The sequence below is a fragment of the Verruconatronum alginivorum genome (genome assembly GCF_056590205.1).
Window position 1 is genome coordinate 2364398 of record NZ_JBWPVQ010000001.1, and the last position, 57671, is coordinate 2422068.

Here is a 57671-nt window from a genome sequence, read left to right on the forward strand (position 1 = left end):
AAAATGGGAATTTCGCCGGAGAGCGGCTGGCGGTGACCAGCGGAACGGAGCACATCACCCAGGTCCGAGCCGAGTTCGATTCATTCCAGAGCCTTCACATATCTTACGTCGCCGATGGCCAATTTCTTTACCACCAGGTAAGGCCATACAGCTTCACTCTCAGCGACTATGTCATCGTGCTGGGGCCGGAGGTCATTCCGGCGGAACAGAAAGCAGCGGAGGAGTTGCAGAAATATCTGGGTCTCATCACGGGCGCGACTCCGCCCATCCGAAGTATCCAGAATTTGAGTGGCGGGGAACGGGGTATTTACGTCGGACCATCCGCCGCGCGGGAGCTGACTGCCGATTATGATGACATCCCGTTGGGGCCTGATGGAATTCTTATTCGGACGGTTGGCGATAATCTGGTTTTGAGTGGCTCCCGGCCGCGGGGAACGCTGTATTCGGTGTATGAATTTCTGGAAGAGAAAGTGGGTGTCCGGTGGTTTGCCAAAGATGCGGATCCGGTGATTCCGCAGACCACCAGTTTGCCGTTGGGGCAAATCGATTACGTGTATACGCCCCCCTTCCAGTATCGCCATCTTTACACCCATTCCCTCCAGCCTCAGGCGGGGAGTATGGATTTCCCCGTTCAGTTGAGGCAGACCGATCCGGCGTTGTCGGCCGAATGGGGCGGAGGTTTTGGAATGGGCGGGAATCACACCTTGTTGAGTTGGATTTTGCCTCCGTCGATGTTCTTTGCGGATCATCCGGAGTGGTACGCGTTTGACGGCACGCAACGGGTCCCGACCAACATCTGCATGACGAACGCGGGAGCCCGAGCGAAAGCGGCGGAGCGGGTGTTGGCGAGGATTCAGCAGGAGTATTCGAATTGGACTTATCCCGAGCAGAGAATTATTTCGGTCAGCAATCCCGACACCGGAGTTTTTTGCCGCTGCGCGGTCTGCGCGGCCTCCCGTAATGTCGACGGGTCGGATTCGGGGGCCTTGATCGAATTGGTCAACCATGTGGCGGCCCATGTGGAGCCGCATTATCCCGATGTGACGATCTCGACCTTGGCTTACTGGAATACCGCGCAACCTCCGCAGGTCGCCCGGCCGCGGGAGAATGTGTTAGTGATTTTCGGCATAGTGAATGAGAACTGGGTACCCGCCCACCTCCGGACCCGTTTAGTCGTTCGGAATTTCCGGGTTCCTTTTCAGCAAAATACAACCTTCCGGGAGTTCCTGGAGGAGTGGGTGGCGATTTCACCCAAGGTATACGTCTGGGATTACACCACGAATTTCAGCAATATGATCCAGCCTCATCCGACCTATTTCGCGTATCCGGAAAGTCTCCGGTTTTACCGGGACATCGGGGTGACCGGCACGTTCACCCAGGCCGGATGGAGCAACGCGGGGGACTTTGTCCGGATGCAGGCCTGGGTGTATTCGAAGATCCTGTGGAATCCCGATCTCGATACGGCTGATTTGATTTGGGAATTCCTTGACGGGTATTACGGTGCGGCTGCCCCTTACCTGATGGATTATTTGGAACTGATGAGCGGCATCGACCGTCGGCTTCGGTCCTATGAGAATCACACCCGGGTGTGGTTGACCTTGGAAGATCTGACCGCCGCAACGGAATTGTTCGCGCAGGCTCTTCAGGCGGTGGAAGGGGACGAGGTGCTCACCTATCGGGTGCGAAGGGAACGCTTGAGCCTCGATATCGTCTGGCTGGAGCGTCATGTGGAACTGCGGGATGCGGCCGCCGCGCAGGGTGTTCCTTATCTCGGACCGGAGAATCCGCATGCGGAATTCGACCGATTGGCCCTGAATGAATTCAACGCCGGGATTTATAAAGAATGGGGAGTTTTTTCCGAATACCTCGCGGGCCTTGCGCCTACTTGGGGAACGTTTGCCTCATGGATTGACTATCACGGATTGGACAATGAAGGGATGAGCGAGGAAGAGATTGGAGCCATTGATTTTGATGGCGACAGCTTTACCGCGAAACAAGAGTATGTTGCGGGAACGAACCCGCGGGATCCTGGGTCACGCCCTTCGTTGGGTGCGGTCCAGGTGGGAGATGGGCCGATCTCCCTGGAGTGGAAGGGGATTGGAGGACGCCATTATTCGGTGTTTGGGAGCGAAACCTTGGGAGGGGGAACATGGATTTTGGTTGATCAAATGACCGCCTACGAAGACCAGACTTTCCGTTTCCAACCGCCGGTGGCTGGCGACTCCGTTAGGTATTTTTACTGGGTAAAGATCGAGCGGTAGGTTCCTCTGGGAGCGGAGGTAGCATTCCGGCTTTCGCCGGATGAGCGTCGGAGGCCGCCTTTGGGAGGCGGTCATCGGGCGAAAGCCCGATGCTACGGAGCGGCGGTAGCATTCCGGCTTTCGCCGGATGAGGATTGGAGGCCGCCTTTGGGAGGTGGTCATCGGGCGAAAGCCCGATGCTACGGAGCGGCGGTAGCATTCCGGCTTTCGCCGGATGAGGATTGGAGGCCGCCTTTGGGAGGTGGTCATCGGGCGAAAGCCCGATGCTACGGAGGGCGGTAGCATTCCGGCTTTCGCCGGATGAGGATTGGAGGCCGCCTTTGGGAGGTGGTCATCGGGCGAAAGCCCGATGCTACGGAGGGCGGTAGCATTCCGGCTTTCGCCGGATGAGGCTTGGGAAGTGGACATTTGCCCGCCTTATTTTCCTATGAAGAAACTGTCCATCAGTCACTTTTGTGCAGATGTCGTCATAAGGGTTCTGTTGACCGGTTGCCTTTGGTTGAGATGATTTTGCCACATAAACCTAACTTGGAGGCATCACCCAATGGACATCGCACAGGCACTTCTAGACCCTCTCATCCGGGGGATTCGCCATGGGAATTCCGCCTCGGCAGGCTCGTGAGCTCCTTGCCCGCCCACGCATTCACCCACCCGGGGCTTTATGCGGTCGCGGGTGGAACAAAAGTATTTGAAAGGCTTTGGATGAATCGCTGGCGTGCGTGGTCCGCTTGCCAGCGATTCCTTTTTAGCGGCTACATCTTCCCAACCGTTCAGGAGATTTTGCAGATTCCCAATCGATTGTAAAAAGATCACGACGAGTGCATCCCAAACGAGGGTTTGGTCGGCGGAATAGTTCCGGGGGATGGTTGGGATTTACCTGCAATTTGAATTTCTAATTCCAGTTGGCTCAATCTTCTTTGGATGACCTTTTATTGAAATGAATGAATTATTCGACTGGAGCAAACTACGTTGGCAAGCCCCCGGGTCTCAACTTGAGGGGAGCTGGCGCATGAATATCGCTGGAGACTGGGCAGCTATCCGGAACTATGCGGACGTTATTGATTCGGATCCGGCGGGCATCTATGGCGATCTCTTGGATCTGTTGCGAGGCGGTGCGTGGAATCTGGTTAACGTGGAGGCGGTGCTGGGAGAGGTTGGTCGGCCTATTTTCAAGCAGGGACCTAACTTATGCTGCAAGGCATCGGCGGCAATTGCCTGTTTGCAGGCAGGTGGTTTCCACACCGCCTGCCTTGCTAATAACCATGCCATGGACTTCGGATCCGAAGGGCTGCGTTCCACGATTGATTCTCTCACTACGGGTGGTTTGGACTATATCGGCGCCGGATTTGACGGGGAAGAAATTACACGTCCATTGATCCGGACAATCAACGGTTGCCGCGTCGCCATGATTAATTGGGCGGAAGGAGAAGAGTGTATGTCGCATCGTGGTGAGCCTGGGGTTAACGGGTTCGATGTCGCGGGTATTCTTCTCCAGATTCGCCACTTAAAGGTTGTGGAGCAGGTCGATGTGGTCGTCGTCCAATTTCACGGTGGGCGCGAGTTTGCTCCGGTGCCTCCACCTTATGTGGTTAAGGCCTTGCGTCAGCTCGCGGAAGGTGGCGCGGATGCGATCATTGCGCATCACCCGCATGTTCCTCAGGGGATTGAGATTCACCAAGGGGTTCCCATTGCCTACAGTCTCGGGAACTTTGTTTTCTGGCAACCAAGCCCAGTCAGGTCACGCCACGAGGGGTATCTTGCTCATCTGGACTTTAAAGACAAAAAGTTATGTGCGCTGGAAGTGACTCCTTATGTGACGGAAACAACCGGCTTGAGGAAGATGCGGGAAGATGAGCTGGGCCCGTTTGCGGAGAGGATGACCAAGGTTACGCGCGTCCTGGAATCGGCCCAGAGTATCCATGAGGCTTGGGGGGGCTTTGCCGATTCCACGGATCATCACTGCCTCTTTCAGCTTATAGGTGATCTGAGCCTAGGGGCTACTAAGGAGAACACCAAGGCTCTGGACTCTATGAGACTATGCAATTTCTTCAGGGCTCCGGCCCATCATCATCTGATTGCGGAGATTCTTGAACGACAGACATTCGGCCGACTGGGAGATTCCCCTGACTGGGCATTAAAGCTAGTTGCTGAATGGGTTGAAGGTAAATCAAGTTGATCATGTGTTTCCGCGTTGAGCAGAAATAGTGAAACGAGAGGGTCAATGGCGACGGACGCAGATTGTCCGTCGGCGCACCCGCCCGTGACACGGATCTATCTGTCTGTAGATTGGGATGGAGGAACAGGCAGGAATGCCTGTTTCACTGTTTTGCGTGACACGGACATTACTGTCTGTGGCCTGGGTAGGCGCTTACTCCACGCCGGGAGCAACATACAGCCAGTACTGACCTTCGCTGAGCCCGGCTTTGATGGGGTTCTCCCGGATATACTGGATGTAGTGGGCATATTCCTCTTTGTTGCGGACGATCCGGTCATAGGATTCGTCCATCCAAAAGGTTCCTTTGGTACCAAGCAATTGGTTCGCCGCGCGGGCGCTCGCTCCCTTGATCCCTTTTAGGATCTTGGACAAGGGTGAAACAGACATTCCTGTCTGTGGTCTGGGCGGGAACGGACAGGCAGGAATGCCTGTTTCACGGGGGGTAGTTCTTTAGGTTTAATGAGTTGGGGACGATCACATACGATGCGTCATTTACCGGGCCAAGGATTGAATCGTGAGCCAGCTTAAGGCAATGGCGAGGCCGAAGCTCCAGAAGGTTCCAATCAGGATGTATTCGGCGACATTTTGTTTCTTGGCTTCTTCAAAGCGGAGGATCGATTTGGCGGCGATCAGAAATCCGATGCCCGCCGGGTGTCCGATGAAAAGGAACATGAAAATCAGCGCCCGCTCCAATCTCCCGATTTGAGCGCCTCCGTCTTGCAACCCTTTTCCCAGGGCGTTGCGCAAATCCTGATTTCGGCTGAGGATTCGCGAAGCTATTTCCGCGATGAAATAACCGGGCGCCCATATCGCGGCGCAGAGCCCCGCTCCGGCGATGATCCAATCGCGTCCCGGGACGACAACATCGTCGGCGGGAATCCAACCGAAGAGGACTGCCCCGAAGGCGATCGCCAGAATGGAAAGCAGGTGGGCGAGTTGATCGAGGGCGAATCCTTCCGGCGAGGGTTGAAAGGATGCTTTCACCCGGTCGATCAGGATATGCACGAGAGTCAAGGCGACGGGAATTTGCCAGAGCGCCCATTGTTGCAGAATGAGGTAGGCGAGGATTCCGTGGATCGCGCCATGTAATAGGAGAGGCGCCCAACGGTTTTTGTTCGTGGCCACGCCCTTGGTTTGCAGCAGAAAGTCACCGTAAAAATGGGCGGCTATTAACAGGATCGCGATTTCGGTCATGGGTATTGTGCCTAAATGGATAGAAAGCAACCTGAGGGGGTTGCTTTCGACCAATGAAACCTCTAGAGGTTGCTTTTCGGGGAAGGAGGGTCGATTAAATGTGACATCGCGTTCAAGACCGGTTCGAGGTGGCTGTTCCAAGCCGCCCGTTTCAGTGCCTTGGTGATGGATTGCCGGGTAGGGGCGGCCCCGTCAGGTTTTTGCGCCACAGCGGATCCGGCGGTCTCCTCCTGCGTCCAGCCCATCAAGGCACCGTAAACCGCGACGGATTCGGCGTGGGTCCAGCGGCTGATGGTCAAGTCGAGCAATGGGATGGCCACTCCCTTGAGAGCCACGGCCGATTCGGGGCCGTCCGGCCATTCCAGGGCAAGTCTCGCATCTTTTCGAAGGGCGTCCAAGGCTTTGCCGGAGCGGACAAAAGCGGGGCCGTTCGACTCGCTGATCCTGGTTTTTGAGACATGTTCGACGCCTCCGATACCGATTCCCACGCGGGTGTCGATGTTCTTTCGTGACGGATGGGCTTTGGTTCCCGCCCGCATGAAAATGGCGGCGTGCAGCGCCAGCGAGGGTGTCTGGAGACAGAATTGCCAGCTGTCACCTCGGAAAACGTCGAGTTTGCCGACGACGGCCCCGGGATGACGTTTGGAGAAATCGCGGCCGAGTTGTTTTAGCCAGGCAACCAATTGTTTGCGCAAGGCAGCGGACATGGCGCTCGATTCGACTAAGTCGCCGGTCAATACGGCATATGGTTTCATAGGTGAAATGGGGGCTCGCTGTCCTGATTCATTCTGAACCATGCAATTATGAGATGGGGAGGAGGATGGCAATGTTTTGTTGGACAGGTCGATGAAGACGTGGCGTAGCGAATCTTCCCCGAAGATTCGACGGGGATCGATGAAGGCCGGGCATCATCGCTACGGGGATCGGCGGAGGGCGGCGGTGAGTTGGCGGGGGGAGGAGAAGCCGCAACGGAGGGCGACGTCGGTGAGGGGGACCTGGGTGGACTCGATCATCTCGCGGGCGAGTTTCAGGCGGCGCTCCCGAAGGTAGGCAGCCGGGGAGATTCCGTGTTCCGCGTGAAACCGGCGGGTGAAATGTTCCCGGCTCATCCCCGCCTGGTCGGCCAGTTCGGAGACGGTGACCGGCAACCGAAATTGTTCGCGGCAGTAATGGAGGATGGGGGGACGGCTTCCGGCGGCGGGCCGGGAGTAGAGTTGGCGACACAACAACATCCAGAAACGGTATCCTTGCTCGCCGGCGTCGAACGGATCGGCGAAGGACCGGCGGCAGACATGTCGGATCAATTCGGTCAGGGCCGACCCGGCGAGCGAGCGTTCGTCGAGCGGAATGACAGGGCCGTGCTCCCTCCGAAGGGTCGTCCAGAATTGGATCGAGAGGTCACCATAGAAATTGATCCAGTCGAACTCCCAAGGTTCGTCACCGTTCGGTGGATACCGGTAGGTCGCCTTCTCGGGCACCACCGCGATGAAGGCATGTCCGGGGGGAACCTCATGCTCTTTTCCGAGATAAGTGAAAATCCCCGACCGGATCGGGTTCGCTGGAGGATCACAAAACCGACTTTTCCACGAGCGGCACATGACCATCGATAATGGGCCGTTCTCCGGCTTTCATGCTCGGATGCGTAGGGGATATGGACAATGTAATCGGACGGCACTGGAAAAGGTGATTGGAGTGAATATCACAAAAATGACCTAAAATGTCACACATCCGCGATTGTGAAGGCGAGGAAAAATGGGCTTACTATTCCATCATGGCTTTAAAAATCACGATTATCGGGGCGGGGTCGGTTATGTTCGCGAAGAAACTGGCCGGAGACGTTTTGCAGTTTCGAGCGCTGGCGGGCTGCACGCTTTGTTTGATGGATATCGACCCCGATCGACTGCGGGTGGCGGAGGTGATGGTTAAGAAGATGGTGTCCAAGCTCGGCGTCCCGGCCCGGGTCGAGGCGACGTTAAACCGGAGCGACGCGGTCCGCGATTCGAATTATGTGATTTGCACCATCCAGGTCGGCGGCTACAAGCCCGGAACCGTCATTGATTTTGAAATACCGCGTCGGTACGGGTTGCTCCAGACGATCGGCGATACGCTCGGGGTCGGGGGCGTTTTTCGGGCGTTGCGGACCATTCCGGAGATTAATGCGATCGCGCGGGATATCGCGGAGGTTGGCGCCCCGGGGTGTTTACTTTTGAACTACACCAATCCGATGGCGATGAATTGTTGGGCGGTCGACCGGGCGGTCGGGATTCCCCACGTCGGGCTGTGTCACTCGGTGCAGGGAACCTCGCAGCAACTCGCCCGCTACGCCGGTTTGCCGTATCAGGATGTCAATTACCTGGTGGCCGGGATCAACCACATGGCGTTTTTCCTGAGATTCGAATACAAAAAACAGGATGCCTATCCGCTGTTGTTCCGGTTGCTGGAGGATCCGGATTTCGGATCGGACAAGGTGCGTTTTGAAATGATGCGCCGTCTCGGTTATTTCGTGACGGAGTCGAGCGAACATCAGAGCGAATACGTGCCGTATTTTATCCAGCACGGGGAGAAAACGATCGGTGATTTCGATATTCCGATCGACGAATACCTGCGGCGTTGCGAAAAGATCATCGCCCGCTGGGAGCGGACGGAACAGGAATTGCTCGGCTCCGGGGACGAGATTTTCATCGAGCCGCAGTCGCACGAATACGGTTCGTATATTATCGAATCGAGCGAGAGCGGGACGGCGCGGGTGATCTATGGCAATGTGCCGAACCGGGGATTGATCAGCAACCTGCCCGAAGGTTGTTGCGTCGAAGTGCCGTGCCTGGTCGATCAAAACGGAATCCAACCGACTCGGATTGGGGACTTGCCGCCGCAATTGGCCGCCATCTGCCGGACCAATATCCATGTCCAGGAGTTGACGGTCGAAGCGGCGCTGACCGGGCGCCGTGAACACATTTATCACGCGGTGATGCTCGATCCGCACACCTCCTCGGTACTTCCGCTCGATAAGATTTGGGCGATGTGCGACGACCTGATCGAGGCCCATCAGAAAGAAGGCTTTTTGCCGGAATACCGACCGGTGATCCGGGGGACTGGCCGGGGGTTCGCCGGAGTGGGGGAGACGATCGTTGCCCGGATCGAGCCGGGAGAACCCGGCGAAGGGGAGGGGGAGTCGATGAAGCTGGTGGTGGACAATCCGCGGGCGGAACCGGTTTCTCTGAAGTTTACCCTTGGAATCGGGGAAGAGGCGGCCTTGGAAGGGGTGGAGTCGGAGGTTGCCGTCGAGGCGGGGGCCGGGGAGAAAGTGGAGCGGAGTTTCCGGGTTGTCTGGCGGTCGGACACGGTGGAGGAAGTGGTGGTCGGCCTGCGTTGCGACGATCCCCGGGTTCTGGCCATCGACTACACGTTGTCGCCCCGCCGGGTGCTGGAGTTGGATGCGGATGGGGTGGCGCGGTTCGAACTGCAATTGGCCGGGGAGCGGGCGGGGTCGGGGGCAGTGCGGTCGCAGGGGGAAAATATCGTCGTAGCGGTGACCGTGGAGGATTCGAATATTAAACCGGATCGGTCGATGCCGGAACGAGGCTCCCATGTCGGACTCTTTTTCGGCCATCCGGGAAAACAGATCATTGGCCAATTGGTTTTGGTTCCGTCGTCGGATGCCAAAAGCGTTTACACCACCGATCTGCGCGGACGGCCTGTGGAGGGATTCCCTGTGCGGGTGGAACCGGCCGGCGGAGGGTATCGTCTGGAGGCGACCGTCCCTCGCCGACGGGTTGGATTGTCGGAAAGCGGGGCCTTTCTTTTCAACGTCACGGCGGGTTTGAACGCGTTGGGCGAAGCGCACAGCGGAGGGAATACTTCCCTGAGCGGCACGGCGAATCCAGCGCGCCGCCTGGCCGAGTTTCTGGTGGTCCGCATCTGAGGACCGGAAAGCCGGAAAGGCGGCGAGTTGGGGCGAATGGTCAGTCGAGGGACTTCACTTTCCCGTCTGTTTTCGGGTTTCCCGAAACGTCCAAATCCAGCCGTAATGGACTCCCTCTTTGCGGACGGCGGTGCCGAAATGTTCGAAGATCCGTCCGTCCTTCATGCGCAACGTCTCTCGCATGGGCGGTTGGCATTGGTCGGCGTAGACCGTAGCGACGCGGGCGAGAAAATCTTCCGGGCTGGCGGTCTGTTCGGCGGCCCAGGCGAGGGCGGCTTCGTCGCTCCTGGAATCGAGCACCGATTGAGGCAGCTTCCAGATGCTGACGAACTGCTGATTGAAGTAGAGCATCTTTCCCCGCGGAGAAACGATCAGAATGCCATCTTGCACGCATTGGACCAAGGTTTCGAGGAGGGCGTTCTCCCAGCGCAGCATGTCGACGGCTAATGCGCTATCGCCATTGTTGTCCGGCTGGCGCAGGCGTTCGCAATGATCGTGGGATGTGCTCGGGGCACTGGAAGTGTCGTGGTACATGAATGCAAGGATGGGACGGGTGAAGCTGAAACGGGAAAGGCACGGAAACCGAATCTGCTGCGCCTGCGAGTGTAATTTATCGTTTGCCTATTGGCGATAGGGGAAACCATTAAAATGGCGGCCGTTTTTCCATTTTTTGCCATTTGGGGAGCGGGCTGCCGCAAGTTTTGGAGATTTCGACTTGTCTGAATCAGATTCGCTTACCATTGCATAAGGATGGGTCCGAATATTTCGGAGAAGGATGCCCGGGCGATGGTGCGACTGGTGGCGGACGTGGTTGGTTTGAACGCCGATCACGCCACGGCGAAGCGCGAATTGATGGGTGGACTTTCCCGGTTGGTCGGAGCCGATTGCTGGTGTTGGGCTTTGGGTTTTCTCCACCCGGCAAAGCAACCGGTGTATGTTTCGTTTCAACACGGGGGCTTCACTCCGGAACAGTTCGCCCGGTTTCTCCAAGCCACGGAGCATCCGGACATGTTGGCGCTCACCGCGCCGTTCGCCGGCGAGGTCATGGGGCGGCGCACCCATGTCACGCGCCTGCGTCAGCAGATCGATTCCGAGGGGCGGTTTCCCTCGACCGACGCCTACCGTCTGTGGTTGGCGGCCGGGGTGGCTCCCTTGATCTTATCGGCTCAACCGCTCAACGAAAGTTGTGTCAGCCTGGTCGGGCTTTATCGACGGGCGGATCGCCCGCTGTTTAACGAACGAGAGTGCCGGATCGCCCACATTGTTCTAACGGAAGTGCCTTGGTTGCATGCGACCGGTTGGCCCGACGATTTTGGGGCGAGTGTTCCATCGCTCTCTTCGAGTCGGAGGTTGGTGTTGAACTTGCTGTTGGAGGGAGACAGTCGAAAGCGAGTGGCCGCCAAACTCCATCTGTCGATTCACACGGTCAATGATTACGTCAAAGAGATTTACCGGACGTTTGGCGTGCAATCCCATGCCGAACTGATGCGCCGTTTCACCCGCGGCGATGATAACGACGTCTGAGGCCTTGAAAGGTGGGGGGCAGGCGGGCAGTCACGGAGCCCGGCGGTTTTGGTCCTGGTTTCCGGCCGAATTGATTCGTTGGCTCAGACCGGGGGTGCCGATTTCGCGACGGGCTTTCCGCACTTCGCTAACGAAGCGGCGGACATCGAACCGGACGTTGGCCCTGACATTCACCGAGTGGCGGAGATCGTGGCCTTGTTCGTCGGTGAGGCGATAGGCGACGTCGAAGCGCCAATCGCCGGGAAGGAAGCGGGGAACGCGGTGGCGTGGGAGGTCCCAGCTGATACCGGCGGTGTAAACATGGGCTGTGCGATTGGCATCCGGCTCGTCGATCAGACGTAAGGTGTATTCAAAAATGTAAGCCACCTTATGAGGCCGGAAGATCAAACCGGGACTGATTTCGGTCCAGTTCACCCGGGGAAAGTCTTCGGTGGCGTTGCGGCCGGGGAGGCCGAAAGCGTGGTCGTGCATCAGGGCCAGGATGAAGTGTGTTTCCGGGATCCGATCGAGTTGGCGGGAGGAAGTCACGAATGGGCGGAAGCGTCCGAAATAGTCGGCGATTCCGGGAGGCGGGCGCCCGATTGGGAAATCGACGTCGAGGCCCACGAAGGTTTCGTCGAAAAGAGGGAGCGGGGTGATCAAGTGGTGGCGAACTCCGGAGCGGACCAGTCCGATGCCGCCGGAAGTGGTGTCCCCGGCCCGGAACGGATTCGGGGTGAAGAGGGTGGTGCCGAGAAGAAAATCAGTTTGATCGCTGTAGCCATACCAAAGGGTGAGTGGAAAACGGATGAAATCGCGCCGGTGCAAATCACCAAACCGGGGCCGATAATCGAGGGACAAATCGTGTGGATCGAGGGCTTCGGGCAACTGGGTTCCGAAAAACTCGCGGAGCGCTTGCACCGATCCTTGGAGTGGTTTGGGGATGATTTCGATCCAATCTTCCTCCTCTTCGTCCTCCTCCATCTCCTCTTCCTCGTCATCCGTTTCGGCGGGCCGATCCGTGGTTCCCCGGCCGGGGATTCCTTCGGCGGCACGAACAGGTTCGCCAAGGCCGAGCGCGACGACCAGCGCCACCGCGAGAGTGATTGACCAATTGTTTGTTCGAGACCCCGGCATGATAAATTCGCCGGTTCTCCCGGGGGACGACCAACGGTTGCCGGGAGAGGCCGGACCTCTTGATTTTAACCGCTCAAGCAACTTTCATGCATCCGGGATTACCCGGAATCAGGCTAGTGAGCAATCCAGTTTAATCCGTCAGTATTCAGTCGGACCGTGAAGTCTTTGGTGCCGGGGCGTGAAAATACCGGAAAGGGACGGCGGAGCCAACCCCACTACTTGGTGCGTTGTAGAGGAGTGTTTCGGATCGGCGAGCGGACTCGGAGGTGGGCGGAAGTTATCGAAGCTCTTGGAGCAACCCGGCGAGGTCCAAGGGACGGGTGAACATGTTCAGTTTCCCTTCCGGCGTGCGGGGCCAGCTCTCGGGCGGGCGGTCCCAATACAGTTCCACGCCGTTTTCGTCGGGATCACGCAGATAGAGCGCTTCGCTCACCCCATGATCGCTCGCACCGTCGAGGCGAACGTCGGCCGCGGTCAGGCGACGCAGGGCGTCCGCCAACGCGGCCCGCGACGGGTAAAGGATGGCCAAATGGTAAAGTCCCGTGCGACCCGGGGGCGGAGGGAGGCCGTCGGCAGTTTCCCAAGTGTTCAACCCAATATGATGATGGTAATCGCCGGCGGAGATGAAAGCGGCCTGGGAGCCGTAGCGCTGCGTCACCTCGAATCCCAGGACGTTACAATAGAAGGCGAGCGCCCGCTCCAGATCGGCCACCTTGAGATGGACGTGGCCGATGCGGGCGCCCGGGTCGATCGGACGGAAGTTTTTGTCCTGAGAGGGCGCCGTCATTGGGCGATTAGGCCGAAGCGAGCTGCGCTTCCGCCGGTTTGCGGGAAGCGGCGGGCGTGGTCAGCGCGCGGTCGACCGAGACCCCTCCGCCCCCGGCGATCAACAAGGTGACCGAGGCTGCCAACAGGAGGAGCGGAAACTCCATTCCGCCGGAACTGGCGAAGAAGGCGGTCCGGTGAACCAGCAAAATCGCGACCGCCATGGTGACCGCGTTTAACGCCGCCCCGACGCGGGTGAGTGCTCCCGTCATGATCATCAGCCCCCCGATGAACTCGGCGGCCCCGGCGTTGAACGCCCAGAAGATCCCCGGCGCCAGACCGAGTGCTTCCTGGAAGAACGCACCGGTCCCGGACAAACCGTGGCCGCCGAACCAGCCGAAAAGCTTCTGCGCCCCATGGGCGACGAGAATGGCACCGGCGGCCACCCGCAAGGGAAGGAGGGCGACTGAGTCGCCGGTTTGAATGAGTCGATGAAAGAATTGTTTTGTAACCATGCCTTTCAGGATACCTCACCGGCCGCGTTCGCGGAAATATCATGTTCCTTGCCTGAGCCAACCTTTTAGGTATTGTAGCGGCCATGGAACTGCGTCACCTGCGTTATTTCGTCGCGGTCGCCGAGGAGGAAAACATTACCCGGGCGGCCGAGCGCCTGCATTTGTCCCAACCCCCTTTGAGCCGCCAGATCCGGGATCTGGAAGAGGAAGTTGGCGTCCCGCTGCTGGAGCGAAACGCGAGGTCGGTGCGGTTGACCGCGGCCGGACGGATTTTCCTGGGAGAAGCCCGGGCGGTTCTTTGGCGGGCGGACCAAGCCGTAACCGCTGCGCGCGCCGCCGGTCAGGCGCTCGAGCTGCATTTGGGTTACGCGCCTTCGCCTACCGGGGAATTTCTTTCGCCGGTGTTGCGGGCCTACGCGAAAGCGATGCCGCAGGTGCGGGTGGTGCTCCATGATCTCAGTTCGGCGGAGTTGGTCGCCGGCCTCCGCACGGGGCGGTTGGGCGCGGCTCTGATGGTCGAGCCGCCGGGGCGTTTGCCCCGCGGGCTTTGTTTCGAAAGCCTGCGGGCCTCCCCGATGGGGGTGATGGTAGCGAAGAGCCATTCTTTGGCGAAACGGCGGCGGGTCTCCCGGGAGGAAGTCGCGAAGGAACCGTTGGCGGTGTTTCGGAAAGAAGATTATCCGGATTACCATCAGGTTCTTCGGACGACCCTCGGGGTGCCATCGTCGAAACTCCGCATCGTCGAGGAGTGCGACGGCGCGCTGAGCCTGATCGCGGCGGTGGAACGTTCGGGAACGGTCGCGGTCGCGGCCGAATCGATTCTGTCGATCGCCGGCCCGCGGGTGGTGTTCGTCCCTTTGAGTCCGCCGCCACCGCCCCTGAAAGTCGGTATTTGTTTTAAGGATACGCCACCTCGATCGGCCGCCCTGACCCGATTCATCGAAACCGCCCGGACGGTTGCCCCGATGGCCTGATGAAAGTCGCTTGATTAGGTGCTGAAGAATGTGACGGAAACACATTCGATCATTTCAAACACCCTTCAAAGATTCAGCCTCGCAGCTTCGTCTTTTACAATCACGTAACCCATGCTTCGATACGCGGGCAGTCGCTTGCGATACATGCTACACGCGAGCGGGAGTTGTTCGTCCAGATAGTCATAAATCAGGACGTTGTCCTTCCCGGGGGAACTGCGATGGAGGCGGCCTGCGTATTGGACCAGGCGACCCTTGAATGCAATTGGCATGGTGAGAAAGAGGGTGTCGAGAACCGGTAGGTCAAAACCTTCTCCCAACAGCGAACTGGTGGCGAACAGGCAGGCCGGACGTTTTTCCTGAACTGCGCCGAAAAAGACAGCAAGAGCGGCCTCGCGTTTTCGGGGCGATAGGGATCCCTCGATCCTCACCAAGTCTGCCTTCGCGTCCGAAAGCCTCTCCGCCACCATTTGCGATAAGATCTCTAAGTGCTCTATTCGATCCGATAAAACAATCGGGGCTTGTCGATCCTGAACCGCAGTGGCAACGTCCGACGCGATTAGCTCATTTCGTGCGCCGTCGGCAACCATTCGTTGCCACACCAGATGGAGGGGGAGCGGCTTGCCATCGTCTTGTGAAGCATTGAAGTCGCTCGTTCTGAGGAGAACTTGCTTCACCAAGTCATCCTGTTCGCCGGGACTGATTACATGCCTTATGGGTCCGCATTGTTGATACAAGAGGCGTTCCAGGCGATCCTTTCGCTCAGGGGTCGCCGTAAGACCGGTAATAAGCCGGCTGCCGCATTCCTTCAACAGCGCCTCCAGAGTGACCGCCGGGATATGATGACATTCGTCGATAATCACATGTCCGTAATCTCGAAAGAAGGCACTTGGATTATCCACATTCGCCAAGGTCTGAATCATCGCCACATCGATGCGGCCGGTCCTTTTCTTGCGGGCTCCCCGCCACTGGCCGATTTCCTTTTTCGACAAACCAAGAAACTTCTGGAGCCGGTCGAGCCATTGTTCCAGCAGCGTCTGCCGGTTCACAAGTATCAGAGTCGCCACTTTCCTTTTTCCGATCATCGCGCAAGCCATGACCGTTTTTCCTGATCCCGGCGGCGCCACCAGGACTCCGTGTTCGTGGCGAAGCATTTCCATGGTGGCGGCTTTCTGATAGCTCATCAGTTCGCCCTTGAATCCAAGGCGCACTTTTTTTGGCGCGAGTCGGCGGTCCTCGATTTTTAACCGCGAACCGCATGCGGCGAAGAGTTCGATCGTCGCCTCCAAGCACCCCCGGGGGAGAATGATTCGGTCGTGGTGGACCTCGCCGGAGAAAATGTATTTTGCGATATTGTAGGTGGGATAGCGCTGCTGCTGCTTTTCGTAGAAAACAGGGTTGGGGATAGTCGCCAGAGCTTTCAGTCGCCCCACCATTTTATCCGAAAGGTTTTCCGTTGGAATGATCAGATTTTCGGCCAGCCACGCTTTCCAATCGGGAAGGACGGGCAAATCCAGCGTCTCCTCCTGAGAGGCACGAAGAATGTCTTCCTCTAATTCGAAGGGCGGAACCTCACCGGATGTATCGATGGTGAGATGTTCGTGCAGAATTGTCCGTAAATCTTCGAGGTTCAGTCGCCTCACCGCAGTCAATGCGTGCCATTGATCCGGTAGAGGGGCAAAAGACTCGTCAACGAACTCTGTGAACCCGTAAACACGTCGTTTCTTTTGCAGCGGCAACGCGATCAAATTGCCGAATCCGCCTTTGGGCAAGAAATCCTGGTTCGGAAAGAAACGGTCGTATGTGTCGAGACGCAGATGGCGGTGGCGTGCCGCGGCTCGAGCCAGTAACAGACTTCCGAGCCTGCGGGCGATTGCAGCCTGGACAGGTTCCGCGAAAAAAACCCAAGCATGGGCGCCGTTTCCCGAGCGGGAAATCTCCAACAAACATTCGATGCCAAGGCGTGCGGCTTCGTCGCGATACGCTCCAGCGTCTCCCTGCCAGCCATCCCCGTCGAAGTCGGCTGCGAGAAAAATGCACGTGTCGTTTGGTCGGATAGCGTAGGTTCCCGCAACGATTTCGCCTCGCAGGTGCGACTCGACCACCGAGGATGAAAGCGGCTCGAATTTTTGCGATCCGAAACGCGCAAAAATCTCCGTCGGTTTGAGACGGCGACCGGACCCCCAAATCGATTCACAAACCGGAGAATAACCCGTTCGGCCGGACTGGGCGTTTACCCACATTCGGGGATAGAGGTCTTTGCGCGCGACAAAGAGACGTTCAAAAAGCGCAATTTTTTTCTCGGTCGCTTCAGGATAAGTTCGCTCATCCAAAGATAACGCTGGATCCGAAATGGAGCGCTCCTTCGCCCGTAGATCCCGGAGTTCCCTAAGTAAACTAACCCGTTCGGCTTCAATTGCCTCTAGCCTGTTTTTGATTTCGCCAGTTCGATTGATTTCCTCCATATGGCCGTAACGGCAATTTGGGCGAATCAATTCAGCCAGTCGACTCGAAATCTTGCCAACGTTCCAGCTGGAATCCGGAACCATGAGAATGAAGCGTGGAAAGTGATTTCGTCAGTATGGCCGCGATAGTAGCGCCTGAGGGGTTCCGAAGGATATAAACACAGACACGCTGCGAGGCTGGGGTAAAATGGCTGCCCGGGTAGGATTCGAACCTACGACCAAGTGATTAACAGTTTTAATCTTGCAAGACTCCCGCCTGTTCCCTTCTGTTCCTCAAAATAGCCACAGAAGCGGGATAGAAAGTCATTCGAAGAGCCATAAGGAGGGAGCATGAAAGACCAGAAAAGCACGCATGAGAACCAGAAAAACCGGACACTTTCCGGACACTCCGACCGGACACCGGGGAAAGATTCCGTCACATATTGGAAAGCCCGCCTAAAGCAACGTAAGGGGGGAGGGGGCAAAACTGTCCCCTCATGGCAGGTCCGGCTGACGTATCTTGGGAAAGAAGCCTGGTTCAATCTCCACACCGAGAACCGAGATGCCGCCGCGAGTAAGGCGAGGGAGCGCTACCGGTTCCTGATAGCGAACGGATGGGAATCAACGTTGGCGGAGTTCAAGCCGAAGGCCAGGAAGCCGGAGCGGGTGGCAACCGTAGGAGAACTAATCGAGGCCGCCGCCAAGGTGTCTCCGGCGAACCCGAAATCAGTCCGGCAATACGGTGTTAAACTCCGGCTGATCGCCGCAGAGATCGCCAAGGTAAAGGCTGGCAAGGAACGATACGGCTACCAGAAAGAGGCATTTACAAAATGGCGCTCAAAGGTGGACGCTCTTCCTCTTTCACTTCTCACGGGCGACAACGTGGCCAAGTGGCGAGCGGAGCGCATAGCCGTCGAAAATGACCCGATTAAGCGTCAGGCAGCAAAGGTGAGCGCCGATTCCACCATCAGGCAGGCAAAGGCGCTGTTAGGAAAAAAACTCCTACCTTTCATTGCTAATGAACTTCAGTTACCGACCCCTCTCCCTTTTACCGGTATTTCCCTTGGAAAAACGACTCGGCGGTTTCGGTCGGAGGTGTCACCGCTTTGGTTGTTCTCTGTCGCCAAGGCCGAACTCGCAGGAGCTCAGAACGAGAAACTGCCGGAACGCCGGGATCGACGCGGTCGACTCCTTCCGAAACCTGATATTAACCCGGGCCAGGCGAAGCGTGAACAGTGGAAGGCGTTCGCTTTGCTTATGCTGGCTGGATTACGAAGAGCCGAAGCCGACACACTGACATGGAAACAAATCGACTTGGAGAACGCGCAACTTCGAGTTGAGCGAACGGCCTACTTTTCTCCAAAAACCCCCGAGGCCGAACGGCTCATCGATCTTTCTTCCGATGCGGTCGACATCTTTCGCCGATTCAAATCCCAAGGAAAACAGAACGCGCTGTTTGTTCTCCACGGTGGAGAGGCGAGGCCCGCTTCGAAGCGCGAATATTACCGGGCCGATTCCGCTCCTTGGCGAACCTGGGAGGGACTGACGGCATGGTTACGCGAAAAAGGTGTGAATGCACCGAAACCGCTTCACGCGTTGCGGGCAATGGCGGGGGGGCTTATCAATGAGGGCTTCGGACTGGAGGCCGCCCGCGACTTCTTGGGCCATGCTGATATCAAGACGACGAGCGCCAGTTACATGCCAAGGCGGCCAAAGGTTGCGGTGTCGTTCAACCTGCCCGAAACGGACTTCGCCGCCGAAACACGGGAGACCGGACAATGAGGCGAGCGAAAATGAATTACACGAAGGCCATGGAAAATGGACTTCTGGGAGACAACTCAACCCCACTGGTTAGGCGTCTGGATTTGCTTCAAAAGTACGCCTCCAGTGGCGATCTAATCGGACTTGGCAAGACAGGAAGTTGGGCTGGCCGGATCGTCATGATATCTGTCCTTTTCTTTAAACCCGACGATAAGAAATGGCATCGGACGGTCGGGGGATTCATGCTCGCAAAAATGGCCCTCCCTGATGCTGATTTCTTTCGTGAGATCGCGGATGTGATCGAAAATTATTTTCCAGAAGGAGGACGATTCCCGACGGAAAAATTCGATGTTTCTTTGGCTTCCGCAGCCGCGTACGTAAAACGGAAAATAAGGATCAAAGCCAAAGACCACGGGAAGGCGGTCTCGGACGTCGTCTCTGTCTCCATCACGCGTGACGAAGTGTATGAACATGCAATTAGGGGAAATCCCGACCAAAACCATCTTCAAACCGATGCCATATGCAATTACTTGCAATCCGTCGGTGTCACGATTTTGGCGCCGGCCCGGCAATTGCGGAAACAGGCCAAAAGCCTGTGCGAGAAACTTGATAAGAGCAAAAGCTATACCCCGTCGGAGCTCGAAAAGATCGCGGGGCAAAATGATTTTAAAGGCAGCCGAAAGACACTGTTACGAGGGGCGAAAGACGCTCGGATTAAAATCGAGAAGATGCGAGCGGGTCGGCACCTAGGGACCTCCGAACAATGAGAAAAACTAGGGTAAACTACAAGAAAGCTCTGCAGGATGGCCTCTTGGGCGACGAATCAACGCCATTAATCGAGCGTTTGGAAAGGCTCTTTAAATGCGCTGTGACTGGTGACTTGATCGGCGTTGACGAGACACGAAATTGGATCGGCAGGATCGTCATGACTTCAACGGTTTATCACCTGCTAGATGACCCGGAAGAATGGGCGGAACTGGTTGGGGCCTTCATACTCGAAAAAATTACCGCTCGCGAGGGAGCTTTCTTTTGTGAAGTCGCGAAGGTCCTCGATGAATATTTTTGTCAAGGATCCCGAAACCCACAGGATCAATTCGATATTTCCGTGGCCCGCGCAGCCGCGTACGTTAAACAAAAAATAAGGAATAAAGCCGAAAAGGAAGGAAAATCGGACTCTGATATCACCTCTATATCAGTTGCACGCGATGAAGTGCGTCGGCATGTAACCAACATGCATACAGACCACCAGACCTATCATAATATTGAGAAAATCTGCAAGCATCTCGAATCTGTCGGCGTCACGCTTACCAGACCTGTTCGGGGAAATCGAAAAGCGGTCAAATCTCTGCTTGATGGTCTTGACAAAAGCAAAAGCTATACTCCCTCAGAGATCGAAGAATTTTGCAGGAAAAATGAATTCGAAGGCAGTCGAAAGACCTTCATTCGCGCTGCGAAAGAGGCATCAATTGAGATTGAAAATATGCCAACTGGTCGACCCCCAAAATCCGCCAAGAAGAATTAGGACAACTTATTTTTCTTCAGATAAATAGCAGCTTTCTGTCCAAATTACATGGGTGTAGAGTGTCGCTCATGCACCTAGAAAAGGACACCACAGCACTAATCACTCGGAACGAGGCGGCCGCCCGTTTCCGGGTGCATCCAAAAACAATCGCTCGATGGCAACGCGAGGGCCGGCTGCGAGCGTACCATGTCGGACCCAGGAGCATCCGCTACTCCGTTACTGACATTGAGCAGTACTTGGCACGTGCCGCAACGAGATCTGACGAGCGGCCAAGGGACGAACAGGAATAAGAAATTAATTAAGGTCGGCCTGTCGGCCGAAATCAAAAAACGCAAAATGAAAGACACGATTAAACGATCACTCTGCGACGCAACAGACAGCAGCAACCGGGATACCAAAATCACACCCGCTGATATCGCGGAAATAGACTCCCTCCACAACAGCATTTGGAGCCTTGGCCAGACGGCACTTGAGAAGGCCATTGCGATAGGCTCAAAACTAACTGACATCAAGCGAAAACTAAACCATGGCCAATGGCAAAACTGGGCGGAAGAGAACCTTCCCTTTGACCTTCGTACGGCGCAGAACTATCTCCGCGTTTATACCGAGCGCGCTCTTCTAGAAAACGAAAACGTTTCGTTTTTGAGTGACGCCTACAGGCTGATCAACCAGAGAAAACGCGAACCCAAACAGGTAGAGGCCGAAGAGGAACAGCAGGAGACCGGGGGCGAGAAGCTTCGAGAAACGGATGTCAAACCGTCGCCGGCACCTCCGTCGAATGAAGCACCAGGAGGAGATAAACAACCGAGCCAGGTCAGTTACGTGTCCTCTCTTGACGCACCACAAGAATACAAGGCCGAAGCGCCGAATACTGAAGAAAATCCCGGAGAGGGTGTGCCGCCATTGGAGGTGGCGAGGCCGGACGAAATGTTGGAAAATCGGATTTTAACAACCCTTCATGGATTTCGTGAAGTCCAGGAGGATCTTATTTCCGTCGTGCAAAAGTTAAAAGGTCAAAAAGACAGCGCTAAGATCACAAAGCCAACAATCCAACAGGTGCGGCGAGCATGTAGGAACGCATCGACGAGCCTTGCTCCTTGGAGCGACCATCCGGCTCTGAAACACTCTATAACGAAAATGAGGACGGAAATATGAAGACGTCAAAGACAAACCACAGAAGTGAAAGTCCGGCTCAGGTCGAGTTGTGGCCGGAGGAAACTCTCCGCAGTTATCCGCCCTCAACCGAGGAAGCCGTGGCCGAATTTCGGCACTGGAGATTGCCGCCGCCAAACGGAACATCGGTAGAACCGTCCGTCGAAACCGGGTCCCGATCCGCGGGATTCCCGGGATCGGGCGATGCGATCAACGAAACCGATGAAGAAAACGACCTCCGATAAGATCCGGAAAACTTCGCCCGACGCCCCGGCGAATACGCCGGCCGGATCGGCGTCGACGACCGGTGCCGCCGAACTCTGCCGCCTCGCCGTCCTGGGGGGACTGATTTCGCCGAGCGAAGGGTTCCTCAATTCAGCCGGAGTCCCCGTCTCCACGACGGTCAACGTCGCGTTGGTCCACGACGGGAGTCACACGGTTTCCCGGCTGATCCGAAATCTGTTCGGGACGGCCGAGGCTTGCGCCCGGCAGGCCACGGAGGCCTCCATGCAAGTGGATCGCTACTGGCTGGGGACGAAACTGATCAGGGGAGGAGCCGATCTCGTCAATCGCGAAGTTTATGACCGGGGAGATCAAAGGTATCGCCTGGGTCAAATGATGCCGTTCCTCGCGTTGAAGAGCCCATGTTTCTATCTGCGCGGAGCACCCACGGAAAAAGCCGTCCTGCAAGCTTTCAGCGAAAGTTTCGACCGGAAGGTGCTTTTCAATTTCGCGGGATCGGATTTCCTGTCCTCTTTGGTCGACGGACGCAAGGAGGGCCCGGCGCTCCGGTTCGTGTCACTCGTCGACCGGGTCCTTCGCGGGGAAGCTATCACGCTCCCGGGATGCCGGGACAAGGATGTCCCCCGGCTCGTCCATGGCAAGGGGGCTGGATTTTTCGAACTTTCCCGTGCGACGTTCGATCAGTTGATGGCCCGGGGACGTCCCCAGGTTCTGCGCCTTCTCAAGCAGAGCATTCTGGTGGATCTCTCCTCCGAAGCCGATGTCTCCGATTCCTGCGTCCTCCCATCCGGGAACGACCGCGAGGCCGCCGCCGCGCATTCGGTGATCCAAAGACGGATGCGGGGAGACCAGCGGCCGTTGTTCCGATTGGATTTTCGCAGCTGGGAGGAACTGGTGCAAACGAAGGCCATAAAGAGCCCGGACTTCGCGGATTGGCTGGATCCTTACTTCGACCTTCCCGGGAAACTGGCCGCCGCCCACCTCCTCGCCCCGGCGTATCCCACGACAACCCAACAACTTTTCAGCCGGGTTTGCGAGCTGAGTTTTCGAACGATGAACAGCCAACTCGCCCTGCTCAAGGCCGTGACGGCCAAGCGGCGGCAGGGGGAGGACGAAGTAAAGGAGGCTGCGATCGTCCAACGCCTCGCCGCCCCGAAGAAATTCCGCGAGTTGGCCCGGACTTTCGCCGATCAGCGCAAGCAGGCGATCTGGCCATCGCTGGCTCGGCTGATGGCGGCGGGGCGGGTGGTCCAGGTTGAAGGCGACCGTTACCTTGCGGTCACCACGGAAGAACCGGAGGAGGAGGCTCGGCGACCATTCGGGCATATCGCTCCCGCCAATCCGGGGGAGCGTCGAGATGGGTGCGCGTCGGAGTGACCCAGACGTCGTCGTCGGTATCCGGCAGATTGGAAAGGGGGTCTCCTTCGAGTTTTTTCCGGCAATCGATCCGGTGGGCTCGGATCAACACCCGCAAGGGACAACTCACATAACTCCACCATTCGTCTTCGAATCTCGAAAGGCTCGTATCCAGCCGGGAAGGGTCAAAGATTTCGGCGAAAACGGTGTCAACCAGGAATCGATACGGCTCGGACTCCCCGAAGGTGAGCGACAGGTCAACCGCCAGGCGCACGTCGCCCGAAACATCTTCCTTCTCTCCGTCTCCGTTCCGCTCCGCCAAGCGGAGGCTTTTCGCGTGATAATAGACCCGCCGCCGGACGAAACCATGCACCGCGAAGTGCCAATGGACGGCGAACGAAGTCAGCGCCCCGGGGAGAGCTTCGGGATCGAACACGCCGGGAATGACCTCATCCAACTCCACCTCCACCTCGAAATTCCGGCCATCACTCGCCCGGATGGTGCCCGCGACCCTCACGTCTCCGGACCGGCATTCCATGTTCCTCCCGCTGAGACGGCGGCGCGGATTCACGTCCCCCGACGATGATTTTTCCCGCCCCATCAATCCAAACTACCCGGCGAAACGCCGGAAACAAGCAAAACTCCATGAACGAAGAATCAAACAACCCTTTGCAGACCTATAGCCGCTTCCCGGCAGAAAGCCTGCAGGATGCGGTGATGAAACTGATCTCCACCGTCTCGGCCTCCGAGCGGATCGGCCCCACATCCGTCTTCCTCGAAATCGCCTCGATGATCGGCTATGGCCTGGGGCACGATCTCCAGATCATCGGACTCGCGGACGAATTGCTCTGCCCGAACCTCCAGGGCGTTGTCTTGGCGAACCGGCACTCGCCGAGGCGGCTGACCTTCAGAGCCTTGGCCGAGCCCTTGCTCTCGCTCGAGAAGAAAGCCGCCTACTGCCGGGATAACCATGCGGCGAAGACCCGCGAAGACCGGCTCGACCTCAAAACGGCCGAACTCAAGGCGGCGCTTCGACTTGGAAACGTCAGTTCGGCGGCGCTCCAAAAAATCGTCACCGAATTCGTCGAAGCGGCGGCTTCCCTCCAGCCGCCCCTGCTTTTCGAGGGCTGGGAGCGACAAGCCTTGCGAAGCCATCTCGACCGGCAATCGGGGAGCGTATGGTGGCCGTGCTTGTCGGGCTTTCCCGGTCGCGACTGGAGTAACCTTCCTTCTCCCCTCCGGGTAAAACTGGAGAGGGCGCTCCAGGGGGTCTCGAACCGGAACGGCAGATCTCCGGGCGGCCCCGCCGTCTCGTTTTTCGCCGTGGCGGATCCTGACGACGCCGCCCCCCTGGTCGAATCCGCCCCGCGGAACAATTTGATTCTTTGCCCCATCGACGAACGCTTTGACGACGCCAAGCGAACCGGGGCGGGAATTCCTATGGATTCACTGGAAATGTTCGTCTACGGAGCGCTCGCCACCCGACTGCGCTACCCCCCCACGACTTGGGAGCTGGACGAACCCAGCCGCCGGGAGTTGGCCCGCCTTTATGACGACATGAAACAAGCCGAGCGGACGCCAGGTCCCGGAAGAAAAACGCCCCTGACCTTCTTCGTGGCCGTCGCCCTGAAACTGATGATTATTTTGAAATTCGTGGATACACCGGAGGAAAAGCCCGCCCGCAAGGCCGCCGCTCTCGCCCGGCACCTGGCTTGGAGCCACCTCCAGGCGATATCGCTCGCGAGCCGGGAATCGGCGGAATCCGGCCCCGACCGACCGTCTCCGGAAGACCTCATGCTGGAACGTATTCGAAAAATCACTGCGTCCAAAGGTCCGCCCACCTTCCGCGAACTCCGACGGACCTTCAAGATTCAAACGAAAGAACGGCACCTTCCGACCCTCGAGAATTTGATCGAATCGGGACTGGTTCGACGCGACGGGAAAGGGCGTTTGCACGCCTCGCCCCACTGGTGAGGGGGCAGACCGGGGAAGAAAAGCGGCAGCCGCGGGAGGAACGGCAACCGTCAACGGCTGCCGCTCCCGCGCTCCCCCGGCGGATTTCGCGTTGACGAAACTGACAGGGCGGACCGCGTCCCGCGTCCCGCTTCCCGATTCAGCGAGGTGTTCCGGCGGATCCTCGATGTCGCCGTCCCCTCCCGGACGGAAGAGCCCCCTGCGGATCAACAGAGCCTGCGGCTTGCCCCCGAACCACAAACGGTTCCCCGTGTGTGAGCCTGTAGAAAGGACCCGCTGGTTCTTCGTTCCGACAGCTAAACAGTTAAAAGAAAGGCCTCCCACCTTCCCCCTACGCGAGGGGCCGGCCTTTCTTTCTCCATTCCCATTAATCAATGGGCACCCGCAGGCGCCAGTCGCCGCTCCCCGGACAAAAGGCCATCGACTGAATGGTGAAGTCGTGGGTGACCGGCGGACGCGCCAGTTTTGCCAATGCCTCGTCCAGGGTCACCGGGGTTCCCTTCTTCAATCGCCTGACTAAGGCCCGGTAGCGGGGCCGGGTGTCGTTCAACCAATCCTGTCCGAACTCATCGGTGGTGATTTCCCGGCCGTTCAAGCCGCGGTTCTCGCCCCCCGCGAAATGGTTGGTCTGGACCAGCATGCCGTTCTCCCCGGTGCGCCGGGAGGTCTCCCGTCCGAAGCCCTGAAGGACCACCTGCTCCGAGGGCCGCCGTCCGATCACGTGGGCGAAGAACGGGGTGAAGGTCTGGTATTCCTCCAGCCGCCTCAGCAACTGTGGGAAGGTCCCGAAACCGTCACAGACCGCCCGCAGACGCTGCGCGACCGGCGCCTGGCCCAATTGGAACGGCAGCGCGTGCGATGGGGCCTGGTTCAACGTCAGCGCCCAGTGGCCCGGCCGCATCGCGGAGAGGATTCCGGTCATGCCGGCGACGCCCAGGGAGAGGTAGCTTTTACGACCGTGATGAAAGCGGACCACGACGCCATACTTCCCGATTCCCGGCGGGATCCCCCAGTCGAGGTTGCGGGCCAGCGCCGGGAAACCATCGGGCAGGACGAAGGAAAAACTGGAGCAGGCATTGGCGAAGAGACGCTCGTGGAGCTGGGCGAGATCGTAAATGATGTTGGCCAAAAGGACCAATGGGTAGGACAAGCCGCAACACCGAGCGATCCCCTTGGTCTCCCGGGCATACTCCATGCCGGCCGCCGTCGCCCCGAATCCGACCAGGCGCCCCACTACCTCGACGGAGGATCGCCTCAGGATGTTCGATCGCCAGATGTATTGGATAAAAGGAGGGAGGAACTCGAGGTTCTCCTCGATCCATTGCTCCACCTCGGTCATCAAGCGGCAGACATCGCCGCTGACCTCCTCCATCGCCGGCAGCCACCGCGTCTCCGGCGGCTCCCGCAAGTCGACATCCACGCAGAGCCCGCGGACGGTATCGTAATCGTTCAGTTTCATCGTTCGGTAAAATCGGCCCCGGGACCGGAACCCTCCGCAAACGAAGGACCGGCCCCGGGGAATTGTTTGCTTTTTGGTTCTTCGGGCGAGGGTTTTCGTTTCCAGCCTCGCCAGCCACGCCCTCCGGTCGGGCGGGGTGCTTCTTTCTTATCGAAGACGACGTTCCCACCTGCCGCTCCGGCGTTCCTTCTCTGCATGAAGCCGGGCTTTCCAGAACGGCTGCCTGGCGGACTCGGCCAGGACGCCCGGACCCCATTCCTCCCGGATCCGGCGTCCCAGCGAGGCCTTGGCGGACGACATCGCGGAGGGACTCACCCCGTGTTCCCGGGCCGTCGCCCTCAACCCCCGGCCTTCCGCCAGCGCCACCGCCACCGCGTTTTCTCGCGGGTCGAGCGTCCGTTCCAACTCCTCCCACGCCAAATGCCGCAGGGCTTCCGTGGCGGGATCCTCCCGCTCGTCGGCCAGGACATCGGCTAGCGTCATCTGCTCTCCCGGTTCGCCGGCGAGAGGCTGTTCAGTCGAAACGAGTTCGGCCCGTCCCCGTCGCCGGGTCATCGGCGCCATCACGTCGGTCGCCGTGCAGCCGGTGCTGCGGCGGCCCGCCCGCAACAGGCGGACCGTGTAGAAGGCAACGTTTCCGGGCGTCACCCGTTTGCCGGTCTCGACGCACCGGGCCAGCAGCTTCGCCGCCATGGCGATCCCGTCCTGACGCAGTTCCTCCAGATCCTCGACGCCCACCGGCACGATCGAGTGAGCGATGAGGGAGTCCAGGCGCGGGGCGATTTCGTTTACCAACAGGTCTCCGGTTGCAGTATCCATGTTTTGTTCCTCGAATTGATAACCGCGTACGCAAAAAAACCGCCGGAGGGAGCGGCCGTCCCCACCGGCGGTTGACAGAAGATAAGAGTTATCCTGTCACGTATTTATAGCACGGATACCGATGGTGTTCCGGATTCGGCGGCCCTCCCTATGGGCGGTCCCTGCGTCTGCGATTCTGCAACTGCTTGCTGAGTTGCGGGCCGGGAATCTCCGGCAAAACCGAAACCCGATTCGTTTTTCCTACCTTAGGTTCGGATTGGATGATGCCACTTGGGCTGAAAAGCCACCTCCCCGGGCGTTGCGAGAACGACTCGGCTGCACGGGTCCTCCTCCGCCAGACACGCTAGGACTCACGGAGACCGGCCCCGGGGAAATTCCGGCCCTCTCATTCGACGGGTCATTTTGACCTTTCGAGGTTTTATGTTCCCACCGCCCTCGTCCCGCAACGTCCCCCCTAGAAATCTGCCGGACCCAAATCCGTCGAGACGGCCGTGCTGACTTCAGCCCCGATTTGAAGGGTCCAGCCCTACCGATAAAGGCAGGCAAGGCGGAACGATATCGTCGGGGGTAACCGTCGTCTCCAGTAAACCTTCCGCTCTGAGGATGATCATTTTCGTGCTTTCTCTTCGGTCCGGAGAACGATTACGGATGCTTTCACTCCCAGGGCGGTTCCAAGCTTAAAAAGGGTTGGAAGCGTCGGCTGCCTTAATCCCCGTTCCAACAGGGAAACGTACGTGCGGTCGAGGCCGGATTCAAAGCCCAGTTTTTCCTGGGACATACCCGTCTCGATCCGGATTTCCCGCAAGACTTCCCCGAACTTGGACTCTGGTCCTTCCTCCTTTTTCAAAGCGGAAAAAGGATATCCAATACTCAGACAATAGATCTACGGACTATAGTCATCGTTTTTGCTTGTCATTCTGTCATCCCCCATCGATTCTTCGCGAAGGGGTTTCCCAGTAGGATCCCCCATACTTTCTTTTGTTTATGACCACTAAAATTCCATCAAAGACATCGAGGTGCTCGGACTCATATCATGGATCTTCAAGGGGTGCGGAGATGCCGTGCGTTCTCCACCAAGCACGGAAAACCCTAACCACCGAGAATCTTCAGTCCATACCCGTTGAGTGGGGCTCGGATTCGTGCGGGTATAGACGTCCCAAAAAGAATAACCATGTGGAATTATAGACTCAACGAAAGCGTTGGGGGCCCAGTCTCCGACGAGGACCTGCGGCGATTAGCTGCGGAAGGACAATTGTCGACTGAGACCATGGTATGTCGAGCTGACGTCTCGCCAGAAGTTTGGGTGACTTACCGTGAGGCTATTGCTCAACCGCTGTCGTTGCTCAGGGAGCGCGTGCCGTTTGCTTCGCCGAATGGTTCGGAACGAATTTCCGACTCTGAGCATCTCTCGGTGTATCTGGAATGTTTCAAAGGACCGGACAATGGCAAACGAGCTTGTTTGCGCCCGGGGCAACCGCTCGTTGTTGCCCGCACACTCGAGGCTTCGATCCTCAGTGACGATGGGTTTCTGCCTGAGAACGGATTCGAGATCGGCCACGAGAACGGACATGTGTTTTTCCGATCCTTGGGAAGTGGCACCGCCTTTGTCGACGGAGTCGCGGAATCATCGGGCACCTTATCCTCAAAGGCCCAGCTTCGATTAGGATCATCCTATTGGAGGAGAAGCGATCAACCATCCTCGTTCGGCTCGTCAAATTTCGCAGGCGAGGACGGTCTCATCGACCGCTTCTCCTCGAACGTCAGTCGACTCGTGGGCGTTGAGCGGATTCGGGGATTCAGCCTGAGACGTCTATTTTCTCAGGTTTTTACCAAACACACCCAAGAGGAAGTCGAAGAAAAATTCATCTGTGGAACTCGTGCCACTTCACCGGATTTAATGAGTATCAACACCGCGTGGCCCGAGCCATGGCTATTTGTTCGGATGTTGGCGGCGTCCCTGGTCTTATGCGCCGCGTTCCTTTACGGTATATTTCGATTCGACAATCTCCTCCTTTTCCCAGGGCTCCTCTTTGCGGCGGCTTTTGCCGTACCCATTTCGGCAATGGTTCTTTTTTGGGAAATGCACCCGGTCCGCAACGTATCTCTCTATCAGACTGTGAAGCTTGCAGTAATCGGGGGCGTCCTCGCGATATTCATCTCTCTTTTCTTTTTCGAGCAAACCGGCCTTTACCATTGGCTCGCAGCCTCGAGCGCGGGCATCATCGAGGAAACAGGGAAACTGGCTGCCGTGATTTTCTTGATGCATCGCTACGCGAAATATCCGTGGATACTAAACGGAATGCTATTCGGGGCAGCGGTCGGCACAGGATTCGCGGCCCTCGAAACCGCAGGCTATCTACTGATCTTCCTCGATGACTTTCTGGTAGTGGCTATGATCCGGGGAATACTTTCTCCTTTCTCACACATCGTGTGGACAGCTGCCGCTGCCGCTGCCCTGTGGAAGGTAAAGGGAAGTTTACCCTTCTCCTGGGGGATGCTAAAGGATCCCCGGTTCGTGAAAGTTTTTCTCGCTGTCGTATGCCTTCACGCGCTTTGGAATGCGCCTTTCGGTATTCCCTTTGTCGGAGAAATGGCCGGCTTTATTGCAAAATGGATCATTCTCGGAGTCGTCGGCTGGATTATCCTGCTGGCTCTCCTCCAAGAGGGACTCAAACAAATTCGCGCCGCCCAGGAAGAAAACGTGAACAAGGGGTAAAATCCGGACGAAACCGACAATGGCAAAGTATTATTATCAAATCGAAGGTAAGACCTGCGGTCCCGTCGCGGAAAACGATCTGTTCGACCTTTGTGAAAAGGGGCAAATCAGCCCTGACTGTTTCGTTTTGAAAAAGGGTACAGATCAGTGGATCCATTTGAACGAACTCTCTGTCCCGGCTACGGAACCTTTGCGGCCATCGTCCAAGATACCCGGGCGTCCCTTGAAGCCGCCACCTCGGACCGTGCGGCTCTCCAAAGGAGTCATTTTCGGGCTCATGGTTTTGATCGTGGCAGGGGGGTGGTTCTTCTACCGCACGTTTCCACTCCTGCCGCACGAGAGCCACTATGATCGCAACACGGCAGGGACGCTAAGCCGGTACCCGCTTATTGGGGAAAGCTATGCCCTTCTGGTGAAGCGATTCGACTCTGGTATCGAGGAGGATCGCGAAACGTCCCTCGGAAGACGGGTCTGGATCAAGAGTGACCAGTGCGATCACCTCGTCTTCGTAATCGAGGATCGGGTCGAAGCCGTGCTCATGGTGTCCATGTCAAAGAACTTGGCGGCAGACGGCTTCGTGAATGACTTGCTCGGAAATGTGAGAGCTTTTCGTTCCTTCGAGCCCCGCGGCGAGAACCTTTGGTGGTGCAGCCCGACCCGGACGGCCATGGCCATAAAAAGCGAACGAAGTCTGCTCATTTCCTCGGAGCTGGGAATCGAAGCAGTCCGAAACTCCAGCGTGACTACACAATGAATGCGGATAATGCTCAATCATTTTGGCGACCGGCCCTGCCTCCGGCGGTCCTGATCGGTTTGATCGCGGTATTGATCGTGCTTTACCCAAACATCGGCCTGGGACGGACTGAAACATCCTCCTACTCCTCGCCATCCTCCGGGGTTCCAGTTCCCTCGCCTGAATCGTTAACACCGGCCGAGCGCCAGGAACAACTCGGGGCGAACCGTCAAATCGAGCAAGGGGAACGGATGATCGAGGAGGGACGGCGAATGGTCGAAACTCCCGACACCCGATCCGCCCTTGATGGCAGGGTCATTGATAACGCAGCTATCCGCCGTTCCGGAGAACAACGGATGGCTCAGGGAAGAGAATTGGTTCGCCAGGGAGAAGAGCGCCTAGCCCACCTCTATCAGCGTGTTGCTCAGCAAAGGGAAGACCTTGGAAGACGAATGGCCGAAGCACGATTTCGCCAATGGGAGGATCGCGAAGGAAGACGTATACGCGGATCATTTGTCGGCTTGAGCGGAGAGTCGGTCGATGTTCTTCGAGACGATGGCCGGGAATTCAGGATTCCGCTCGCCTCGCTATCGGAGCGAGACGCCGCATATGTGATGTTGCTGGATGCCGGCCACGAATTCAGCGAAGACGGTTTCCTGGCGGTCGTTGGCTCACGAGACCTCCGAATGACCGGTCTTTTCCTGGCATCCGATTTGTTCGTAAGCGAGGCTACCCAAAGCCATGCCCTTCATACGGCGATTAAAAGCGGCAGTCGTTCTTTGTTGGAGTTGCTCTTGGATTACGGGATGGATCCATCAGCGGTCACCCACGACGGGCTGCGCCTGCTTTCCGAGGCCGTCCGCCGGGAACGCCTGGAACTGTGCGAAGTCCTTCTTACGGCAGGGGCCTCCCCGACGGAGCGTGATCATACCGGCGATCGACTTTCCCCCCTCTGGTGGGCGCTCATTGAAGGTGATCGAGAGCTTGTCAGTCTCCTGGCAAGGAGTTCGACCAGCCTCGACTGGCGGACTCAGAAAGCTGTTGATCTCGTCCTGGAGGGTACCTTTGATTCCATTCCCCGTAGCGTCCTGTCCGCATTCACAATCTTGGAACGCGGGGAAAATCTCGCCCCACCTAAAGCTGCCCGTATAAATCTCTTCTTGTCCGGACACCTTCCAACCGTGGATGGCCTGCTGGACGCACTAAAGAGAGAGGCGGACCAGACGGTGATCGCCGGGTACTGCCAAGCGGGAATCATCGCCGAAGCGATTCAAGTGGAATGGTCAAATATCTCCCGCCTGCTGCTACAGGGACCCGGGATGGCGCTGGGCGCGTTTCTGGCCTGTGAGGATGAGGTTCCGAGCGAAAAGATCACGCAACTTCACTTGTTTGCCGCCGGTTACGAGGTGAACGTGGACGGATTGATCCTTGCGATTTCAAAAGGCGACCTTCAATCGGTCGAACGCTTCCTATACGCTGGAGTCCTGCCGACCATGAATGCCAGCGATGGAACGACTCCTTTTCTCCACGCCATGCGCCACGATGATTCTCTAATCCTCGGTGCACTTCTTGAGAAATCGCCGTTGGACAGTCATGAGGTGGCGCGGTTACGGCTGGAAGCGAGCGGCCAGTCCCTCGAGGATCCGCAGCGGGCACTCCTGGAACTTCAAGTCGCCAAGATCGGTTTTGACGAAGAGGGTTGGCTGGAAGCAATCAAAAATGCCGATGAGGAAAGGGTGGCGCTGTTTATCCGGGCCGGTGCTCTCAACGAATTCGATCTTTCCATTGATTCGGAAATCTGGCGGTTGGCGATGGAAGCCCCGGAACAACTTCAGCGATTCCTGCTCACCGAAACCTCGCAGGGACCCGATGAGATAATCTTGCTCAGGACCCGTTGGATCGACGTCAGCGGTCTTGAGTCGGAACTTTTCGCAGGCAAGGGGCAGGCGCCTCGAACTTCGATTGCCGCCCCCAGGGCACCTATCTCGCGGCAAGGACCTTACACCGCTGTGCCCCCGCCTCGCCCGGAACCAGGTGACTTATATGGTAACGCCAAAATCACCGTTGGTCTGGAGGCCCCGCCTGAGACAGCAACAACGCCTGCGAATTACCCTCGCTTTGTTTTTCGGGGCCTGCGGCTGGGAATGAGAATCGAAGCGGCGCAGATCCGTTTCATGGAACTGTTGTCGGAAGTGCCATCTCCATCTGGAGCACAAGTTTTCCGAATCGAGGCGATCCGCCCAATCCAGCAAGGAAATGGAGTAGAGTTCAGGGTAATTGACTGGAGCGGGTCCAGCTACATCCAGGCCGACCAGCACTGGAGGGTGACCAGTTTCGGCTTAAGCCCCGAAGTTGTGAGCAGTCTGTTTGGAAGCGGCGAAATGGATGCTCAGGCGTTCGCCCAGCGCTTTATCGACAGTTACGGGATTCCTGAACTAAAACCATCCATGGACGGACGTCGTTGGTTCTATGAATCCAACGACGGGCTCCATGTCACGATAGGAACTGACAAGTCCTTGATTATTTATCAGGTTACACGAACCTTCCACTAGGTATGAAGGCTTGAACCGTGGCCACTGCTATTCTTGCCCCCGGCCTCCAATTGCTGACCAGCCGAGAACTTCTGAATATGAGCAAGACAATCGACTCTTTCGGGGTTAAATGCCCTTACTGCGATACCATTGCGGATCTCCCGTTTGATTCGGCCAACACCCAGATCGAATGCTCCAACTGCCAAGGTTTTTTCCTCGTCGCAAACGATGGCTTAGGTGAAGGAGCAGCACCCGACCCCCCGTGTCCGACAATTCCAACCGAAGAAAATATCCTCTCCACAATCGATTGCCTCTCAAGGAAAATGATCATCGGAATTCCCCGATTTGTTTTCCGCGAGGTCCCTCGCACCATCTGGCAGGCGTTGTGCCATACTTTTCCTACCCTCATACGGTTAATCCGGATTACCATCCTCTTTTTCGCTTGGGCTTCTCTCACCTTCTGGCCCGTTTTCCTGGCACCGGCTTTTCGATCTCTCATTCCCCTACCGACCTCTCTCGGGCAATCACTGGCCCGGTTCGAAGTATGGTGGGCCGACTACGTCCTCTGGATTTGGGTTCCCCTTGCCCTCGCCGGTTCTGTCTGGGGAATCTTCAACATTGTCCTCAAAAAGCACAGACGCCGGAAGGAAAACCGTAAACCCGAAGGAGAGCCGAAATACGACGAATCAGGATCATAACGGTCGACTTGGAATAGAACAAAGAGGTGGAAGGAGATGGCGTTCGCCTCCGGTGATCTCCCAAGGGCGGAGCATCCGGTCGAAGAGCCTGGTCTTGGTGGCCATCGCCTACCCCTCGTCCTCCCGGCCGATGTGACCGGTTGGCAGTTCACGGAAGGCGTCCTTCAGGAGCGAGGTTGCGTGGAGGTGGATCCCCTGTTCGTCTTCCTCGCGGGAGTCGGTCACGTTGAGGACCGCGATCCCGTTTCGTTCGACGAAGCGCAGCAGGCGTCTGGCCGGGGACTCGTAGTTGTAGATCACACGCCTTTCCCGAGGATGGTGCAGCCAGGGGCCATCAAGGGACCGCCGGCGAGTTCAATCCCGAGGGTCACGATGACGGTGCCGTCGCGGAAGTTCCCTTCCTGGCCTTCCAACCCGCTGAGAGATTCTCGCTCACTTGGAGGTCGTGTTATCCGTCAAACGAAAATCGAGGGTTAAGTGGGGGATGAAAAGGGCGTTGATGAAGTCGTTCTGAAAATTTGGTTGCTCGTTGAGCTCCACGAAATGGAGCTGCTGAATGAGGCGGTCCATCCGGGGGCGGGCGTCGGCATCCACGGCGGCGTTGATCGCTCCTTTGAGGGAAGTGTTCCCGCAGACTTCGATCGCCTCTTCCGGTAGAGGAGGAAGAATGCCGATGTCTATCAAGTCGCGGAGGTCGACCCTCCGACCGAAGTTTCCGGCGAGGTAAACTTTTTTCAAATTGTTGATTTCGATCTCCGCCACGCGGCAGAGGGTGATGATTCCGGAGAACACCGCCGCTTTGGCTTGGAGGAATGTGCTGATGTCGGTTTCGCTGACGTAGATGTCATCGGTCAGCGAATACACCTTCTCCTCCTCGCCGAGCAGGATCTTGCGTTCTACTTTTGGATGGCGTCTGGCAAAGCGTCCTTTCTTGCGCAGGATGCCGGCGCGGAAGGCCGCCGCCACGAAGGAGATCACACCGGATCCGCAGAGACCGGCGGCGGGTTCGTTATGGATTGTGCTCCAATGGATTTCCTCGCCGTCGTTCCAGACTTTTTCGATGGCGCCGGGAATGGCGCTGATACCGCAGGCAAGGCCGCCTCCTTCGAACGAGGGACCGGCGGGAACGGCCGAACAATAAAGTTTGCCGTTGGCTTTCAGCGCGATTTCCGCGTTCGTGCCCAGGTCGACGAAGAGCGTCCGGTCGGGGGCGTATTCGAAATCGAGATATTGGAGGCCGCTGATGATGTCGCCGCCCACGTAGGCCGAGGCCGAAGGAACAAATTCCAGCGTCCGGCCCGGCAGGCGGCAGGTGACGGCGGCGATCGGATCCGGGGCATAATCGATGCCGTTGAAGGGCCAGCCTCCCATCCCGGTCGGGTCGAGCCCGAGCAGGAGATGGATCATCGTGGCGTTGCCGGAAATGACGCTCGTCAGGAGATCGTCGTTTCGGACGCCGTTTTGCTTGAGCAGTCCGCGCAGGAGAGGGGCCAAAGTATGCCGCAAAATCAGGTCGCGCATTTCCTCCAGCAACTCCGGGGTGCGGCAGAAGGAGATCCGCGCCACCAGGTCCTCGGCATAGGAATATTGGCGGTTCAAGCGCCCCAGGGCATCGACGGTCTCGCCGGTTTCCAGATCGAGCAGGGCGGCGGCCACTGTCGTGGTGCCGATGTCGATGGCAAAGGCAAAAAATTTCCGTTCCTCGTCAGCCAGGGAGAGGGGCTCGTCGTCGAATTCGTAGATGTCCAATGATCCTTGAAGGCGATCGTGGGACAGGTCGCGGAAAAAAAGGGGGGATAAGGCTCGCTTGCCGAGCGCCTTCTCCAGACGCCAGCGGTTAGAGCGATGGGGGAACTCATCCGGCGGGGGAAGAGTGACCTTCCATCGTTGCAGCCTTTTCGTCACAGGAGGGCAATCGCCGGCCAGGCTGTCGAGATCGATCTGGATATTTATGCTGCTTCCCCCGGATGGCGGGACGGTCAGATCGTAACACCCCCTCTCGAGCCGGGTTTGGCAGGCCAGCACTGGTTCTCCGTCCACTAGGACACGGCAGGTCCGGCACGATCCGTTGCCCCCGCACGACATTTTGAGCGGGATGCGCTGGGCGCGCAGGTGGTCGGCGAGATTTTGGGGAGAATCTAGTTGGATGGAATGCATGTTTCCTCTCGGTTGACCGATGCTCCATCGACGAAGACGGCCGAAGATTGGCGCAGAATACCGATATCCCGCCAGGGGGCTTTTTCGCAAACGATGAAGGAGGCAGGCCCACCGACGGCGATGCGACCGGTGTAGTGGTGGGTATCGCAGGCATCGGCATTGGCCGCGGTGGCGATGCGAAGCACCTCCTCGGGGCGGAGGTTTCGCGTCATGTTCTCCAGTTCGATTAGCAGGCCGTCACCGATTTCCACCCCCGGACTGCCGGCGTCGGATCCGGCGAGAATCCTGACGCCGGCCGCATGGCCCTGCGCCAGACGCCGGCCGTGCTCCTCGAGGATTTCGTCGATCGCCTTCCGTGTGTTGAAATCCCAACCACAGCTCTCGTTCGCCCCTTGCTGGTAAACCGGCGCGAAGGTCGGCGTCCAGAATTGGCCGGTTTCGGCCAACCGCTCGATCTGCCGCTCGTCGGCGAAATAGGCATGTTCGATAAACGGGACGCCGCCAGCGATGTTGATATCGACCCCGTTATTTCCCGAACAATGGGAGGCGACCTTCCGTCCGAGTTTCCCGGCGTGGGCGACCACGGTCCGTAATTCCTCCGCGGTGTATTGCGGTGCCTGCTTCACCTGTTTCGTGGCGAAATCGACGATGCCGGTCGTGACCACTTTGATGAAATCAACCCCGTCTCGTTCAACCAGTTCGTCGATGAACCGCAGCACATCGTTCAGGCTTTCGCGGCAGACCCCGAGAAAGCGTCCGTATTTTTTCGGACGATGGATGGCGGGTCCAGCCACCTGGAGTTCGGGGGCGGATTCGGTCCCGGCCAGCAGACGCCGTTTCACCTCCAGGTTGATTCCGTGGGGGTCCCCCAAATCCCGCAGAAAGCCGAAACCGCGACGGTGGGCCGCCTTGACCCGTGCGATGCCGTTTCGAACTTCCGTTTCAAAATCACCGGAACCCGGCTTGGCTCGCAGCGCCGGTTCGAGCGGCCAAGGGTCCATATAGAAGTGAACATGGGTGTCGCTCAGGAGCGGGCAGAGGTAAACCTCGCGATCCGCGAACAGAACGGTTTCCCCGGATGGCGGGGGGCGGTCCGTGATGGCGGTGACGGCTGCTTTTTCGATGGCCAGCCAATGCCGGGTGATGCGGGCGGTCTCGGAAAAGTAGCCCGAGCACTGTATCCAGGTTTTCATGATACTGTTTGTTCAGGAGAGTTGCGGGACTGGCTGGGCGGCCGCTTCTTCCCGTTCTTTCTTCTCTTTGCGCGACTCTTTGATGAACTTCATGCCGAGCTTATCGGTGCCGGTGGTGGTGTCGGCGGCCAGGATCGCCCATTTCAAAGCGGGGTGGGTGATGTCGGTCAGGGGGGCGTTCATTCCATGGCTGATGGCGATCGCCAGGTAGTAGGCGTCCAACGTCTTGCGTTTGGGCATGCCAAAGCTGACGTTGGAGGCGCCGAGGGTGATGTTGGCTCCGAGTTCCCGGCGGATCAGGCGCATGGTTTCCATGGTGCAACGACCGGCCCCGACATCGGTCGCCACCCCGATGGCAATACAATCGAAGATGAAGTCGTCGATCGTGAAGCCGTATTTTTCCCCGGCTTCGAGGATTTTTAACGCGCATTTAAGGCGCCCCTCCGGAGTGTAGGGAATGCCTTCGTCGTCGGAGGTCATCGCGATCATGGCGGCGTTGTGCTTTTTGGCGATTTCCAGAATCTGGTGAAGCTTTTCCTCTTCTCCGGACACGGAGTTAATCAGGCATCGCCCCTCCACTTTGCCCAAGGCGGCATTGAGCGCCTCCGGGTCGCCGAAGTCGAGCGAAAGCGGACAATCCACCTTCGATCGAATCGCGCTCACGGCGATCGGCAGAAGGACCTTCTCCGGAATATCGAGGCCGACCATATTGACATTGATGATACCGGCCCCGGTTTCGAACTGCTCCACGGCGCGGTTGGTGACTTCGTCCCATTCGCCGCGGGCGACGGTCTCGCGCACCCGTCTGTAGCCGAGGGCGTTGCAACGCTCGCCGATGACGACAGTCTTGCGGTCGGGCGCGATGCGGGCCCGATGGGATTTGGAGGAAATGATCGTGGTGGCGGTTTTCATGTGAAGCGACGTTAGTTGGAGGTGGTGGCGGCTCTCGTATCGATCGCCCGTTCGCGGACGGCGACCAGGTATTCTTCGATCCATTCGGGAGGCATGCCGAAATTCATCACATGGACGCCGGCGGCCCCGGCGGCGACCACGCCTTCGGCGGTTTTCAGGGCCCATTCGTAACCGGCGCGGGGCAAATCCTCCGCTTGTTCGACAGCGGCGTGAAGCTCGGGGCTGACATAGACTCCCGGCAGGCGGCAAAGAATGTCGAAGGCACGGCGATTGCCGATCAGCGGGATCGAGGGAATCGTGAGTTTGGCTTCGTGTTCGCGGCCCTGTCTGACCGCTTGATACCAGGTGCGGAAGACCCCGACATCGGTGACCGCCTGGGTCTGGCAAAAGCGGGCTCCGGCCAGGCGTTTGAGCGCGAGACGCTCCACGCTCACGTTCAAAGGGGTGGAGAACGGGTTCGCGGCGACCCCGATGTAGGGGACGATTTCCGACCGCTCGCGAAAACTTTCGAGCCGCTCATTGATGGCGAAAACCATCTGCGAGCTGTCCATCGGAAACCAGGTTTGCTGGTCGGTCTTTCGTTCCACGTCCGGAAGCCAGTCGCCGGTCAGGAGGAGGAAGTTTTTGTAACCCATTTCGATGGCCTGCTCCATCTCCCGGAGGAAGTCGTCCGGCGTGTGATCGCGTCCGCAAAACTGGATGACCGACTCCACCCCGTGCTCCATCACCACCTTGCCGGTTTCGGTCGAATGGAGGGAGGGCTTGCCGCCGGCGTTGGTGGTTGTATTCACGGCATCGACACGACCGGCCACGCGTTCCATGATCGCCGCAACTTTCTTCAGTCCCTCGGTCTTGCGAGGGGAGGCGATTTCGAGCGTCACCACGAACTCCTGCCGATGCATTTTCCGCGACAAATCGGAGTCGGCGGGAATGTGAAGGGTGTTGCGCGGCTCTTTGGGAAGCCGGGTTGGCCGGTCTTTACCGGTGAAGAAATTGACATAGCTGGCGGTGTCGACGAGTGACCGGTTCAATGGCTGGTGGACGGTGAACTTCTTGCCCTGGTCCTTCTTCACTTCGATCCGCGTCCAGACGCAGTCCATCTCGGGAACCACCTCGCACTTGCCGTCGAGCGTTCCTCCGCAAGGACCGTTGCGCAGTCCCTTCGGGCAGTTCATCGGGCAGATGAGCCGGGTGTGGGAGAGGATGCACTGGCCGCACATCTGGCAGCCAAACGCCTTCTCCTTCATCCACTTTTCCAGCGAGTAGATCATGCCGGAACCAGTCCGATTTCCTGGAGGTCGGCCAGGGCCCGTTTGGCGACGATGACGCCATCCGCGGCGGACTCCGCGTAGTAATCCGCGCCGATCTTTTCGCAAAACTTCTCGTTGATCGGCGCGCCTCCGATCAGGACCTTGGTGGTATCGCGCATGCCCGCTTCCTTCAGACCTTCGATGACTTTGCCCATGTAGTTCATGGTGGTGGTCAGCAGGGCGGACATCCCGATGATGTGAATATCGTGCTCCTTCAAGGCGGCGATGAATTTCTCCACCGGGACGTTCACTCCGAGATCGACGATTTCGAAACCGGCTCCCTCCAGCATCATGCCGACGAGGTTTTTTCCGATGTCGTGGATGTCGCCTTTGACGGTTCCGAGCAGCACGCGGCCAACCGGCTTTTGTCCGGTCTCGGCGATCAACGGTCGAAGGATTTTCAGTCCGGCGCTCATGGCCCGGGCGGCGATCAACATTTCCGGGACGAAGAGATCCTTTTTGCCGAACCGGTAGCCGATGATTTCCATGGCGGGAATCATGGCGCGGTTGACGATCTCGACCGGATCGATCCCTTCCTCCAATGCTTCTTCGACCAATTCGGGAACGTCTTCTTCCTCTCCCTCTTCGATGGCTTCGGCCATTTCGCGCAGGACCGGTTCGAGATCGTCGGCGTATTGGGGAGCATCGTCGCTGACGATTGCCTCGACCTCCTCTTTTTTCTGTTTGTAGAGAGGGGCTTTGGGCTCCCAGTTTTTGTAATCATTGTCGAGGCATTCCTTGACCGCCATGAGATGTTCGGGCGGGCAATCGTAGGCGGCGACGCCGGTGCCGAGGATGAAGCCCGGGTGATCCCAGCATTTGTTCAGGATATTCATGGTGAAGTCCTGAATTTTTTCAATCGGTCCCAGGTGGAGCAGTCGAGGGTCGACATTGACCCGCATCGGGAGTTTGTTCGCGAGAGCTTTTCGTTTGAACAGCTCGATGTCGCCCTCGAAGTCGCAGAGGATCTGGGTGGCGCCGGTATCGATGATGGCGTCGAGAATCGGGGTGGTGTCTCCCCCGATGATGAGCGGGATGTTTTTGGCGCCGGCGTTCTTCAGTTCCGGGATCAGGATCCGCTTATAGACTTTGGAGACGACATCCTGGAAAATCTGGGGCGAGCAGAGTGGCGGCATCGCCCGTGAATCGAAGATGATCGGATCGAGGCCGAGGGCGATGAACGCTTTGCCGAACTCCGCCGCCACCCGGGCGGTGAATTCCATCAGGCGCCGGGTATATTGCGGATCCTGCATCGTCATGACGATGAAGTTTTCCGCTCCGAGCAACTCCGACGCGAGGGAGAAGGGACCGGTGATGGCGCCTCGGATTTTTACCCTGTCGCCGAGCAATTGATGGAGTTCTTTGGCGGCCTCCAGGTAAAGAGGCATTCGGCCGTCACGGGTCGGATCGGGAATGCCGAGCTTGTCGAGGTCGCTCGGTTCCCGGACCGGATTGCTTTCGACTCCGGGCACGTCGGGGGAGTCGTCGAAATAAACTATTTTGCAGCCGAGCGCCTCCGCCTCGACGTTGTAAACATCGATTCCGACGGTGAGAAAATCCGGCTGGTAACGTTCGTATTCGGCCAGAAGCCCCTGGACGAGAAGGTCCTTGTCGCGGCAAATCTCCGAAGGGGTTTTTCCGATAAGGAACCCCTTGTGCTCGTAGATGGCGGGGCAAAACGGAATGCGGTCGCCCTTTTCCATGCGGAGAACCCGCTCGATCAGTTCAATTGAATTCATAGTCATAGTCAGGATTTTGCCTCAGTCAGTGAATTTCGGGGGGCCTGAGCGAACGGTTCCTCTCGGAGGCCGCAACTACCGGATGGACAAGTCCGGCAGGGTGAACCGGTCCGGCGGGTGTAGGCCCCGACGCCGACGATTCCGCTGACACTTGCCAGCGGCTGCATCGCCAGGGTTTCCGAATCAAAGGTGATTCCGGCGATTTTCGGCGGGAGGAGTTCGAAAAGGGTTCGTTGAAAACGGAGCGGCAGGCCGCCGTTTCCGGGCGAAAGGACCGCGCCGGCGGTCAGTCCGGGGTGCCGGTTTTCGAGCAGGATTTGACTGTCCTTCAGCAAGCGGCGGGCCAGGGCGGTCGCTCCCGCGCTCAAGGCATGCCGGAACCAGGGGTCCGGATGGTTCACGCAGAATTTCTGGAATTCCGCGCCCACCGTCCCTGCGACAGTTGCCGCGACCGAGGCCGGATCCATTTGACGGGTGAGAAAGGATGAGCGAGGGAAAAGGGAAAGCAGGCGCGCCGGGCCAAACTCCCGTACGGCGATCCGGGGTTTGGCATGGAGACGAACCGCCTCCGCGACTTCATCGGCCAACCGGACGATCCGTTTCTTGATCGGCCGTCCGTCCAACGTCACACCGAGAGCCCGCATCACTTCCTCGGGAAAAACGTCGGGGGGCAGGGCGAATACGGGAGTGGTGGCGGCGTCCATAAGCAGAATTATCCTTCGAGATAACAATAGCGCCACCCGACGATTGAGTCTTGGCCAAACCGGCCGTTCACGATTGTATTTTTCGGAAATCGGTGGTTTCGTAACCCGGTAGATCGTTATGTCAGCCTTGGAAGTGAGTCGTCGCAACCGTCCCGAGGACGTCGTTTTTCCGCCATGGGGAATCGCGGTGTTCGAGAGCCATCACGCCAGTTCCTTCAACATGGAGATGGGGGTTTGGCCTTTCCATAAACTCTGTTGGGTCGCGGTGGGAAGCGGGGTGCTCGAACGTCCGCGGCTACGGGCTCCGATCCAGCGGCACGACCTTATTTTTCTGCCGGCCGGCGAGAATCATCGCTTTGTCGATGTCGCGGAGGATCCGCTTACCTTGGTGATCGCCTGTTGGAATGAGGATGCGACGAGGAAGAACGATTTGCTGAGGGATTTGGAGAAGGACTTTCGGGCGGTTTTTCCGGCGATGAAGCCACTGGGGATTGGCAACAGTTACCAGCGAAATCTGATCCGGGGTATTTTGAAAACGCTGCTGCGCGAACGGTTTGCTCCCACCGATGAGAGCGCCGCGTCGTCCCATGCCGCCTTGTTGGACCTCCTGGTGAACTTGCGGCGCTTCCTGTTAAAAGCTGGTTTTGGCAAGGAACGGACCCGGCATGAACACGACCTCGAAGGGGTTCTGGAATACCTCGACAACCGGTTCGACGAAGCGATTCAAGTAAGGGATTTGGCGGAGCTCTGTGGATTGTCCACCCGGCGTTTTAGCACTCTTTTCAAGGCCCGCACCGGGAAAACGCCGATCGAATATCTCACGGAAAAACGGCTCAGCTATGCCACGGAACGATTGCGGCAAACCGGGCACATCCTCTATGCCGCCCTGGAAGCGGGCTTCAACGACCTTCCGTATTTTTACCGGGTCTTCAAACGCCACACCGGGAAAACTCCGGGGACTTTTCTCGCTTCGATAGACTCAAAGCCACCGGGCGTCGGAGAGTGATCTCTATCGGAGGGACTGCCGGATCGCGGTCATTGGTGGCGGCTGAAGGTTGCGTCCGGATTGGATGCGACATTTTCCTGCCTTGAGGGGCTCGACGGGGGCGCGATTGAAAGTGGTGGGAAGAACAGACAACGGTCTGTCATTGCGAGGAAGGAGAAGCGACTGACGCGGCAATTCACGTTCCTGTAAAGGGGGCGCGGGCCGCTGTTTCGTGGATTGCTTCGTCGGCGGAGCCTCCTCGCAATGACACGATGGTGATCCCACCACATCAGGTTACATTTTCGACGGGGCCGGCACGAGAATGAGTCTTGCTTTTGATTGAAGTAACCCTTTTTATTGGCATCCGCGCCAGGCGGTATTGTTGGCTTCGTTTTTCTCCCTAACCCAAGTATAAAGATAAACTGCTTTTCAAGAGTCGGATACACAATCCAACGCCTTCGGTGTTCTCACTTTATTGATGATATGAGATATGTTTCGGTTTTTCTATCAATTGGAATTATGACGTTTGCTGCTCCTTTTAATGCCGCGGAAAACGTCTTTGGTTTTTTTATGCTCGCTGATCGTGGGGGGGGAACCGAGGGTCGGGAGATTGTCTTCTACGCGAAAGCGCCGGAAATTCCTCTCATCGGAGGCAAGCCCGCGGAGGACTTTAATCCGCCAAGCAATGGGTCCGGAACGACTGAGGAGGACCCAATTGAAATAATGGGAGCGGGGGCGACCAAAGTGCTCGGGGAGTCCGGCCTGAAGAGGGTGAAGGGACCCCGGGATTCTGTTCCCGGATTCAAAGGCTTGAATGGGCCAGCGGTCGTAAAAGGTGACTTGGAGACGCCGCTTGCAGGAAAGGGATCCGTCATGTTCTGGTTTCGGACGGATGCGTATTACCAAAGTGGGTCGGAAGCGGAGCCGGTCCGGGAAACCCTCGTTACACTGCCTGGTGCGCTCGAGGTCTACTTCCAAGCTCGAAGCGAAATGGTTACCGTCTTTGTGGAATGGGAAGGGGAAAGGGAGGTGGTCTTTGAACGACATATCCGACTTCACCTGCCCGAGTTTCCCGGACCGGAATGGCATCATTTTGCGCTTTATTGGGATGGAGAGCGGGGCGATATCAACGCTTTCCTGAACGGCACGCCGTACCTTGTGGGCAGGAGTCAGCCGTTGCCTGTTGGGAACGCGGAGGAAGTCATCGTGCATGTGGAGCGATTCGCGGTCGCGGATATTCGAGTCTCGGCGGATCTGTTTGAGACCGCGAACCTGCGGGAGGTTGTGGGAAAAGATTTCTGGAGATTTTTCGACCCATTGTTGGGCGTCGATGATCTCCCCGAGTTCTCTCATAAGGAGAATCGAGGCCAACTTCTTTATGAAAACGATCTTGCCCGGGGCGTTGACGTGGAGGGTTGGGTTTTGGAAGGGCAGGGAGAAATCGATTTTTCCGATGGATGGATGGCGATGAAATCCAAGCGACCCCAGGGACCTGACGGGCATTTCGTGTTCTGGTGCCCCGAAGATTTTCCTGAAGATTTTCAGGCCGAATGGGAAATCGAGATGCTTGGCCGAAGCGGGCTATGTATCATCTTCTTTTCGGCGGAGGGAAGGAACGGTGAAGACCTTTTCGACCCGGTATTAGATACGCGCAATGGTGATTTTAGGCAATATGTCAAAGGCGATATTGACAATTATCACATTTCCTATCACGCCAGTGCCCGACCTGTGTCCCATCTCCGGAAAAATTACGGATTCTATCTTCTCGCCAATGGCCCTATCGGTATTCCGACATATGGGGAAGAAGGCACGGTTCATGAGGTGGTCTTAAGGAAAAAAGGAGGACGGATTCAAATGTCTGTCGATGGCCGAACCATCATCGATTTTGTTGATGATGGGCAGCGTGCGGGGCCGATCCATGGCGGTGGCAAGATAGGTTTTCGTCAGATGGAACCGACGGAGGCTCGTTATCGCAATTTCAGAGTGTACGCGATCGATCCGTAAGGGCGCCGCTCCTTCAACATGAAGACGGGAGTGTGGCCCTTTCGCAAACTCTGTTGGGTCGCGAAGGGCAGCGGGCTTTTCGCCCAATCCCGCCACGGTTTCGATTTCGAATTTGCGACAAACCGTTTTGGTTTTTCGGCAAAGGTCGTTTTCTACAAGCAATAGCGATATCCGGTGCTGGATTCGTTCGGGATAGATTTCGGATTTGCGACACTTGATTCTTGCTTTGGAGGGGATAAGCCGCTTGGGTTTTGGTCGTACCCGATCAACTTTTACATGACCGCTTTAACGATCCATTCGCCGGACACCAGCTATCACGACGGGCGTCCGACGGGCCCCCTCCGACTTCCCGCCCGGAACCACGGGCTGGGATTTTCGCATGGCCAGGGTCCGGGCGATTGTGACCTATGCAACGTCCGGGAAGCGGTGGTTGACCAGGAAGACGGGGTGTATCATATTTATTATGACGATTCGGGCCCCAAGGCTGGCTGGCTTTGTCCTTGGTACAGCCTCCGATCGCCAAGCTTCAACTATAAACTGAGCCGACGCTGAGTCGCAGATCATCGAGGCCGGGCAGCTTTTTTGATGGAAACCGTCCACGCCAATTCACTTAGTTATCTCGTAATCGGAGTTTACTTTCTCTTTTTGTTGAGCCTCGGGTTTATTTTCAAACGGCTCAACAAAGACGATACCGACTACTTCCGCGCCGGTTCCCGCAGTTCGTGGTGGCTGGTCGGGATGAGTATCGTGATGAGCGGGATCAGTACCCAGACATTCATTGCGAACGCGGGGGTCGCTTACCGTTCCGGTTTCAGTATCCATTGGATCTATGTGGTCAACACCGTCTGTTATCTGCTGTTGTTTCTGGGAATAGCCGCCTGGTATCGTCAGGCGCGGGTGACGACGTTTGCGGAGATGGTCCGGGACCGCTTCGGTGTCAGTTTTCAGCAGTTCTTTACTTATTACAGCATCGTGATGGTGGTGATGATGGGGGCGTTGGGGCTCTACCAACTCTCCCTCTTTGCCTCGACCATCTTTCATTTTCCAATCGAACGGGTGATTTTCGTCACCGGACTGGTGGTGGTGTTCTACACCCTGCTCGGAGGAAATTGGGCGATCCTGGCGGCCGACTTTCTCCAGGGGTTGGTGCTCTTTTCGATGGCACTGTTGATGGCCATCCTTTCGCTGCAACTCATCGGGGGATTCGAAGGGTTTTTCGGGGCGGTCAAATCTCAAGGCTTGCAGAACGACTTCGCCATGGTGACGCGAGGCGGGGAAGGGGGGAATTACGGATTCAGTTGGTTGATTGGCGTCGGGGTCATCCAGATATACGCGATTCTCGGCATCATGGGGAGTCAGCGCTATTTTTCCTGCAAGGACGGCCGGCACGCGCGGAAAGCGGCACTGCTGGCGATGGTGGTTAGCGTCATCGGCATGGCGGTTTTCTTTATTCCTCCGATGGTCGCCCGCCTGCTCTTCGCCGCGGAGATCGAAGGATTGGGGGTGCCGAACCCGACCGACGTTTCTTACGCGTTCATGAGCATGCAACTGCTTCCCAATGGTTTCGTGCCGTTGATGGTGGTCGCCATGTTTTCCGCGCAAATGAGCACTCTCGACACCGCATTGAACGCGAACTCCGCCGTATTCGTTCGAAACGGTTATCCCGCGTTGATGCGGTTGCTGGGAAACATTCCGAGCGAGGATCCGAAATACTTGCTCCGCCTGGGACGCTGTTTTACCTCCGGCCTCGGGATCTGTCTCATCGCGCTTGCCCTTCTTATTTCGCGGGTGAATCAAACCATCGGGGTGTTCGAGATTTTTCTGAAAATGGTCGGACTGGTCCTCGTTCCTATGCTCCTTCCGCTTTTCATGGGGATTTTTGTGCGGGGGACGCCGATGTGGTCCGGTTGGTTCACGTTTGGGGTGGGCGCATCGGTTTCAATGACCTCGTTTTTCCTGGGGCAAACCGGTCTGATGGATATTCCAGTCCATTTGACGGTCGTCGTGATCAGCGTGGTTGGGGTGGTCGCATACCTTGCGACCATCCCTTTTTATTGGAAGCGACCGGCCGCGGAGCAAGCTCAGGTCGACGAGTTTTTTGTCCGCACCCGAACCCCGGTTGACTTTGAAACGGAGATCGGGACCGCCAATGATGCCCAACAATTGAAACTCATTGGAACGTTAGCCGTCGTTCTCGGGGTGTTCATCCTCTCTTTTCTGATCTTTCCCAATCCGTTGGGAGGCCGTTTGCAGATTTTGGCGGTTTCGCTCGGGGTGATCAGTGTCGGCATTTTCCTGCTGTGGGCCCGTCGGCGGGTGGGATCCGACTGTTCCAACCCGGTTTCTCCGGGGCCGAACCGCAATGCACCGGTCGGGATCGATTCCGCTGACGACTGATAGGTGAAGGCAATCCGACTATCTGCTGCCTCCCATCCGGATGCGGGGATCGATCCACATCAGCAGAAGGTCGCTTACCAAGGTTCCGAACACCGTCAGCAAACTCAAAACCATTAGCATCGAACCTGCCAAATACATGTCTTGCGTCATTAAGGCGCTCAACAGCAGAGGTCCGACCATCGGCAGACTCAACACGATCGCCACGATCGCCCCGCCCGAAATAAGTTGCGGGAAAATGCTTCCAATGCCGGAGACGAACGGATTGAGGGCCATCCGAACCGGGTATTTGAACAACAGCTTCATCGGTCGCACCCCTTTGGCGCGGGCCGTCACTACATACGGTTTGCGTAACTCGTCGAGGAGATTGCCCCGCATCACCCGGATCATCCAGGCCGTCCCCGCGGTCCCAAGCACGATCACCGGAATCCAAATGTGTTTCATCAGGTCGTTGAATTTCGCCCAGTTCCATTCCGGCTGGGCCGCGAATTCCGGCGAGAATAGCCCGCTCACCTGCGCGTCGAAAACGGTGGCGCTGACGTACATCAGGATCAACGCGAGGAGGAAGTTCGGAATACACATTCCGATAAATCCGATCAGGGTGAAGATGTAGTCCCCGAACGAATACTGTCGCACGGCGGAATAGATTCCGATTGGGATCGCCATCGCCCAGGTGAACAAAACGGTGATAACCGAGATAACCACCGTGAGCAAAATCCGGTCGCCGACCACGTCGTTCACTTGCCGCGTGTCCTCCATCGATCGTCCGAGACTTCCTTGCAACAGTCCCTTATCGGCGGAATCGAAACTGAGAAACCACGGAAGGCCGAGCCAGCGGAGATAGCGGACCGCCACTGGGTCGTCCAGATGAAACAGATCCCGCAGTTCCTTGATCTCCTGGATCGCTGCACTATCTCCTTCCATCTCCAGTTCGAGGATGCGGGCCTGGATGAAATCACCCGGCGGCAACTGGATGATCGTGTAGGTGGCGATGGAGATCACCAGCAAGGTCGGAATGAGAATGATGAAACGTCGGCCGATGAACGGATGTTTTACCGCCAGCAAGAGTCCTCCGAGAAGGACCGATCCCCAGATCAGCGTTTTGAGCGCGAAGCTGACGAAGTCCCGGGCGGGGGACGCCACGGTCCGTTCCCCTTCCTCCGAGAATTCCACCCGGAGCGACATCCGCGGATTGGGCCGGACTTCGACCATCGACCGTTTCATCGCCGCGATCGCGCCGGGCGAATCGAAAGGATGGTCGAAGAAGTAGGTTTCGATCCCGGCGTTGGCGGGGGTGTTGAACGTGTATCCGGAAATCGCATTGGCCGGGACGTTGCGGAAACCGTTTTGGACGATTACCAACTGCGGTGGAGCCGTGCTGATGTTGATGCTCCAAACGTTCTCGGCGGCGATTTCCAGGACTTCGTTGAATATTGCCCTTTGTTCTTCGAGCGTTGCCGCTCCCACCGCCTCGTCCAGAACCTCCATCGCCCGGCGGAGCGGATGATCCAGCGGCGGTTCGATGGCGCCCGGTCGGGTAGCCGCCTCCGGATTGCCGTAAAGGCCGCCGAGCATGTACCAAAAAGCGTATGCGGGTGCGAGAAAGGAGTGTCGCACGACCGGGACGAAATTCCGCGGCTCGACCAACGGGTAAAATTCGCTTTCGCCGGTCCAGACGGTCAAGTCATGTTCGAAGGCCAACTGTTGGCGCCGAAATAGATTGCGGGCGCGGTCCTGCAAGATCACTCGCACCCCGAGTTCGGACCAGTGGGTTGTAAGAAAAGGCGAGGGGCCCACGCCGGAAAAGTCGGTTACATGGAGATAGAACGTCATCCGGGTGCCGTCGGGAAAGGTGCGGTAGCCTTCGCGGTCGCGCCGCGTCAGGCCGATCTCGTCCAACAAGGCGTTGGCCCGTTCGGGATCGAATTCGGTGAAGCTTTTGAACAGGCCCGGGTGATGGAAAAACGACTGGGGGCCCGGATCCAGCTGGGCCGGTTCGGTTTCCCCGTGGAATTCGGCGGTGATGATTTCCTCACGGTTTATTCCGAGCGAAAGCGCCTGCCGGAACCGTCTGTCATTGAGCAACTGGTGCTTCCATTTGGTTTCGGGGCGCGCCGGGTCGATTCGGCGGTTGAGGTTTGGAAAGACCACGAAGGTAGAAACCGATCCTTGGAACCAGTGGTAAACATCATAGTTGTTCCGCTCCCGTTCGTTCATGTAGAGCGTGTAATCGTCGTAGCGGATGTTGCGCAACTGCATGGTGATGTCTCCCGAAGCCGCCGTCACTGAAATCATCCCCTCGGAACGGATGTCGAAGAGCACCCGGTCGACGTAGGGAAGTTGGTTCCCTTCGATATCGACCACCCAGTAATAGGGATTGCGGACGAAATCATAGGGCGGGGTCCCCTGGTAGGTCCGCGGCACCCACGGCCAGAGGCGGGGGTGCTCCGGGTTGCGGAAACTCTTCAACCGGAAATAAGCGGCCCGCGGGCTGATGACTCCCTGCACCCGCATCATCGCCCGGATCATTTCGGGATCGCCCAAATCCGGATGGAACGGACGGAGGAAATGCTCCGGCGCCCAGAATTCGTACTTCGCCAACCGTTCCGGGAAGACTCCGTTCGGGTGGGGGAAGGTGAACCGGACCGTGTAATCGTCGAGGGCTTCGATTTCACCCAGTTCTCCCCGGACCAACATTGGGAGTGGCCGTTGATCGAAATGCTCGACTTCGTGGCGCCACCAATACTCGATGTCCCGGGCCGTGAAAGGATGCCCGTCCGACCACCGGATGCCGCGGCGCAGGTGCACGATATACTTGCGCCGGTCCTCGGAGGCTTCCCACCCGCGTGCCAAATGCGGCTTCAACGGATATCCCATTGGCGACCACCGCAGGAGCATCGCCCCGGCGAGCCGCCACGAGATCACCCCGACGTCAGCTTCCGAGACAGCAACGCGGTACCAAGTGCCGCCGTAGTTGCCGGTGCCGTCCCGCCCGGTCATCACCGTCGGTTCCGGCCCGACTCGCTCGGCCACGGGCGGCAGACGTCCTTCCTCCACCAACTCCGCGAGGAAAGGGGATTCTCCTCTGGGAAACCAGGCTCCGGCTTCTCCTTCAGAATAGTCGACGTCCACATGGAGGACCGGCGGGTTCTCGGAATCGAACGACATATCCCGGCTTTTCTCCACTTGGGCCAGGGATTCGGGCTCGGGCGTTGCCGGACCCGTGTGGATGTCCGGCCGAAAAAACCACCCAAAAAGGTAAAGCACCCCAATCAAAAACGCGCTCGCGGCGGTCAACCAACCGATCATCGCGAACAGAGTCTTCAGTTTTAACATTGAAGGAGTCTTAAGCGGAGGCGTTCCTTTCTTCATTGAAGGCGTGCGGCAGAAGTGTTGCTACCGTTTGCCAGTCGAGGCGGAAAGCCGTAGCCATCAAACGAAACAATAGGGGGGCACGCGTTTCGCCTCGGCGGGGCATAACGGGCGATGGATCTTATTCAATTAATTTCGGGGTTTGCTGCGCAGACGCCGGTAGCCGAAAACACCAAACAAGGCGGCGAGTCCCAGGACCATCCCGACGGTCGCGGGTTCCGGGATCACTTCCATGTAGAAGTTATCCGCCCGGACCGTGCTGTTAGCCGCATAAAGTCCGGCAAGACCGCCTCCTTCCGGAATTCCGGCGGTGATGTTATGGCTGCCAAACCAGAGTTGACTTCCGGTATTTCCGTCGAAAAGGCGGAGCTCGACGTTGCCGCTGGCCGGAGCAATCACTTGGAGTTGATAATCCCCGGTGGTCGTCAATGCCGGGGAGATCGTCGTATTGATCGCGTTCTGGGCGACCACCCCATTGGTGAACCTTAACAGTTGAACAGCGCTGGTTCCGGATTGAATCCTGAAAAGCCAATGGCTGGAGGGATTCAGCGGATCCGCATGGAAGATGAGCCCATACCAGCGTGCTTCGCCCGACCAGAAGTCTGCCTGCACCAGAAAAGGTTTGTCCGAGAGCGTCAATCCGGTGTGGACCATTCCGGTAATTCCTCCTCCGCTCACTGCCTCGATCCCGTTCAGCGCGATTCGCCATTCCTCCGTAGTGAAATTCAACCAGTCGTCACCGACCGGTCCGGGGGAGCGGTTAAAATTGTCCTGAAACGTCACTTGAGCCGAAACCGGCACAACCAGGCTCAGTAGGCCGACCAGGATCAGGAGGCGCTTGCCGCGACAAAAAGAGAATGCAACTTTCATGACTGTTGTTTTTTTTGTGGTTAAGGGTGGAGTCGTTTACGGGAGTTCGGGTTCGATCCATTTCAGGATCTGCAACTCAAAGATTTCGGGATCCCCGCGGACGATAGGAAACTCGATCCGGCCGGTTTCCGCCCAGAGACGCCGGTCGTATCGGAAACCTTCGCCACTGCCGCCGCGGGCGAGATTCCGTCCGCTCCAGCCGGTCCATCCGTCATCCGCTTTCGCGGTGTAGTATTTGAGGACGTCTCCCTCGAAAAAGAAATAGTGGAGATTGTCCAAGGGATCGACCGCGAGCGCGCCGCGGGGACGGCTGCCGCGAATTACGTCGACGTCATCGATCCATTGGGCCGACCAGGACCCATCTGGGTTTCGCCAGTAATGGCGGTGGTGCAGGTTGACCGAGCCGATGTTCGAAAAGAACGTCGACTGGACCAGAACGACGTGGGGCTGGCCGAAACTGTCCACGACCATGGCACCGGTATTGATGATCCCCATACCGCACGAGAGTTCGGCCACGACGATACCGGGATCGTCGATCCTGATCGGATCATTGGCGGCCAGGTCCGCGATCAGGAGGCCGTCGTTGTTGCGCCAGGTGTTGCCGTCGTCATCGCTGTAGGCGTAGTGCAGATCGTGGTTGGTGTAGGTTCCCGATCCTTCCCGGAAGACCCAGGTGATATGGATGCGTCCGTTGGAATCGACGATGATGTCGTTTTCATAGGCGTTACGGCTGTTGGAGCTACCGCATTCGCTGGAGGTGAAGTTGCCTGTATTGGAAAAGAGCATACCGACTCGCGCCCAACTGCCGGTCGTGGAGTCGTATCGGTTGAGATAACTGGCTCCGTTTCCGGATCCTCCGCTCCGGTAAAGGAAAAAGAGAGTGCCGTCCTGTCCGTTGAAAAAGCGGGGGTAGGTGACGGTGTTTTCCTGCGTGCCGACCATCGACTCGCGCACGCCGAAATGCGACCGTTCGATCGTCGACGGCGGATTGGTCAGGAAGTCCGGGACCGACCGGATATAGTTGAGTGAGCTGACCCATTGGCCGTAGGAGAGATGAAGGCGACCATCGGATTCGCTCACGCCGAGAGCGGTGCTATAGTGGGGATTGTCGATCCAGAGGGATTCCCCGGGAAAGGTGACCGTCTGAACCGAGTCGTCGCTCAAATCCCGCCGGGCAATCGTGAGGACGCTGTTCGAGTTCCAATAGATCGCATATTGAAAGCCATTCACCGAGAGGATCTTTTCCTGATCCCACGGGGCAGTGTTCCAGGCCCAGGAAGATTCGTCCAGAACGATCCGCTCCTCGAAAACGAGTTCTTCGTAATAAACCGGCTCGGCCGGCACTTCGACGCCGTCGACCGTGACCACCAATCGCATGAAACGGCGAGTCGAGGTAGCGCCCTCGGCGAGGTCGTCTACTTCGACTTCGATGCGTCCGTCCTCCTCCGATTCGCGGACGGTTGCGTCTCCGTCCCATTCGTCGGCCCGCGGAGCCAGCGAGGCGATTTCCGTCCATTCCTGCAGGTCGTTGGAGGCTTGGACCGAATAGCGAGCGTCTCCCCCGATGCGGCGGGTGAACTCGAGGGTCAATCCTTCGGTACCGCTGATCGCGTTGGGCAAGCCTCGTCTGTTCGGCGTCTTGGGATCGAGATCGAGTGCGTATTCCAGGGCGTTGGGGATTCCGTCGCCGTCCGAATCGGCGGTCAGGGCCGCTTCATCGGCGAGCACATCCTCGAAATGCTCGTCGAGCCACGCCAGGTAATCCGCCCCGGCTTCCGGTCCGGTTCTCAAGGAAAACCAGTTGCTTTGGACCGGTCCATTGGTGAAAATGCCGGCTGTGCCTCCCTGACTGTCCGCAAAGTTCGCGAAGGCTATGGTCCTCACCATGACTTGGTCGCCGACGGTGCCCTCTTCATCGACCTCGTGGATGGTGAAACGATAAGGTTCGCCTTCGCCGGCGCTCTCAACGGCGAGGCGGTAGTAAACGTCGGCCTCAAAGCCAAACGTTCCGGTACTCAGAACCACCGGACCGGGTTCGCGCAGAATCTGCCAGCGGCCGCCGTTGGCGACCGAAAGCCGGAAGACGAAACTATTCTCTCCATCGCGATGGAACACAATCCCGCGCCAGCCGAAGTCCGGTCCGCGCACTTGGGTTTCAACTTGGAAGGGATGGCTGAGTTCCGCGCCGGTGTAATGAAGCATGCCGAGGTTGCTGGGCGCCCGTTGCGCGGTGGCATCTCGCAAAACCCACTCGGAGGTCGGCTCCCAGTGCGGACCGAAATTCATACTATCGGCCCGGTCGAAATCATCCTGAAAGGAATGGGTGAGGCCGGGGCCGGTTTCAGTTTCTCCGACGACGAGGGAGAAGTTCACCGCCCGGACGCCGCTGCCGCCCGCATAAACGCCCGCGTAGCCGCCGCCTTCGGGGATTCCGGCGGTGAGGGTGCGGGTGGCATTCCACAATTCGGCCCCGCTGTTTCCGTCGAAGAGGCGAACCTCTACGTTGCCGTTGGCCGTCCCGCGCACCTGCAGCCGGTAATTGCCGGTCGGCGTCAACGCCGGAGAGACCGTCGTATTAACGGATAGTGGCGTTTGGACGGCTCCGTCGACGAATCTCAACAGTTGCACAGCGCTCGTGCCAGGCTGAATCCGAAAGATCCAGTGGCTGGCGATATTCTGCGGGTCGGCATGAAAAATGACCCCGTACCAGCGCGCCGTAGTCGTCCAGAAGTCCGCCTGCGCCATAAAAGGTTCTTCGAAGAGCGCGAGGCCGGTGTGGACCATACCGCTTTGTCCCGCCGCGGCGCTCACGGCCTCGGTTTGCGTCCCGGCGATCTGCCAGTCGCCCCAAACCTGCCCCTCAACACTGATGTGCGACCATTGCCCGCCCACCGGTCCGGCGCCGCGAGTGAAATTGTCGTGAAACGTCGATTGAGCCGAGACGGATGAGGCGAAACCGAGAACGCCGGCCAACATCAGCCAGTCCGTAATTTGGCGAAGAGAAAAACTTACTTTCATGTGGTTTGGTTTGTTTTGGTGGTTGATGCGTGTAAATCGTCGGTCATACCGGAAAGTTTTCGCGCCGTCGCTCCGGAACATGGTCGGGGTGAGAAAGGCGCACGGAGGCGAAGTGCAAAATCAGCCTTCATTGTTGTTTCTTCTATGGAGGGGATCCGAAAGTAACAGGATGGGTCTATCTTTCGGACTTACCTCCGAAATCACAATGACATCGTGCCCGGGCGACAAGCTTTCGTTAGCTTTCCCCGTAAAACGGGTTTGGAAGAAGAAGCGGGCAAGGAGCGCTAAGCTCTCAAACGTTTGACGGTCGGACCATCGCACCAACGGCAATCGATGAGGGTGGTCCGTGGTTCCGCGGGAATGCCGGGTTCGTTTACATAAAGCTGTCCGACAAGCAGATCGATGGATGCCGCGCCCACCCACTCGGGACGCTGGTCGGTTCCGGCGCAAGGCCGGTCGGTATCGGAAACGTCGGCGAGCACGAAGCCGATGTTTTCCGGAATCCCAAAACCTGCTTCCTCCAGCCACTCCCGGACGATCGGCGAACTCGAAATCACCACGTCCGGGCGGGCCTGGCGAACCCAATCGAGGATCGGCCGGCTATCAGTCCAATCGTCGAACAGGCCGATCGGTAGCGGAGACATGTTGAAAACGTGACAATGTTGATACAAGTACTGTGCGATCCAGGAGCCTTGTGTCCGAGCGTCCGACCCCTTGAGCGCGCAAAGCCCGATCTTTCGATAGCCGAGCGCCACCAGTTTTTCGATGATCGTTCTCATCACTTGGGAGTGATTGCTGCAGGCGCGGTGGAGCGAAGGGGAGGCCAGGGAGTATCCGAGAGCGACCGAGGTGAAGTTTTCCCAATCGATGGGAAGAGTACCGCCGGCATTGGGGATCGGACAAATGAGCAAACCTGAAATGCCCCGGTATTGGAGGACCTTTGTGAGCCGGCCCGGCTTCAAGTCCGGAGCGTTCAACCAAAAGTGTTGCAGGTCGATTCCCAAGGTGCCGGCTCGCTTGATCGCGCCTTTGTAGTAGCGCTCGTAAATCGGCGAGGCTTTCCATCCGTGTTTCGTCCGAAACGCGCTGACGAAGGCGACGACAAGTTGTGGCGATGACGTTCGGCTGGCCCGCAGATTCCCCATCAGCGCTGAGATCAGCGGGTTCGGCCGATAGCCCATTTCCTTGGCCAGCGCCTGAATCCGACGGCGGGTCGAGGGCGGGAGGCTCGGGTCGTTACGCAACGCCAGCGAAACAGTCATCCGGGAGACCCCGGCACGTTCCGCGACATGTCGCATCAAAATTCTCTCTCCGCCAGGTGCCATCGGTTTTCAAGCATTTCCCGGTCGGGGTGGAATGCAAGTTCACTTTACGAATAAAACGACTGGAGGCTTGTCCCGCGACGAAAGATCGGCTTCTATTTTGATTAAAACCCATCCATTTCAACCCTTCACCGGAATTTTTCCCACGGAAATTGTTTAACTAAATGACCCAACGGACGAACATTATGATGCAAGCTTTCTTCGATACCACCAAGTCACGCAACGACAGAGGTGGCTTCACATTGATCGAGCTCTTAACCGTAATCGCGATTATTGGAATTTTGGCGGCCATTTTGATTCCCGTCGTCGGCCGCGTCCGGGACTCCGCCCGGACGACTCAATGCCAGTCGCAGGTTCGGGAGTTGGCCATGACGATGCTGCTTTTCGCCGAAGAAAACGGCCGTTCCCCAGCCTCCCGGCTCGCTCCCTATCCCGACGGTTTCGCATGGCTTTACGAAATCCATCCCTATCTGACGGAGCGGGAGATGGAGACGTTTATGGACAACAACGGCGACTCGATGTTCTTTTGTCCTGCCGGTGTCAACACCTATCGTTATTCCCCGATGGCCGGTTCCAGTTACGGGGCGAATCATTATCTTCTCTCCTTTTATTGGCATTCCGTGCCCTCCGGCGCGGTGCGGTCCTTCGAGTGGGCGCGTGACCCTTCGCTTGTCGCGTTAATCGGCGACAGCCAGTTCGGAGGCGGGGGGCACCGGTCCACGATCGGCCCGCTTTACAACGGCCAACACCTTCCCGGCGGGATCCATGGCGGGATGGCGAACATTGCGTTCGCTGATGGACACGTGGAGCGACTGGATCCGACGACCCTTTCCACGGATGTCAACGACCCCTTCTGGGGACGCGTTCCGCAATGACGGAAGGCTCCGGCGATTCCTCAACCTTTCGATTCAGTCGCGTCGGCTTCGGATCGACCGACTTCCTGGTCGGCATAGGGATCGCGGGAATCCTGGCGGCCTGTATGATCTCCCTCTGGAGCCCCGCACGGGATTCCGTGCCACCCCCCCATCACCCGGACCTCTCTTCAACTTCAACCGCCACTCTCGGGGATCGGCCCGAGGATTCCGCCACCAAGCCTATGAAACGCCCAGCACTGTTGACTCTGTTTACCACGACCTTCCTTTTCTTTTCTTGGCTTGGCCTCGCTGCAGTTGCCCGGTCGGAGAGCGGCAACCACCCGAGGCTCTTCTTCACCTTGGAGGATTTGCCGCAGTTGTTGGAGAAAAAAGAAACGGAAGCCGGAGCACCCGTTTTCGACTTACTGCTTCGCCATGCCGAGGAATTTCTCGAGATTCCGGTGGAGCCTTACAGTTTCCAGGCCAATTTTCGGGTTCAGCTGGCGGGCAGGGTTCTCTCCACCGAAGTGTCGACCCTGGCGCTGGCGGGTCACTTGACTGGCGAAGAAAGATTTCTCCGGCACGGCGCGAAGGTGTTGGCCGCCGCGGCGGCCCAGTCGGATGCGGCGCTCTTTTCCAGTTTCAATGATGCCTTGGCGGTCGGCGACGCGGCCAACGCCTTCGCCGTCGGCTACGATTGGCTTTATCCCGCCATGGACGACGATCAGCGGAAAGTGGTCCTGGAGCGGATCGAGGACCTGGGGAATTGGCTGTTCGAGAACTCGAAGACGGCGTTCTGGGGGCATGACGAGCGTCGACGGGCGGCGCACAATTGGAATGGCGTGGCTCATGGAGGCATGGGACTTTGCGCGCTGGTGTTGGGCGACCGACCCGATTGGACGACTCGTGCGGAAGAGCGGGTGCGAGCCTACTTCAAGTATTCGAA

Annotated in this window: 43 protein-coding genes and 2 pseudogenes (2 of these 45 running past the window's edge); 20 read left to right on the top strand and 25 right to left on the bottom strand. The window is 57.8% G+C overall.

The window, feature by feature from the left end; genetic code table 11:
- Both ACWUI2_RS08320 and ACWUI2_RS08325 read left to right on the top strand, forming a co-directional pair.
- Positions 1-2261, top strand: partial view of a DUF4838 domain-containing protein gene (locus tag ACWUI2_RS08320; RefSeq protein ID WP_486982392.1) — the 3' portion only. It extends 931 nt beyond the left edge of the window; 2261 of the gene's 3192 nt are visible here — the last part of the coding sequence; its start codon lies off the left edge, out of view; its stop codon occupies positions 2259-2261.
- A gap of 937 nt (positions 2262-3198) precedes the next feature.
- Positions 3199-4437, top strand: coding sequence for a CapA family protein (locus ACWUI2_RS08325; RefSeq protein WP_486982393.1), 1239 nt, complete (start codon positions 3199-3201; stop codon positions 4435-4437).
- Positions 4438-4629: 192 nt separating this feature from the next.
- Here the strand turns inward: ACWUI2_RS08325 and ACWUI2_RS08330 are convergent, their stop codons facing one another.
- From ACWUI2_RS08330 to ACWUI2_RS08345, 4 genes are all read right to left on the bottom strand, one after another.
- Complete coding sequence (locus tag ACWUI2_RS08330; RefSeq protein ID WP_486982394.1) at positions 4630-4767, bottom strand: hypothetical protein; 138 nt, start codon at positions 4765-4767, stop codon at positions 4630-4632.
- A gap of 201 nt (positions 4768-4968) precedes the next feature.
- On the bottom strand, positions 4969-5670 hold the full coding sequence (locus tag ACWUI2_RS08335; protein ID WP_486982395.1) for a DUF3307 domain-containing protein: 702 nt from the start codon (positions 5668-5670) through the stop codon (positions 4969-4971).
- 62 nt (positions 5671-5732) lie between these two features.
- On the bottom strand, positions 5733-6425 hold the full coding sequence (locus tag ACWUI2_RS08340) for a hypothetical protein (protein WP_486982396.1): 693 nt from the start codon (positions 6423-6425) through the stop codon (positions 5733-5735).
- A 159-nt stretch (positions 6426-6584) separates the two neighbouring features.
- Positions 6585-7274, bottom strand: a complete 690-nt coding sequence (locus ACWUI2_RS08345) for a helix-turn-helix domain-containing protein (RefSeq protein ID WP_486982397.1) — start codon at positions 7272-7274, stop codon at positions 6585-6587.
- A gap of 167 nt (positions 7275-7441) precedes the next feature.
- Between ACWUI2_RS08345 and melA the strand changes: the two are divergent.
- Positions 7442-8758 (top strand): annotated as a pseudogene (gene melA / locus ACWUI2_RS08350) (alpha-galactosidase); the annotation flags it as partial.
- Between the two features lie 888 nt (positions 8759-9646).
- Here the strand turns inward: melA and ACWUI2_RS08355 are convergent.
- The gene (locus tag ACWUI2_RS08355) at positions 9647-10126 is read right to left on the bottom strand and encodes a hypothetical protein (protein ID WP_486982398.1); all 480 of its coding nucleotides are present in this window, start codon (positions 10124-10126) and stop codon (positions 9647-9649) included.
- Between the two features lie 216 nt (positions 10127-10342).
- On the opposite strand from ACWUI2_RS08355, the gene ACWUI2_RS08360 reads away from it, so the two are divergent.
- A complete protein-coding gene (locus tag ACWUI2_RS08360) occupies positions 10343-11116 on the top strand; it encodes a helix-turn-helix transcriptional regulator (RefSeq protein ID WP_486982399.1) in 774 nt (257 codons plus the stop codon).
- A 30-nt stretch (positions 11117-11146) separates the two neighbouring features.
- Here the strand turns inward: ACWUI2_RS08360 and ACWUI2_RS08365 are convergent, their stop codons facing one another.
- The 3 genes from ACWUI2_RS08365 to ACWUI2_RS08375 all read right to left on the bottom strand — a co-directional run bounded on the left by ACWUI2_RS08365 (position 11147) and on the right by ACWUI2_RS08375 (position 13512).
- Complete coding sequence (locus ACWUI2_RS08365) at positions 11147-12232, bottom strand: hypothetical protein (RefSeq protein ID WP_486982400.1); 1086 nt, start codon at positions 12230-12232, stop codon at positions 11147-11149.
- A 277-nt stretch (positions 12233-12509) separates the two neighbouring features.
- Complete coding sequence (locus tag ACWUI2_RS08370; RefSeq protein WP_486982401.1) at positions 12510-13019, bottom strand: VOC family protein; 510 nt, start codon at positions 13017-13019, stop codon at positions 12510-12512.
- A gap of 7 nt (positions 13020-13026) precedes the next feature.
- The gene (locus tag ACWUI2_RS08375; protein ID WP_486982402.1) at positions 13027-13512 is read right to left on the bottom strand and encodes a DoxX family protein; all 486 of its coding nucleotides are present in this window, start codon (positions 13510-13512) and stop codon (positions 13027-13029) included.
- An 83-nt stretch (positions 13513-13595) separates the two neighbouring features.
- Here ACWUI2_RS08375 and ACWUI2_RS08380 point away from each other — a divergent pair, with 83 nt between their 5' ends.
- Positions 13596-14486: a LysR family transcriptional regulator gene (locus ACWUI2_RS08380; RefSeq protein ID WP_486982403.1), complete on the top strand. Its 891-nt coding sequence runs from the start codon at positions 13596-13598 to the stop codon at positions 14484-14486.
- 65 nt (positions 14487-14551) lie between these two features.
- On the opposite strand, the gene ACWUI2_RS08385 is transcribed toward ACWUI2_RS08380, so the two are convergent.
- Positions 14552-17032 (bottom strand): TOTE conflict system archaeo-eukaryotic primase domain-containing protein, encoded by a 2481-nt coding sequence (locus ACWUI2_RS08385; RefSeq protein WP_486982404.1) that lies wholly within the window; start codon positions 17030-17032, stop codon positions 14552-14554.
- Between the two features lie 246 nt (positions 17033-17278).
- Between ACWUI2_RS08385 and ACWUI2_RS08390 the strand changes: the two genes are divergently transcribed.
- The 6 genes from ACWUI2_RS08390 to ACWUI2_RS08415 all read left to right on the top strand — a co-directional run bounded on the left by ACWUI2_RS08390 (position 17279) and on the right by ACWUI2_RS08415 (position 22982).
- Positions 17279-18709: a tyrosine-type recombinase/integrase gene (locus ACWUI2_RS08390; RefSeq protein ID WP_486982405.1), complete on the top strand. Its 1431-nt coding sequence runs from the start codon at positions 17279-17281 to the stop codon at positions 18707-18709.
- 11 nt (positions 18710-18720) lie between these two features.
- Positions 18721-19455 carry a hypothetical protein gene (locus ACWUI2_RS08395; protein ID WP_486982406.1) on the top strand — a complete coding sequence of 245 codons (735 nt, stop codon included), beginning with the start codon at positions 18721-18723 and terminating at the stop codon, positions 19453-19455.
- Complete coding sequence (locus ACWUI2_RS08400; RefSeq protein ID WP_486982407.1) at positions 19452-20210, top strand: hypothetical protein; 759 nt, start codon at positions 19452-19454, stop codon at positions 20208-20210. The genes ACWUI2_RS08395 and ACWUI2_RS08400 overlap by 4 nt, the downstream gene beginning before the upstream one ends.
- Positions 20211-20278: 68 nt before the next feature.
- On the top strand, positions 20279-20500 hold the full coding sequence (locus ACWUI2_RS08405; protein ID WP_486982408.1) for a helix-turn-helix domain-containing protein: 222 nt from the start codon (positions 20279-20281) through the stop codon (positions 20498-20500).
- Entirely contained in the window at positions 20436-21365 is a 930-nt protein-coding gene (locus ACWUI2_RS08410) for a DUF3102 domain-containing protein (RefSeq protein WP_486982409.1), read from the top strand. The genes ACWUI2_RS08405 and ACWUI2_RS08410 overlap by 65 nt, the downstream gene beginning before the upstream one ends.
- 219 nt (positions 21366-21584) lie before the next feature.
- Positions 21585-22982 (top strand): hypothetical protein, encoded by a 1398-nt coding sequence (locus ACWUI2_RS08415; protein WP_486982410.1) that lies wholly within the window; start codon positions 21585-21587, stop codon positions 22980-22982.
- On the opposite strand, the gene ACWUI2_RS08420 is transcribed toward ACWUI2_RS08415, so the two are convergent.
- Positions 22885-23499, bottom strand: coding sequence for a hypothetical protein (locus tag ACWUI2_RS08420; protein WP_486982411.1), 615 nt, complete (start codon positions 23497-23499; stop codon positions 22885-22887). The genes ACWUI2_RS08415 and ACWUI2_RS08420 overlap by 98 nt on opposite strands.
- 107 nt (positions 23500-23606) lie before the next feature.
- Here ACWUI2_RS08420 and ACWUI2_RS08425 point away from each other — a divergent pair, with 107 nt between their 5' ends.
- Entirely contained in the window at positions 23607-24935 is a 1329-nt protein-coding gene (locus tag ACWUI2_RS08425; RefSeq protein WP_486982412.1) for a hypothetical protein, read from the top strand.
- A 367-nt stretch (positions 24936-25302) separates the two neighbouring features.
- Here the strand turns inward: ACWUI2_RS08425 and ACWUI2_RS08430 are convergent, their stop codons facing one another.
- The 3 genes from ACWUI2_RS08430 to ACWUI2_RS08440 form a co-directional block, all read right to left on the bottom strand.
- A complete protein-coding gene (locus tag ACWUI2_RS08430) occupies positions 25303-26394 on the bottom strand; it encodes a C45 family peptidase (protein WP_486982413.1) in 1092 nt (363 codons plus the stop codon).
- A gap of 147 nt (positions 26395-26541) precedes the next feature.
- Complete coding sequence (locus ACWUI2_RS08435) at positions 26542-27213, bottom strand: hypothetical protein (RefSeq protein WP_486982414.1); 672 nt, start codon at positions 27211-27213, stop codon at positions 26542-26544.
- Positions 27214-27820: 607 nt separating this feature from the next.
- Positions 27821-28060: a helix-turn-helix domain-containing protein gene (locus ACWUI2_RS08440; RefSeq protein WP_486982415.1), complete on the bottom strand. Its 240-nt coding sequence runs from the start codon at positions 28058-28060 to the stop codon at positions 27821-27823.
- Between the two features lie 456 nt (positions 28061-28516).
- On the opposite strand from ACWUI2_RS08440, the gene ACWUI2_RS08445 reads away from it, so the two are divergent.
- From ACWUI2_RS08445 to ACWUI2_RS08455, 3 genes are all read left to right on the top strand, one after another.
- Positions 28517-29929 (top strand): PrsW family intramembrane metalloprotease, encoded by a 1413-nt coding sequence (locus tag ACWUI2_RS08445; RefSeq protein ID WP_486982416.1) that lies wholly within the window; start codon positions 28517-28519, stop codon positions 29927-29929.
- Between the two features lie 19 nt (positions 29930-29948).
- On the top strand, positions 29949-30683 hold the full coding sequence (locus ACWUI2_RS08450) for a DUF4339 domain-containing protein (RefSeq protein WP_486982417.1): 735 nt from the start codon (positions 29949-29951) through the stop codon (positions 30681-30683).
- Positions 30684-31018: 335 nt separating this feature from the next.
- Positions 31019-33214: an ankyrin repeat domain-containing protein gene (locus ACWUI2_RS08455; RefSeq protein WP_486982418.1), complete on the top strand. Its 2196-nt coding sequence runs from the start codon at positions 31019-31021 to the stop codon at positions 33212-33214.
- Positions 33215-33999: 785 nt separating this feature from the next.
- On the opposite strand, the gene ACWUI2_RS08460 is transcribed toward ACWUI2_RS08455, so the two are convergent.
- The 7 genes from ACWUI2_RS08460 to ACWUI2_RS08490 form a co-directional block, all read right to left on the bottom strand.
- Positions 34000-34191: a hypothetical protein gene (locus ACWUI2_RS08460; protein WP_486982419.1), complete on the bottom strand. Its 192-nt coding sequence runs from the start codon at positions 34189-34191 to the stop codon at positions 34000-34002.
- A gap of 132 nt (positions 34192-34323) precedes the next feature.
- Positions 34324-36048: an ASKHA domain-containing protein gene (locus tag ACWUI2_RS08465; protein WP_486982420.1), complete on the bottom strand. Its 1725-nt coding sequence runs from the start codon at positions 36046-36048 to the stop codon at positions 34324-34326.
- Positions 36030-37241 (bottom strand): amidohydrolase family protein, encoded by a 1212-nt coding sequence (locus ACWUI2_RS08470; RefSeq protein WP_486982421.1) that lies wholly within the window; start codon positions 37239-37241, stop codon positions 36030-36032. Before ACWUI2_RS08470 ends, ACWUI2_RS08465 begins: the two co-directional genes overlap by 19 nt.
- A gap of 12 nt (positions 37242-37253) precedes the next feature.
- The gene (locus ACWUI2_RS08475) at positions 37254-38153 is read right to left on the bottom strand and encodes a dihydropteroate synthase (protein ID WP_486982422.1); all 900 of its coding nucleotides are present in this window, start codon (positions 38151-38153) and stop codon (positions 37254-37256) included.
- 11 nt (positions 38154-38164) lie between these two features.
- A complete protein-coding gene (locus ACWUI2_RS08480) occupies positions 38165-39424 on the bottom strand; it encodes a methylenetetrahydrofolate reductase C-terminal domain-containing protein (RefSeq protein ID WP_486982423.1) in 1260 nt (419 codons plus the stop codon).
- A complete protein-coding gene (locus ACWUI2_RS08485) occupies positions 39421-41202 on the bottom strand; it encodes a uroporphyrinogen decarboxylase family protein (RefSeq protein WP_486982424.1) in 1782 nt (593 codons plus the stop codon). The genes ACWUI2_RS08480 and ACWUI2_RS08485 overlap by 4 nt, the downstream gene beginning before the upstream one ends.
- An 8-nt stretch (positions 41203-41210) precedes the next feature.
- A complete protein-coding gene (locus tag ACWUI2_RS08490; protein WP_486982425.1) occupies positions 41211-41906 on the bottom strand; it encodes a hypothetical protein in 696 nt (231 codons plus the stop codon).
- Positions 41907-42024: 118 nt separating this feature from the next.
- On the opposite strand from ACWUI2_RS08490, the gene ACWUI2_RS08495 reads away from it, so the two are divergent.
- From ACWUI2_RS08495 to ACWUI2_RS08505, 3 genes are all read left to right on the top strand, one after another.
- Entirely contained in the window at positions 42025-42912 is an 888-nt protein-coding gene (locus ACWUI2_RS08495) for a helix-turn-helix domain-containing protein (RefSeq protein ID WP_486982426.1), read from the top strand.
- Positions 42913-43374: 462 nt separating this feature from the next.
- Complete coding sequence (locus ACWUI2_RS08500) at positions 43375-44895, top strand: DUF1961 family protein (RefSeq protein ID WP_486982427.1); 1521 nt, start codon at positions 43375-43377, stop codon at positions 44893-44895.
- A gap of 585 nt (positions 44896-45480) precedes the next feature.
- Positions 45481-47292 carry a sodium:solute symporter family transporter gene (locus ACWUI2_RS08505; RefSeq protein ID WP_486982428.1) on the top strand — a complete coding sequence of 604 codons (1812 nt, stop codon included), beginning with the start codon at positions 45481-45483 and terminating at the stop codon, positions 47290-47292.
- Between the two features lie 18 nt (positions 47293-47310).
- Here the strand turns inward: ACWUI2_RS08505 and ACWUI2_RS08510 are convergent, their stop codons facing one another.
- The 5 genes and pseudogenes from ACWUI2_RS08510 to ACWUI2_RS08530 form a co-directional block, all read right to left on the bottom strand.
- Positions 47311-48351 (bottom strand): ABC transporter permease, encoded by a 1041-nt coding sequence (locus ACWUI2_RS08510; RefSeq protein WP_486985055.1) that lies wholly within the window; start codon positions 48349-48351, stop codon positions 47311-47313.
- Between the two features lie 621 nt (positions 48352-48972).
- A pseudogene (locus tag ACWUI2_RS08515) lies at positions 48973-50661 on the bottom strand (ABC transporter substrate-binding protein); the annotation flags it as partial.
- A gap of 129 nt (positions 50662-50790) precedes the next feature.
- Entirely contained in the window at positions 50791-51531 is a 741-nt protein-coding gene (locus ACWUI2_RS08520; RefSeq protein ID WP_486982429.1) for a PEP-CTERM sorting domain-containing protein, read from the bottom strand.
- Between the two features lie 36 nt (positions 51532-51567).
- Positions 51568-54549 (bottom strand): BNR repeat-containing protein, encoded by a 2982-nt coding sequence (locus ACWUI2_RS08525; RefSeq protein WP_486982430.1) that lies wholly within the window; start codon positions 54547-54549, stop codon positions 51568-51570.
- A 284-nt stretch (positions 54550-54833) separates the two neighbouring features.
- A complete protein-coding gene (locus ACWUI2_RS08530; RefSeq protein WP_486982431.1) occupies positions 54834-55847 on the bottom strand; it encodes a LacI family DNA-binding transcriptional regulator in 1014 nt (337 codons plus the stop codon).
- 209 nt (positions 55848-56056) lie between these two features.
- Between ACWUI2_RS08530 and ACWUI2_RS08535 the strand changes: the two genes are divergently transcribed.
- Both ACWUI2_RS08535 and ACWUI2_RS08540 read left to right on the top strand, forming a co-directional pair.
- Positions 56057-56746 carry a prepilin-type N-terminal cleavage/methylation domain-containing protein gene (locus ACWUI2_RS08535; protein ID WP_486982432.1) on the top strand — a complete coding sequence of 230 codons (690 nt, stop codon included), beginning with the start codon at positions 56057-56059 and terminating at the stop codon, positions 56744-56746.
- 221 nt (positions 56747-56967) lie between these two features.
- Positions 56968-57671: the 5' end (the start) of a heparinase II/III domain-containing protein gene (locus tag ACWUI2_RS08540; protein WP_486982433.1), read on the top strand. The gene runs 1225 nt beyond the window's last position; 704 of the gene's 1929 nt are visible here — the first part of the coding sequence; it begins with the start codon at positions 56968-56970; its stop codon lies beyond the right edge, outside the window.

What these genes read in the sequence shown, in the direction of transcription:
- ACWUI2_RS08325 (WP_486982393.1), top strand. Translation starts at nt 3,199, where the DNA reads ATGAATGAATTATTCGACTGGAGCAAACTACGTTGGCAAGCCCCCGGG.
- ACWUI2_RS08330 (WP_486982394.1), bottom strand. Translation starts at nt 4,767, where the DNA reads ATGGACGAATCCTATGACCGGATCGTCCGCAACAAAGAGGAATATGCC.
- ACWUI2_RS08335 (WP_486982395.1), bottom strand. Translation starts at nt 5,670, where the DNA reads ATGACCGAAATCGCGATCCTGTTAATAGCCGCCCATTTTTACGGTGAC.
- ACWUI2_RS08340 (WP_486982396.1), bottom strand. Translation starts at nt 6,425, where the DNA reads ATGAAACCATATGCCGTATTGACCGGCGACTTAGTCGAATCGAGCGCC.
- ACWUI2_RS08345 (WP_486982397.1), bottom strand. Translation starts at nt 7,274, where the DNA reads ATGGTCATGTGCCGCTCGTGGAAAAGTCGGTTTTGTGATCCTCCAGCG.
- ACWUI2_RS08355 (WP_486982398.1), bottom strand. Translation starts at nt 10,126, where the DNA reads ATGTACCACGACACTTCCAGTGCCCCGAGCACATCCCACGATCATTGC.
- ACWUI2_RS08360 (WP_486982399.1), top strand. Translation starts at nt 10,343, where the DNA reads ATGGGTCCGAATATTTCGGAGAAGGATGCCCGGGCGATGGTGCGACTG.
- ACWUI2_RS08365 (WP_486982400.1), bottom strand. Translation starts at nt 12,232, where the DNA reads ATGCCGGGGTCTCGAACAAACAATTGGTCAATCACTCTCGCGGTGGCG.
- ACWUI2_RS08370 (WP_486982401.1), bottom strand. Translation starts at nt 13,019, where the DNA reads ATGACGGCGCCCTCTCAGGACAAAAACTTCCGTCCGATCGACCCGGGC.
- ACWUI2_RS08375 (WP_486982402.1), bottom strand. Translation starts at nt 13,512, where the DNA reads ATGGTTACAAAACAATTCTTTCATCGACTCATTCAAACCGGCGACTCA.
- ACWUI2_RS08380 (WP_486982403.1), top strand. Translation starts at nt 13,596, where the DNA reads ATGGAACTGCGTCACCTGCGTTATTTCGTCGCGGTCGCCGAGGAGGAA.
- ACWUI2_RS08385 (WP_486982404.1), bottom strand. Translation starts at nt 17,032, where the DNA reads ATGGTTCCGGATTCCAGCTGGAACGTTGGCAAGATTTCGAGTCGACTG.
- ACWUI2_RS08390 (WP_486982405.1), top strand. Translation starts at nt 17,279, where the DNA reads ATGAAAGACCAGAAAAGCACGCATGAGAACCAGAAAAACCGGACACTT.
- ACWUI2_RS08395 (WP_486982406.1), top strand. Translation starts at nt 18,721, where the DNA reads ATGAATTACACGAAGGCCATGGAAAATGGACTTCTGGGAGACAACTCA.
- ACWUI2_RS08400 (WP_486982407.1), top strand. Translation starts at nt 19,452, where the DNA reads ATGAGAAAAACTAGGGTAAACTACAAGAAAGCTCTGCAGGATGGCCTC.
- ACWUI2_RS08405 (WP_486982408.1), top strand. Translation starts at nt 20,279, where the DNA reads ATGCACCTAGAAAAGGACACCACAGCACTAATCACTCGGAACGAGGCG.
- ACWUI2_RS08415 (WP_486982410.1), top strand. Translation starts at nt 21,585, where the DNA reads ATGAAGAAAACGACCTCCGATAAGATCCGGAAAACTTCGCCCGACGCC.
- ACWUI2_RS08420 (WP_486982411.1), bottom strand. Translation starts at nt 23,499, where the DNA reads ATGGAATGCCGGTCCGGAGACGTGAGGGTCGCGGGCACCATCCGGGCG.
- ACWUI2_RS08425 (WP_486982412.1), top strand. Translation starts at nt 23,607, where the DNA reads ATGAACGAAGAATCAAACAACCCTTTGCAGACCTATAGCCGCTTCCCG.
- ACWUI2_RS08430 (WP_486982413.1), bottom strand. Translation starts at nt 26,394, where the DNA reads ATGAAACTGAACGATTACGATACCGTCCGCGGGCTCTGCGTGGATGTC.
- ACWUI2_RS08435 (WP_486982414.1), bottom strand. Translation starts at nt 27,213, where the DNA reads ATGGATACTGCAACCGGAGACCTGTTGGTAAACGAAATCGCCCCGCGC.
- ACWUI2_RS08450 (WP_486982417.1), top strand. Translation starts at nt 29,949, where the DNA reads ATGGCAAAGTATTATTATCAAATCGAAGGTAAGACCTGCGGTCCCGTC.
- ACWUI2_RS08455 (WP_486982418.1), top strand. Translation starts at nt 31,019, where the DNA reads ATGGCTCAGGGAAGAGAATTGGTTCGCCAGGGAGAAGAGCGCCTAGCC.
- ACWUI2_RS08465 (WP_486982420.1), bottom strand. Translation starts at nt 36,048, where the DNA reads ATGCATTCCATCCAACTAGATTCTCCCCAAAATCTCGCCGACCACCTG.
- ACWUI2_RS08470 (WP_486982421.1), bottom strand. Translation starts at nt 37,241, where the DNA reads ATGAAAACCTGGATACAGTGCTCGGGCTACTTTTCCGAGACCGCCCGC.
- ACWUI2_RS08475 (WP_486982422.1), bottom strand. Translation starts at nt 38,153, where the DNA reads ATGAAAACCGCCACCACGATCATTTCCTCCAAATCCCATCGGGCCCGC.
- ACWUI2_RS08480 (WP_486982423.1), bottom strand. Translation starts at nt 39,424, where the DNA reads ATGATCTACTCGCTGGAAAAGTGGATGAAGGAGAAGGCGTTTGGCTGC.
- ACWUI2_RS08485 (WP_486982424.1), bottom strand. Translation starts at nt 41,202, where the DNA reads ATGAATTCAATTGAACTGATCGAGCGGGTTCTCCGCATGGAAAAGGGC.
- ACWUI2_RS08490 (WP_486982425.1), bottom strand. Translation starts at nt 41,906, where the DNA reads ATGGACGCCGCCACCACTCCCGTATTCGCCCTGCCCCCCGACGTTTTT.
- ACWUI2_RS08495 (WP_486982426.1), top strand. Translation starts at nt 42,025, where the DNA reads ATGTCAGCCTTGGAAGTGAGTCGTCGCAACCGTCCCGAGGACGTCGTT.
- ACWUI2_RS08500 (WP_486982427.1), top strand. Translation starts at nt 43,375, where the DNA reads ATGAGATATGTTTCGGTTTTTCTATCAATTGGAATTATGACGTTTGCT.
- ACWUI2_RS08505 (WP_486982428.1), top strand. Translation starts at nt 45,481, where the DNA reads ATGGAAACCGTCCACGCCAATTCACTTAGTTATCTCGTAATCGGAGTT.
- ACWUI2_RS08520 (WP_486982429.1), bottom strand. Translation starts at nt 51,531, where the DNA reads ATGAAAGTTGCATTCTCTTTTTGTCGCGGCAAGCGCCTCCTGATCCTG.
- ACWUI2_RS08525 (WP_486982430.1), bottom strand. Translation starts at nt 54,549, where the DNA reads ATGAAAGTAAGTTTTTCTCTTCGCCAAATTACGGACTGGCTGATGTTG.
- ACWUI2_RS08530 (WP_486982431.1), bottom strand. Translation starts at nt 55,847, where the DNA reads ATGCGACATGTCGCGGAACGTGCCGGGGTCTCCCGGATGACTGTTTCG.
- ACWUI2_RS08535 (WP_486982432.1), top strand. Translation starts at nt 56,057, where the DNA reads ATGATGCAAGCTTTCTTCGATACCACCAAGTCACGCAACGACAGAGGT.